Consider the following 55,432-nt stretch of genomic DNA (forward strand, 5'->3'; position numbering starts at 1 on the left):
CCCAGGTCTACAGCGCAGATGGCGAAGGCAAGGTCTGGGTGGTCAGCCCCGGCCGCGACGCCGACCGCCTGGTGGAGGGCGAGCCGCTGCGCTTCCATGCGGTGCCGGTGACGGTGGTCGCCAGCGGCAGCCGCATGCGGCTGGATGATTTCCAGGCCGAGGCCGATTACCAGGCCGTGGCCGACGTCAGCGACGGCGAGATTGAGTTCACGCTTCGGTAGTACCGGCCGCTGGCCGGCAACCCACCTTCCTGATGCGACCGGTGCCGGCCCGCGGCCGGCACTACCGGTGCAATCCTTTCACTACACCTGCTGGAGATGTACCCGATGAAACTGCGCCTGGTGCTGTCCGCGCTGCTGTCCCTGCCGTTGCTTGCCCAGGCCGCCCCGGCCGCCTCGCCGTTGCTGGTCATCCACGGCGGCGCCGGTGTCGAGCGCAAGGACCTGTCGCCGGCTGAAGAGAAGGCTGCGCGCGACGCCTTGCGCGCGGCGCTGCTGAAGGGCCATGCCGAACTGGCGGCCGGTCGCCCGGCGCTTGCAGCCGTCACTGCGGCAATCACCGTGCTGGAGGACGATCCGACCTTCAACGCCGGCAAGGGCGCGGTGTTCACCCATGACGGCCACAACGAACTGGATGCCGCAGTGATGGATGGCGCCACCCTGGCTGCAGGTGCGGTGGCCGGCGTGCAGCGGGTGCGCAACCCGATCCTGCTGGCCCAGGCCGTGATGCAGAAGTCCAGGCACGTGATGATGGTCGGGCACGGTGCCGAGGCATTCGCGGTGGAGCAGGGCATCGGCCTTGTCGATCCATCCTACTTCCGTACCGACAAGCGCTGGCAGCAACTGCAGCGCGCATTGAAGGAAGAGGCCAGTGGCCAGGCGCACGCCGACCTGGAGACCGCAAGGCACTTCGGCACGGTGGGCGCGGTTGCCCTGGATGCGCAGGGGCAGCTTGCCGCCGGCACCTCCACCGGTGGCATGACCAACAAGCGCTATGGCCGTGTGGGTGATTCGCCGATCATCGGCGCCGGTACCTGGGCCGACGCGGGCTGCGCGGTATCGGGCACCGGCTGGGGCGAGTACTACATCCGGACTGCGGCCGCGCACGAGATCTGTGCGCGCATGCGCTACCAGCGGCAGACGCCGGAGCAGGCCGGCAAGGGCGTGATCAACGAGATGATTCCGAAGATGGGCGGCGACGGCGGCGCGATCGTGCTTGCCGCAGACGGAAAAATGGCCATGCCGTTCAACACCCAGGGCATGTATCGGGGTTGGATCGGCGCCGATGGCGTCCCCCATGTCGCAATTTTCGCCAGCGATACCCTGCCGGTCCCTGGGCAATAACCTTGCGTATCAATGGGTTTGCGACAACGTGTGAAAAAGATGGAAAAAAGCGTTGACAGCCCCCCGCCTGATCAGCAGAATAAGCGGCTCACCACCACACACCGCAACGCTTCGGCGGCAACGGGTTGGGGTGGTAAGGAGGGATACCCAAGCGGCCAACGGGGGCAGACTGTAAATCTGCTGGCTTACGCCTTCGGTGGTTCGAATCCACCTCCCTCCACCAGTTTCACGTTGTGACATTCCCGGCGCGGGAGTAGTTCAATGGTAGAACCTCAGCCTTCCAAGCTGATGGTGCGGGTTCGATTCCCGTCTCCCGCTCCATTGAATGAACTTTGAATATTATCGAGTTCATGTCATAATGCAAAACTCGGCTCACGTAGCTCAGTCGGTAGAGCACTTCCTTGGTAAGGAAGAGGTCGAAGGTTCGATTCCTTTCGTGAGCACCATCTTAAGCATCACCTCTCAGACGAATTCGAGATAAGCAGCCATGGCCAAGGGTAAGTTCGAGCGCACCAAGCCGCACGTCAACGTCGGCACCATCGGTCACGTCGACCACGGCAAGACCACGCTGACCGCCGCACTGACCAAGATCGGTGCCGAGCGCTTCGGTGGCGAGTTCAAGGACTACTCCTCGATCGACGCCGCGCCGGAAGAAAAGGCGCGTGGCATCACGATCTCGACCGCGCACGTCGAATACGAATCCCCGACCCGTCACTACGCCCACGTTGACTGCCCGGGCCACGCTGACTACGTCAAGAACATGATCACCGGTGCCGCCCAGATGGACGGCGCGATCCTGGTGTGCTCGGCCGCTGACGGCCCGATGCCGCAGACCCGTGAGCACATCCTGCTGTCGCGCCAGGTCGGCGTGCCGTACATCGTCGTGTTCCTGAACAAGGCCGACATGGTGGACGACGCCGAGCTGCTCGAGCTGGTCGAGATGGAAGTGCGCGAGCTGCTGAGCAAGTACGAGTTCCCGGGCGACGACACCCCGATCATCGCCGGTTCGGCCCGTCTGGCGCTGGAAGGCGACCAGAGCGACATCGGCGTGCCGGCCATCCTGAAGCTGGTCGACGCGCTGGACAGCTGGATTCCGGAGCCGGAGCGTGCGATCGACAAGCCGTTCCTGATGCCGGTGGAAGACGTGTTCTCGATCTCGGGCCGCGGCACCGTGGTGACCGGTCGTATCGAGCGCGGCGTGATCAAGGTTGGCGACGAAATCGAAATCGTCGGCATCCGTCCGGTGCAGAAGACCACCGTGACCGGCGTTGAGATGTTCCGCAAGCTGCTGGACCAGGGTCAGGCAGGCGACAACGCTGGCCTGCTGCTGCGCGGCACCAAGCGTGACGACGTCGAGCGTGGCCAGGTGCTGGCCAAGCCGGGCACGATCAAGCCGCACACCAAGTTCGAAGGCGAAGTGTACGTCCTGTCGAAGGATGAGGGCGGTCGCCACACCCCGTTCTTCAACGGCTACCGTCCGCAGTTCTACTTCCGCACCACCGACATCACTGGCGCCGCCAAGCTGCCGGAAGGCGTCGAAATGGTGATGCCGGGTGACAACGTCAAGATGGAAGTCACCCTGATCAACCCGGTGGCCATGGACGAAGGCCTGCGCTTCGCCATCCGCGAAGGCGGTCGTACCGTCGGCGCCGGCGTGGTCTCGAAGATCATCGAGTAAGCCTGCAGTACCGGTGGTTGCATAGCGCCGCCGGTTACGCGAATGGCGGGCCGGGAACCTCGGTCCGCCTTCGCCGTCTAAGGGAAGGCAAGTTTTCAACGTACGCCAGTAGCTCAATTGGCAGAGCAGCGGTCTCCAAAACCGCAGGTTGGGGGTTCGAGTCCCTCCTGGCGTGCCATCTGCCCACCTTATCCAGCGGCCTGGGCCGCTAAAGCAGACACAGCCGGATGAATAGCAAGATCGAACACTCCAAGGACAACTCCGCCAACGGTGGAGATATCGTCAAGTATGTCGCCGCATCGCTGCTGGTGCTGGCCGGTCTGTTCGTCTGGTTCTGGTTCTCCGCCGACTCCGGTCGCGCCGCCCAGCTGGGTGCGTGGGCGGGTCAGCTGCGTGCATTGGCGGTCGTGGTCGGTCTGGTTGGCGGTATCGGCGTGTTCATGCTGACCGGCAAGGGGCGCGACACCCGCGAATTCCTCTCCGAGTCGCGCTTCGAACTGCGCAAGGTGGTCTGGCCGACGCGCCAGGAAGCCGTCCGCATGACCTGGGTCGTGATCGTCGTGGTGCTCATCCTCAGTCTTCTGCTGGGTGGCTTCGACTTCCTGATCCAGAAACTGACTCAGTGGTTCCTGAGCCGCTAAGGAGAATTGCATGAAGCGTTGGTACGTCGTTCACGCCTATTCGGGCTTCGAGAAGTCGGTGGCGCAGGCTCTGCGCGATCGCATCGTCCGTGACGGCATGGAAGAGCGCTTCGGCGACGTCCTGGTCCCGACCGAGGAAGTGGTCGAGATGCGCGCCGGCCAGAAGCGCCGTTCCGAGCGCAAGTTCTTCCCGGGTTACGTGCTGGTCCAGATCGAGACCCACGAGGAAGCCGGCATTCCGCGCATCGACAACGAAAGCTGGCATCTGGTCAAGGAAACCCCGCGGGTCATGGGCTTCATCGGCGGCACCGCCGATCGTCCGCTGCCGATCGCCGATTCCGAGGCCGAAGCCATCCTGAATCGCGTTCAGGAAGGTGTCGAGAAGCCGCGTCCGAAGGTGCTGTTCGAGCCGGGCCAGATGGTCCGCGTCACTGACGGTCCGTTCAACGATTTCAATGGCGTCGTCGAAGAAGTCAACTACGAGAAGAGCCGTCTGCGCGTCTCGGTGCTGATCTTCGGTCGTGCCACTCCGGTCGAGCTCGAGTTCGGCCAGGTCGAAAAGGCCGTCTGACCTGTCCTGTCGAGTCGAGCCATGCTCGACTCCGGGGTCTGGATGGTGTGGTAGTCGGGCATGGCTCGACTCTCCAAAGGGAACCGGGCCTGGCCCGGTTCCGTTCGTTTACCTGCCGCTTCAGGCATGTGAAGAAAAAACCTGTTATAGTGCGCGGCTCCCCGCTGGGGAAGCCAGCAGGACGAGGCCGCCGCAAGGTGGCCTTCAGCATGATTTCAAAACGCGATGCCGGGACGCGTGATTCCCGGTCCGATGGGGAGCCTGTTGTCGAAAGGCGCTAGCACCCGGAGAGCACTCACATGGCAAAGAAAGTTGTCGGTTACATCAAGCTGCAGGTGAAGGCCGGTCAGGCCAACCCCTCGCCGCCGGTCGGTCCTGCGCTGGGTCAGCGTGGCCTGAACATCATGGAATTCTGCAAGGCGTTCAACGCTGCCACGCAGAAGCTCGAGCCGGGTCTGCCGGTTCCGGTGATCATCACGGCCTACTCGGACCGTACGTTCACCTTCATCACCAAGAGCACCCCGGCTACCACCCTGCTGAAGAAGGCCGCTGGCATCTCGTCGGGCTCCAAGCGCCCGAACACCGAGAAGGTCGGCAAGGTCACCCGTAAGCAGCTGGAAGAGATCGCCAAGGCGAAGGAACCGGATCTGACTGCCGCCGACCTGGACGCCGCCGTGCGTACCATCGCTGGCTCTGCCCGTTCCATGGGCCTCGTGGTGGAGGGTTAATAAGATGGCACAGACCAAGCGTGAGAAGGCCATCAAGGCCGCCGTCGTTCCGGGCAAGGCATACGCCTTCGAGGACGCGATCAACATCCTGAAGACCGCCACCAAGGCCAAGTTCGTCGAGTCGATCGACGTCGCCGTGCGCCTGGGCGTCGATGCGAAGAAGTCCGACCAGCAGGTCCGTGGCTCCACCGTGCTGCCGGCCGGTACCGGCAAGTCGGTCCGCGTCGCCGTGTTCGCTCCGGCCGGTGCCAAGGCTGACGAAGCCCTGGCTGCTGGCGCCGACGCCGTCGGTATGGATGACCTGGCCGAGAAGATGCAGGCCGGCGATCTGAACTACGACGTCGTCATCGCGACCCCGGACGCCATGCGCGTCGTCGGTAAGCTGGGCACCGTGCTGGGCCCGCGCGGCCTGATGCCGAACCCGAAGGTCGGCACCGTTTCCCCGAACCCGGGTGAAGCCGTGAAGAACGCCAAGTCGGGTCAGGTCCGTTACCGCACCGACAAGGCCGGCATCATCCACTGCACCATCGGCAAGGCCGACTTCGCCGAAGACGCGCTGAAGTCGAACCTGACCGCGCTGCTGCTGGACCTGATCAAGGCCAAGCCGGCCACCTCGAAGGGCACCTACCTGCAGAAGGTTTCGGTCAGCTCGACGATGGGCCCGGGCGTCACCGTCGACCAGTCGTCGCTGACCCTGAAGTAATTGTTTCAAGCGGTCACGGTGCCCCGGGTGCCGTGACCGTGACATTTGAAGGCATCGCTGGCAGTGCATCGCCCGCGGTAGCCGTCAAAGACCGCAGGCGCGGTCGTGGCAATACCGGCGACGGGCATGGAAGCTCGATCTGGCAAGGAGTCGCCGCCGGAGCAGTCAGGAGCGCTTAATCGATTCCCCGGAATCACCCTGCGTAGATGGTGCCCTTCTGGAGTTTTTCTGGTTCACGCACGTCTGGGTTTCCCAGGTTGGCCCACTCCAGGTCTAGAACGGCCCACCCCCGGAACATCATCCCGATGTTCCCGGCGTCCAGGATGGATGCCGCACAGGACCGCACACGGCAGGAGCCGTAAGCGGAGTTCAATAGGAGGAGTGCAATGGCTCTCAATCTGTCCCAGAAGCAAGAAGTAGTCGCCGAGCTGGCAGACGTCGCCGCCAAGGCCCACTCCTTGATCGCAGCCGAATACGCTGGCACCACGGTCGCCCAGATGACCGCGATGCGCAAGCAGGCTCGTGAAACCGGTGTTTTCTTGAAGGTTGTCAAGAACACCCTGGCTTCGCGCGCCGTTGAAGGCACCGAGTTCGCAGTCGCCCAGGACCAGATGGTTGGTCCGCTGCTGTACGCGTTCTCGCTCGAGGAGCCCGGCGCTGCCGGTCGCCTGATCAAGGAAGCCGCCAAGGGCAACGACAAGCTGAAGGCTAAGGTCGTCGCCATCGGTGGCGAAGTGTTCCCGGCAAGCCACGTCGAAGTGCTGGCCTCGCTGCCGACCCGCGACCAGGCCCTGGCCATGCTGGCCCGCGTCCTGACCGAGCCGGTCACGATGTTTGCCCGCGCCATCAAGGCCGTTGGCGAGAAGCAGGGGGGCGGCGATGTCGCCGCTGACGCTGCCGAGCCGGCCGCCGAGACCGCCTGAGTTTCGACTTACCGTGGTTCCTGACGGAACCTCAATCCAGAAAATCATCCAAAGGTATTAATCATGTCCCTTACCAACGAACAGATCGTCGACGCCATCGCCGAGAAGTCCCTGATGGAAGTGATGGAGCTGGTCAAGGCCATCGAAGAGAAGTTCGGCGTCTCCGCCGCTGCTCCGGTTGCCGTGGCTGCTGCCGCTGGCCCGGCTGCTGCTGTTGAAGAGCAGACCGAATTCGTCGTCACCCTGAAGACTGCCGGCGAGAAGAAGGTCGAAGTCATCAAGGCCGTCCGCGCCATCACCGGCCTGGGCCTGAAGGAAGCGAAGGACCTGGCCGAAGCCGGCGGCGTCCTGAAGGACAACGCTTCGAAGGAAGAAGCCGAGAAGATGAAGAAGGACCTGGAAGCTGCTGGCGCGACTGTCGAAGTCAAGTAAGCAGTTACCTTGCATCGTCACCGATTCGCGGCGATGCAGCCAAGGCTGGGGGCGTAAGCCCCCGGCCTTTGGTCGTTGTTGCGGTGTTGTAGATCCGCGCCATGCGTGGATGTGAAAAAAGCAGGAAAAAGCCCAACACGGGCTGCAGTCAAACCCCGGCAGGCCAGCGCCGAGCGCGGCAGCGGGGGAGTGGTAGCAGACGAGTTGGCAGTTGGAAGTAGCGGGAGAAGGCGTGCTGGTGCCGGCAATACCAGCGACTTCCAACTGACAATTTCAAGTTCCCTTCGGATCGTGGGCGCACGATCCGCACAACAAGGTGGAAGACCTCATGACGTCCTATTCGTTCACCGAAAAAAAGCGTATCCGCAAGGATTTCGGCAAGCAGCGCTCGATTCTCGAAGTGCCGTTCCTGCTCGCCATCCAGGTGGATTCCTATCGTGAATTCCTGCAGGAAAACGTCGATCCGGCCAAGCGCACGGACCACGGCCTGCACGCTGCGCTGAAGTCGGTCTTCCCGATCGCCAGCTACAGCGGCAACGCTGCCCTGGAATACGTCGGCTACAAGCTGGGCGAACCGGTCTTCGACGAGCGTGAGTGCCGCCAGCGCGGCATGAGCTACGGCGCCCCGCTGCGCGTGACCGTGCGCCTGGTGATCTACGACCGTGAGTCGTCGACCAAGGCCATCAAGTACGTGAAGGAGCAGGAGGTCTATCTGGGCGAAATCCCGCTGATGACCGAGAACGGCACCTTCATCGTCAACGGCACCGAGCGCGTCATCGTCTCCCAGCTGCACCGCTCGCCGGGCGTGTTCTTCGACCACGACCGTGGCAAGACCCACAGCTCGGGCAAGCTGCTGTACAGCGCCCGCATCATTCCCTACCGCGGCTCCTGGCTGGACTTCGAGTTCGACCCGAAGGACGCGCTGTTCACCCGTATCGACCGCCGCCGCAAGCTGCCGGTGTCGATCCTGCTGCGCGCGCTCGGCTACAGCAACGAAGAGATGCTGGCCGAGTTCTTCGAGATCAACACCTTCCACATCAACCCGGATGAAGGCGTCCAGCTGGAGCTGGTGCCGGAGCGCCTGCGTGGCGAGACCCTGGGCTTCGACCTCGCCGACGGCGACAAGGTCATCGTGGAAGCCGGCAAGCGCATCACCGCGCGCCACATCAAGCAGCTGGAAGCCTCGGGCATCGCTGCCCTGGCCGTGCCGGACGACTACATCGTCGGCCGCATCCTGTCGCACGACGTGGTCGATGCCTCGACCGGCGAACTGCTGGCCCAGGCCAACGACGAGATCACGGACGAGCAGCTGCAGGCCTTCCGCAAGGCCGGTGTGGATGCCGTGGGCACCCTGTGGGTGAACGACCTGGATCGTGGCCCGTACCTGTCCAACACCCTGCGTATCGACCCGACCAAGACCCAGCTGGAAGCCCTGGTCGAGATCTACCGCATGATGCGTCCGGGCGAGCCGCCGACCAAGGATGCCGCGCAGAACCTGTTCCACAACCTGTTCTTCACCTTCGAGCGCTACGACCTGTCCGCGGTCGGCCGCATGAAGTTCAACCGTCGCGTGGGCCGCAAGGAAACCACCGGCGAAGCCGTGCTGTACGACAGCAAGTACTTCGGCGAGCGCAACGACGAAGAGTCCAAGCGCCTGGTCGCTGCCCACGGCGAAAGCTCCGACATCCTGGACGTGATCAAGGTCCTGACCGAGATCCGCAACGGTCGCGGCGTGGTCGACGACATCGATCACCTGGGCAACCGTCGCGTGCGTTCGGTCGGCGAAATGGCCGAGAACGTGTTCCGCGTCGGCCTGGTCCGCGTCGAGCGTGCGGTCAAGGAGCGCCTGTCGATGGCCGAATCGGAAGGCCTGACCCCGCAGGAACTGATCAACGCCAAGCCGGTCGCCGCTGCCATCAAGGAGTTCTTCGGCTCCTCGCAGCTGTCGCAGTTCATGGACCAGAACAACCCGCTGTCGGAAGTGACGCACAAGCGTCGCGTCTCGGCCCTGGGCCCGGGTGGCCTGACCCGTGAGCGCGCCGGCTTCGAAGTGCGCGACGTGCACCCGACCCATTACGGCCGCGTCTGCACCATCGAAACCCCGGAAGGCCCGAACATCGGCCTGATCAACTCGCTGGCCGTGTACGCCCGCACCAACAAGTACGGTTTCCTCGAGACCCCGTACCGCAAGGTCGTGGACGGCAAGGTCTATGACGAAGTCGAGTTCCTGTCGGCCATTGAAGAGAACGAGTACGTCATTGCGCAGGCCAACGCGCTGACCGACGCCAAGGGCACCCTGACCGAGCAGTTCGTTCCGTGCCGCTTCCAGGGCGAATCGCTGCTGAAGCCGCCGGCGGAAGTCCACTTCATGGACGTTTCGCCGATGCAGACCGTCTCGATCGCGGCCGCGCTGGTTCCGTTCCTGGAGCACGATGACGCGAACCGCGCACTGATGGGCGCCAACATGCAGCGTCAGGCCGTGCCGACCCTGCGTTCGCAGAAGCCGCTGGTCGGTACCGGCATCGAGCGCGCCGTGGCGCGTGACTCGGGTGTGACCGTGAACGCCCGTCGTGGTGGTGAGATCGTGCAGATCGACGCCGCCCGCATCGTGGTCAAGGTCAATGAGGAAGAGATCGTTGGCGCCACCGACGCCGGCGTGGACATCTACAACCTGGTCAAGTACACCCGGTCGAACCAGAACACCTGCATCAACCAGCGTCCGCTGGTCCAGGTGGGTGACGTCATCGCCCGCGGTGACGTGCTGGCCGACGGTCCGTCCACCGACATCGGCGAGCTGGCCCTGGGCCAGAACATGCTGATCGCGTTCATGCCGTGGAACGGCTACAACTTCGAAGACTCCATCCTGCTCTCCGAGCGCGTGGTGGAAGAGGATCGCTACACCACGATCCACATCGAAGAGCTGACCTGCGTCGCGCGTGACACCAAGCTGGGGCCGGAGGAAATCTCCGCCGACATCCCGAACGTCTCCGAGCAGGCGCTGAACCGCCTGGACGAGAGCGGCGTGGTGTACATCGGTGCCGAAGTGCGCGCCGGCGACATCCTGGTCGGCAAGGTCACCCCGAAGGGCGAAAGCCAGCTGACCCCGGAAGAGAAGCTGCTGCGCGCGATCTTCGGCGAGAAGGCTTCGGACGTTAAGGACAGCTCGCTGCGCGTTCCGCCGGGCATGGACGGCACCGTCATCGACGTGCAGGTCTTCACCCGCGACGGCATCGAGAAGGACAAGCGCGCGCGCCAGATCGAAGAGTCCGAAATCAAGCGCGTCAAGAAGGACTTCGATGACCAGTTCCGCATCCTGGAAGCGGCCATCTACATGCGTCTGCGTTCGCAGATCGTGGGCAAGGTGGTCAATGGTGGTGCTGGCCTGAAGAAGGGTGACGTGATCACCGACGCCTTCCTCGACGGCCTGAAGAAGTCTGACTGGTTCGCCCTGCGCATGAAGGACGAGGACGCCTCGGAAGCCATCGAGCGCGCCCAGAAGCAGATCCAGGCGCACGAGAAGGAATTCGAGCGTCGCTTTGCCGACAAGCGCGGCAAGATCACCGCGGGCGACGACCTCGCCCCGGGCGTGCTGAAGATGGTCAAGGTGTTCCTGGCGGTGAAGCGCCGCATCCAGCCGGGTGACAAGATGGCAGGCCGCCACGGCAACAAGGGTGTGGTGTCCAACGTGGTGCCGGTCGAGGACATGCCGTACATGGCCTCGGGCGAGACCGTGGACATCGTGCTGAACCCGCTGGGCGTGCCGTCGCGTATGAACATCGGCCAGATCCTGGAAGTGCACCTGGGCTGGGCCGCCAAGGGCCTGGGTCGCAAGATCCAGGCGATGCTGGAAGCCCAGGCCGCGGTGGCCGACCTGCGCAAGTTCCTGGACGACATCTACAACCACGACGACACCAACGTGGCCAACCGTGTCGACCTGTCGCAGTTCAGCGACGAGGAACTGCTGCGCCTGGCCCGCAACCTGACCGACGGCGTGCCGATGGCCACCCCGGTCTTCGACGGCGCCACCGAAGCGGAAATCAAGCGCATGCTGGAACTGGCCGACCTGCCGAGCAGTGGCCAGACCCAGCTGTACGACGGCCGCACCGGTGAAGCCTTCGACCGCCATACCACCGTCGGTTACATGCACTACCTGAAGCTGAACCACCTGGTCGACGACAAGATGCACGCCCGTTCGACCGGTCCGTACTCGCTCGTCACCCAGCAGCCGCTGGGCGGCAAGGCGCAGTTCGGCGGCCAGCGCTTCGGTGAAATGGAAGTCTGGGCGCTGGAAGCCTACGGCGCGGCCTACACCCTGCAGGAAATGCTGACGGTGAAGTCCGATGACGTGCAGGGCCGCAACCAGATGTACAAGAACATCGTCGACGGCGAGCACGAGATGGTCGCGGGCATGCCGGAATCCTTCAACGTGCTCGTGAAGGAAATCCGCTCGCTGGCCATCAACATGGAACTGGAAGACAACTGATCCATGCCGGCGCGGCGGGCCGCCGCCGCGCCGCTGGCAGTGAACTGAAAGCCCATCGACACAGCATTCCTCCTTCTGGAGAACACCATGAAAGACCTGCTCAACCTCTTCAACCAGCAGCGCCAGACGCTGGACTTCGACGCGATCAAGATCGCGCTGGCCTCGCCGGACCTGATCCGTTCGTGGTCCTTCGGCGAAGTGAAGAAGCCGGAAACCATCAACTACCGTACCTTCAAGCCGGAACGCGACGGCCTGTTCTGCGCCGCCATCTTCGGCCCGGTGAAGGACTACGAGTGCCTGTGCGGCAAGTACAAGCGCATGAAGCACCGCGGCGTGGTCTGCGAAAAGTGCGGCACCGAAGTGACCCTGGCCAAGGTGCGTCGTGAGCGCATGGGCCACATCGACCTGGCTTCGCCGGTCGCGCACATCTGGTTCCTCAAGTCGCTGCCGTCGCGCATTGGCCTGATGCTGGACATGACCCTGCGCGACATCGAGCGCGTGCTGTACTTCGAAGCGTACGTGGTGACCGAGCCGGGCCTGACCGCCCTGGAGCGCCGCCAGCTGCTGACCGAAGAACAGTACCTGCAGGCCCGCCAGGAGCACGGCGACGACTTCGACGCCGCCATGGGCGCCGAGGCCGTCTACGAACTGCTGCGCACGATCGACCTGCAGTCGGAGATGACCCGCCTGCGCGAGGAGATCGCCGCTACCGGTTCGGAAACCAAGCTCAAGCGCCTCACCAAGCGCATCAAGCTGATCGAAGCCTTCCTGGAATCGGGCAACCGTCCGGAATGGATGGTCATGACCGTGCTGCCGGTGCTGCCGCCGGACCTGCGTCCGCTGGTCCCGCTGGATGGCGGCCGCTTCGCGACCTCCGACCTGAACGACCTGTACCGCCGCGTCATCAACCGCAACAACCGCCTGCGCCGCCTGCTCGAACTGAGCGCGCCGGACATCATCGTGCGCAATGAAAAGCGCATGCTGCAGGAATCGGTCGATGCACTGCTGGACAACGGCCGCCGCGGTCGTGCCATCACCGGCACCAACAAGCGCCCGCTGAAGTCGCTGGCCGACATGATCAAGGGCAAGCAGGGCCGCTTCCGCCAGAACCTGCTCGGCAAGCGCGTCGACTACTCGGGCCGTTCGGTCATCGTGGTCGGCCCGTACCTGCGCCTGCACCAGTGCGGCCTGCCGAAGAAGATGGCGCTTGAGCTGTTCAAGCCGTTCGTCTTCGCCAAGCTGCAGCGTCGTGGCCTGGCCACCACCATCAAGGCCGCCAAGAAGCTGGTCGAGCGCGAAGAAGCCGAAGTCTGGGACATCCTGGAAGAGGTCATCCGCGAGCATCCGGTGATGCTGAACCGTGCGCCGACCCTGCACCGCCTGGGCATCCAGGCGTTCGAGCCGGTACTGATCGAGGGCAAGGCCATCCAGCTGCACCCGCTGGTCTGCACCGCGTTCAACGCCGACTTCGACGGTGACCAGATGGCCGTCCACGTGCCGCTCTCGCTGGAAGCCCAGCTGGAAGCGCGTGCGCTGATGATGTCGACCAACAACATCCTGTCGCCGGCCAACGGCGAGCCGATCATCGTGCCGTCGCAGGACGTCGTGCTGGGTCTGTACTACATGACCCGCTCGCTGGAGAACAAGAAGGGCGAGGGCATGGCCTTCGCCAACATCGCCGAAGTCAAGCGCGCCTACGACAACCGCGTGGTGGAACTGCACGCCAAGGTCAAGGTCCGCATCACCGAGGTGGTGACCGACGAAGACGGCAACAAGCAGAACAAGACCTCGATCGTGGACACCACGATCGGTCGCGCCCTGCTGGCTGAAATCCTGCCGGAAGGCCTGCCGTTCGCGCTGGCCAATGTCGAGCTGACCAAGAAGAACATCAGCCGCCTGATCAACTCCAGCTACCGCCAGCTCGGCCTGAAGGACACGGTCGTGTTCGCCGACAAGCTGATGTACACCGGCTTCGCCTATGCGACCCGCGCCGGCGTCTCGATCGGCATCGACGACATGCTGATCCCGGACGAGAAGAAGGGCATCCTCACCGAGGCCGAAGCCGAAGTGCTGGAAATCCAGGAGCAGTACCAGTCGGGCCTGGTCACCGCCGGCGAGCGCTACAACAAGGTGGTCGACATCTGGTCGCGCACCAACGAGCGCATCGCCAAGGCGATGATGGACACCATCGGTACCGAGAAGGTCGTCAATGCCAAGGGCGAGACCATCGACCAGAAGTCGATGAACTCGCTGTACATCATGGCCGACTCCGGTGCGCGTGGTTCGCAGGCGCAGATCCGTCAGCTGGCCGGCATGCGTGGCCTGATGGCCCGCCCGGACGGCTCGATCATCGAGACGCCCATCAAGGCGAACTTCCGCGAAGGCCTGAACGTGCAGGAGTACTTCAACTCCACCCACGGTGCCCGTAAGGGTCTGGCCGATACCGCGCTGAAGACCGCGAACTCGGGTTACCTGACCCGTCGCCTGGTCGACGTGGCGCAGGACGTGGTGATCACCGAAGTGGATTGCGGTACCACCGAAGGCCTGATCATGACCCCGATCGTGGAAGGCGGCGACGTGGTCGAGCCGCTGAAGGATCGCGTGCTGGGCCGCGTGGTTGCCGAGGACGTGTTCCTGCCGGGCAACGACGAAGATCCGATCGTCACCCGCAACACCCTGCTGGACGAAGCCTGGGTTGCCAAGCTGGAAGATGCCGGCGTGCAGACCATCAAGGTCCGCTCGACCATCTCCTGTGAATCGGCCTTCGGTGTCTGCTCGCGCTGCTACGGCCGCGACCTGGCGCGTGGCCACCTGGTCAACATCGGTGAAGCGGTCGGCGTCATCGCCGCCCAGTCCATCGGTGAGCCGGGTACCCAGCTGACCATGCGTACGTTCCACATCGGTGGTGCGGCGTCGCGAGCTGCTGCGGTCGACAACATCACCGTCAAGACCACCGGCTCGGTCAAGTTCAGCAACCTCAAGTCGGTCGAGCACGCCAACGGCTCGCTGGTGGCGGTGTCGCGCTCGGGCGAAATCTCGGTGCTCGATGCGCACGGCCGTGAGCGTGAGCGTTACAAGCTGCCGTACGGTGCGACCATCACGTCCAAGGACGGTGATGCGATCAAGGCTGGCCAGACCGTGGCCAACTGGGATCCGCATAACCACCCGATCGTGTCGGAAGTGGCCGGCTTCATCCGCTTCATCGACTTCGTCGACGGCGTCACCGTCATCGAGAAGACCGACGAGCTGACCGGCCTGGCCTCGCGCGAAATCACCGATCCGAAGCGTCGTGGTACCCAGGCCAAGGACCTGCGCCCGATCGTGCGCATCGTCGACGCCAAGGGCAACGACCTGTCGATCCCGGGCACCGACCTGCCGGCGCAGTACCTGCTGCCGCCGCGTTCGATCGTCAACCTGCAGGACGGCGCCCCGGTGGGCGTGGGCGACGTCGTCGCCAAGATCCCGCAGGAAGCGTCGAAGACCCGCGACATCACCGGTGGTCTGCCGCGCGTGGCCGACCTGTTCGAAGCGCGCAAGCCGAAGGATCCAGCGGTGCTGGCCGAGCGTTCGGGCATCATCAGCTTCGGCAAGGACACCAAGGGCAAGCAGCGCCTGATCATCAAGGACACTGATGGTTCGGAGCACGAAGAGCTGATCCCGAAGTACCGCCAGGTCATCGTGTTCGAAGGCGAGCATGTCACCAAGGGTGAAACCATCGTGGACGGCGAGCCGAGCCCGCAGGACATCCTGCGCCTGCTGGGTGTCGAGCCGCTGGCTGCCTACCTGGTCAAGGAAATCCAGGACGTGTACCGCCTGCAGGGCGTGAAGATCAACGACAAGCACATCGAGGTGATCACCCGCCAGATGCTGCGCAAGGTCGAGATCACCGACCAGGGCAGCAGCAAGTTCCTGAACGGCGAACAGGTGGAGCGCCAGCGCGTTATCGAGGAGAATGCGCGCCTGTCGACCCGCAACGAACTGCCGGCGCGCTTCGATCCGGTCCTGCTGGGTATCACCAAGGCCTCGCTGGCGACCGAATCGTTCATCTCGGCGGCCTCCTTCCAGGAGACCACCCGAGTGCTGACCGAGGCTGCCGTCCGCGGTACCAAGGACAACCTGCGTGGCCTGAAGGAAAACGTCATCGTCGGCCGCCTGATTCCGGCCGGTACCGGCCTGTCCTACCACAGCAGCCGCCGTCGCGGCGCTTCCGGTCTCACCGACTCGGAAATGCAGACCCTGGCCGGCACCCCGGCTGCGGTCGAGTCCCCGGTGGTTGAAGCCGAAGCTGAACAGGCCTCGGGCGAAGAATGAGGTATCCGGTCCGGCCGCAAGGCCGGACCACCCCGTCGGTCCATCGATGGGATTGGGAAAGGGCAGGGGAGATCGTCCGCGATCGACCCAGCCAACCTGAACGGGGTACATGGAGGCCCCCCAGTAACGTCCCGGGATCAGGGACGGGCTTGACAGGAGGCGTTTGACTGCTTTCCTTGCAGGTTGCTACAATCGTCTGTCTCAGCAGGCCAAAATTTCGGCCTGCTTTAACATTTCCGCATCTCTGGCCGGATTTTCCGGCCACCAATCAGAAGAACCTACTGATGGCGACGATCAACCAGCTGGTCCGCAAGCCGCGGCAAGCGACCACCTACAAGAGTGCCTCGCCGGCGCTCGACAAGTGCCCGCAGCGCCGTGGCGTCTGCACCCGTGTCTACACCACCACTCCGAAGAAGCCGAACTCGGCTCTGCGCAAGGTTGCCAAGGTCCGCCTGACCAACCAGGAAGAAGTGATTTCCTACATCGGTGGTGAAGGCCACAACCTGCAGGAGCACTCCGTGGTCCTGATCCGCGGCGGTCGCGTCAAGGACCTGCCGGGTGTGCGTTACCACACCGTTCGTGGCTCGCTCGACGCCGCCGGCGTTGCCAAGCGTCGCCAGGCCCGTTCCAAGTACGGCGCCAAGCGTCCGAAGGCATAAGGAGAGAGCACTATGTCGCGTAAGGGTAATACTCCGCAGCGTTCCGTCCTGCCCGATCCGAAGCACGGAAGCGAAACCATCGCCCGTTTCATCAACATGGTCATGCAGAGCGGCAAGAAGTCCGTCGCCGAAAAGATCGTGTACGGCGCCATGGACGTGATCACCGAGAAGAACAGCAGCGCCAACGCCATTGAACTGGTGCAGAAGGCTCTGGACAACGTCGCTCCGGCGGTCGAAGTCAAGTCGCGCCGCGTCGGTGGTGCCACCTACCAGGTGCCGGTCGAAGTGCGTTCGTCGCGCAAGATGGCCCTGGCCATGCGCTGGCTGATCGACTCCGCGCGCAAGCGTGGTGAGAACACCATGCCGAAGAAGCTGGCTGCTGAACTGATCGACGCCTCGGAAAACCGCGGCGGCGCCATCAAGAAGCGCGAAGAAACCCACCGCATGGCCGAAGCCAACAAGGCATTCGCGCACTACCGCTGGTGAGTTTGACGGCCTTGTAAAACAGGCAGGGCAGCACCACTTCGGTGCGTGCTGCCTCGCGGTCCCAGAAGGACTGCGCCAATCCGAAGGCCGCCGAAAGGCGGCGTTCGGCCATCCGAAATCCAAGAAATCTGAGAGGCTCCCGTGGCCCGTTCCACTCCCATCGAGCGTTACCGTAACTTCGGCATCATGGCTCACATCGATGCCGGCAAGACCACCACGTCCGAGCGCATCCTGTTCTACACCGGCAAGAGCCACAAGATCGGTGAAGTGCACGACGGCGCCGCCACCATGGACTGGATGGAGCAGGAGCAGGAGCGTGGCATCACGATCCAGTCCGCTGCCACCACCGCGTTCTGGAAGGGCATGGACAAGTCCCTGCCGGAGCACCGCTTCAACATCATCGACACCCCCGGGCACGTCGACTTCACCATCGAAGTGGAGCGTTCGCTGCGCGTGCTCGACGGTGCCGTCTTCGTCCTGTGCGCCGTCGGTGGCGTGCAGCCGCAGTCGGAAACCGTGTGGCGCCAGGCAAACAAGTACCACGTGCCGCGCATCGCGTTCGTCAACAAGATGGACCGCACCGGTGCCAACTTCCAGAAGGTCGTCGGCCAGCTGAAGGCCAAGCTGGGTGCGGTTGCCGTGCCGATGCAGCTGCCGATCGGCGCTGAAGACAACTTCAAGGGCGTCGTCGACCTGCTGAAGATGAAGGCCATCCACTGGGATGAAGCTTCGCAGGGCATGAAGTTCGAATACAGCGACATCCCGGCCGAACTGCAGGGCCCGGCTGAAGAGGCTCGCCAGTTCATGGTCGAGACCGCTGCCGAAGCCAGCGAAGAGCTGATGGAAAAGTACCTGGGCGGCGAAGAGCTGGCCGAGGCTGAAATCATCAACGCCCTGCGTACCCGCACCCTGGCCACCGAGATCGTGCCGATGTACTGCGGCTCGGCCTTCAAGAACAAGGGCGTGCAGGCCATGCTGGACGGCGTGATCCAGCTGCTGCCGTCGCCGGTCGACGTGCCGGACGTGAAGGGCGTGGACGTTGACGACGACACCGTCGAAATGACCCGCAAGTCGGACGACAAGGCTCCGTTCTCGTCGCTGGCCTTCAAGATCATCACCGACCCGTTCGTCGGCGCGCTGACCTTCTTCCGTGTCTACTCGGGCACCCTGAACGGTGGCGACACCGTGCTGAACTCGGTGAAGGGCAAGAAGGAGCGCATCGGCCGCATCCTGCAGATGCACTCGAACAACCGCGAGGAAATCAAGGAAGTTCTGGCTGGTGACATCGCCGCTGCCGTGGGCCTGAAGGACACCACCACCGGTGACACCCTGTGCGCCGTGGACGCCCCGATCATCCTGGAGCGCATGACGTTCCCGGAGCCGGTGATCTCGATGGCCGTCGAGCCGAAGACCAAGTCGGACCAGGAAAAGATGGGCTTGGCCCTGGGCCGCCTGGCGCAGGAAGATCCGTCGTTCCGCGTCAAGACCGACGAAGAATCCGGCCAGACCATCATCTCGGGCATGGGCGAGCTGCACCTGGACATCATCGTTGACCGCCTGAAGCGCGAGTTCAACGTTGAAGCCAACGTCGGCGCGCCGCAGGTGGCCTACCGCGAAACCATCACCCTGGCCGACGTCAAGTCGGACTACAAGCACGCCAAGCAGTCCGGTGGTAAGGGTCAGTACGGTCACGTCGTGATCGAGCTGTCGCCGATCACCGCTGCCGACCGTGCCGATCCGAAGATCGCTCCGATGATCAAGGACGACTTCCTGTTCATCAACGACATCACCGGCGGCGTGATCCCGAAGGAATTCATCCCGTCGGTCGAGAAGGGCCTGCGCGAAACCATCACCAGCGGCCCGCTGGCTGGCTTCCCGGTCGTGGACGTCAAGGTGAAGCTGGTGTTCGGTTCGTACCACGACGTCGACTCCTCGGAAATGGCGTTCAAGCTGGCTTCGTCGATGGCCTTCAAGCAGGGCTTCGCCAAGGCCAAGCCGGTGCTGCTGGAGCCGATCATGAAGGTCGAGATCGTGACCCCGGAGGATTACCAGGGTGACGTGATGGGCGACGTCAGCCGTCGTCGCGGCGTGCTGCAGGGTTCCGACACCACCGGTGACGGTTCGGCCAGCATCATCAACGCGATGATCCCGCTGGGTGAAATGTTCGGCTACGCCACTGCGCTGCGTTCGCAGACCCAGGGCCGCGCCACCTTCACCATGGAATTCGATCACTACGAGCCGGCTCCGAGCAACATCGCCGAAGCCGTCATGAAGAAGGGCTGAGCCTCGCTCAGCCTCTCTTGAAACCACTTACGAACAATCAAGGTATAGAACAATGGCAAAGGGTAAGTTCGAACGCACCAAGCCGCACGTCAACGTCGGCACCATCGGTCACGTCGACCACGGCAAGACCACGCTGACCGCCGCACTGACCAAGATCGGTGCCGAGCGCTTCGGTGGCGAGTTCAAGGACTACTCCTCGATCGACGCCGCGCCGGAAGAAAAGGCGCGTGGCATCACGATCTCGACCGCGCACGTCGAATACGAATCCCCGACCCGTCACTACGCCCACGTTGACTGCCCGGGCCACGCTGACTACGTCAAGAACATGATCACCGGTGCCGCCCAGATGGACGGCGCGATCCTGGTGTGCTCGGCCGCTGACGGCCCGATGCCGCAGACCCGTGAGCACATCCTGCTGTCGCGCCAGGTCGGCGTGCCGTACATCGTCGTGTTCCTGAACAAGGCCGACATGGTGGACGACGCCGAGCTGCTCGAGCTGGTCGAGATGGAAGTGCGCGAGCTGCTGAGCAAGTACGAGTTCCCGGGCGACGACACCCCGATCATCGCCGGTTCGGCCCGTCTGGCGCTGGAAGGCGACCAGAGCGACATCGGCGTGCCGGCCATCCTGAAGCTGGTCGACGCGCTGGACAGCTGGATTCCGGAGCCGGAGCGTGCGATCGACAAGCCGTTCCTGATGCCGGTGGAAGACGTGTTCTCGATCTCGGGCCGCGGCACCGTGGTGACCGGTCGTATCGAGCGCGGCGTGATCAAGGTTGGCGACGAAATCGAAATCGTCGGCATCCGTCCGGTGCAGAAGACCACCGTGACCGGCGTTGAAATGTTCCGCAAGCTGCTGGACCAGGGTCAGGCAGGCGACAACGCTGGCCTGCTGCTGCGCGGCACCAAGCGTGACGACGTCGAGCGTGGCCAGGTGCTGGCCAAGCCGGGCACGATCAAGCCGCACACCAAGTTCGAAGGCGAAGTGTACGTCCTGTCGAAGGACGAGGGCGGCCGCCACACCCCGTTCTTCAACGGCTACCGTCCGCAGTTCTACTTCCGCACCACCGACATCACCGGTGCCGCCAAGCTGCCGGAAGGCGTCGAAATGGTGATGCCGGGTGACAACGTCAAGATGGAAGTCACCCTGATCAACCCGGTGGCCATGGACGAAGGCCTGCGCTTCGCCATCCGCGAAGGCGGTCGTACCGTCGGCGCCGGCGTGGTCTCGAAGATCATCGAGTAATCTGGTAGTATCTGCGCCCCGATGTTGCCTGGGTAGGGCATCGGGGCGTATCAAATGGGAAAGCAGGCACAGGATGTGCCTTGTGTTCCCCGGACCAGGAAGGGTCAATGCCATTCAGGCGGCGTCAACAGGTGACTGTTGACAGCTGCCTTGCGTGCCATTATGCTTCTACGTCTGGGCAGGCCGGGTAACTGGTCTGCCTACGTTTTTGAGGTCCACGGATTGACCTTGGCGGCCTGCAGGACTGCGGGCCGTCCGTATTCAGGAATTTCATGGGGCAAAGCAACCCAGAGGCTTTGTCTGTCGCTCTTTTAACGAAGGAACCTACCGCCATGGCGGACCAAAAGATCCGGATCCGGCTGAAAGCGTTCGATCATCGTCTGATCGACCGTTCGGCCAGCGAGATCGTTGAAACGGCAAAGCGGACCGGCGCGCAAGTGCGTGGCCCGATCCCGCTGCCGACCAAGATCGAGCGTTACACCGTTCTCGTTTCCCCGCACGTCGACAAGGACGCGCGTGACCAGTACGAGACCCGCACGCACAAGCGCGTGCTCGATATCGTTGACCCGAATGACAAGACCGTGGACGCGCTGATGAAGCTCGAACTGGCTGCCGGCGTCGACGTTCAGATCAAGCTGACCTGAGGACTACGACCATGACGAAGAAGTATTCGTTGGGCTTCGTGGGCCGCAAGGCCGGCATGAGCCGCGTGTTCACTGAAGATGGCCGCTCCATCCCGGTGACCCTGATCGAAGCAACCCCGAACCGCATCGCGCAGATCAAGACCGTCGAAACCGACGGCTACAGCGCCGTGCAGGTGACCGTCGGCGCGCGTCGCGCTGCCCTGGTCAACAAGCCGGAAGCCGGCCACTTCGCCAAGGCGAAGGTGGAAGCGGGTCGTGGCCTGTGGGAATTCCGCGTTGAAGACGCGCAGCTCGGCGATTTCGCCGTTGGCGGCGAAGTCAAGGCGGACATCTTCGAAGTCGGCCAGATCGTCGACGTCCAGGGTGTCACCAAGGGTAAGGGCTTCCAGGGCACCATCAAGCGCCACAACTTCCGTATGGGCGATGCAACCCACGGTAACTCGCTGTCGCATCGCGCGCCGGGTTCGCTGGGTCAGCGCCAGACCCCGGGTCGCGTTTTCCCGGGCAAGAAGATGTCGGGCCACATGGGCGCGGTGCAGCAGAGCACCCAGAACCTGGAAGTGGTCAAGGTCGACGTCGAGCGCGGTCTGATCGCGGTTCGCGGCGCCGTTCCGGGCGCGGCGGGTGGCGATGTGATCGTCCGTCCGGCGAGCAAGGCATAAGGAGAGATGACGATGGAACTCGTTATCACGGGTAGCAACAACAAGGTCTCGGTCTCCGAAGCCGTGTTCGGTCGCGATTTCAGCGAAGATCTGGTCCACCAGGTCGTCGTTGCTTACCGCAACGCCGGTCGCGCCGGCACCAAGGCACAGAAGACTCGCTCCGAAGTGGCTGGTACCACCAAGAAGTCGAAGAAGCAGAAGGGCGGCGGCGCGCGTCATGGCGCACTGACGGCTCCGATCTTCGTCGGCGGCGGTGTCACCTTCGCGGCCAAGCCGCGCAGCTTCGAGCAGAAGGTCAATCGCAAGCAGTACCGTGCCGCCATGTGCGCGATCCTGTCCGAGCTGAACCGTCAGGGCCGTCTGACCATCGTGGAGGCCTTCGACGTCGAAGCCACCAGCACGAAGGGTCTGATCGCCAAGCTGGCCGGCCTGGAAGTGGGCAAGCGCCCGCTGATCGTCACCGAGGAAGCGTCCGAGCACCTGTACCTGTCCGCCCGCAATCTGCCGTACGTGCAGGTGCGTGACGTGCAGGGTCTGGACCCGGTCTCGCTGGTGGGTGCCGACACGGTCGTCATCACCGCTGACGCGGTCAAGAAGGTCGAGGAGTGGCTGGCATGAACAGCAACGAAAAAATCTTCAGCGTGCTGCGTGCCCCGCGTGTCTCGGAAAAGACCGCGCGCCTGCAGGAACTCTCCAATCAGTATGTCTTCGAAGTTTCGAACGAAGCCACCAAGGCCGATGTAAAGGCCGCGGTTGAGCAGCTGTTCGACGTCAAGGTCGAAGCCGTCAACGTGGTCAACGTCAAGGGCAAGAACAAGTCCTTCCGTAACCGTGCTGGCCGCCGCGGCGATTGGCGCAAGGCGTACGTTCGCCTGGCCGACGGCCAGTCGATCGATGTAACGGCCAAGGCCTGAGGTACATCCCATGCCATTGATGAAATTCAAGCCCACCTCCCCCGGCCGCCGTTCGGCCGTGCGCGTGGTCACCCCCGACCTGCACAAGGGTGCTCCGCACGCCGCGCTGGTCGAGTCGCAGAGCCGCTCGGGTGGTCGTAACCACCACGGTCGCATCACCGTGCGTCACGTCGGTGGTGGTGCCAAGCAGCACTACCGCATCATCGACTTCAAGCGCAACAAGCTGGGCATCCCGGCGCGCGTGGAACGCATCGAATACGATCCGAACCGCACCGCCCACATCGCTCTGCTGTGCTACGTCGACGGTGAGCGTCGCTACATCATCGCCCCGAAGGGCCTGAAGGCTGGTGATCAGGTGATCGCTGGTTCGGACGCCCCGATCAAGGCCGGCAACACCCTGCCGCTGCGCAACATCCCGGTCGGCACCACCATCCACTGCATCGAACTGAAGCCGGGCAAGGGCGCTCAGATCGCTCGTGCCGCTGGTGCGGCCGTGCAGCTGGTGGCTCGTGAAGGCATCTACGCCACCCTGCGCCTGCGCTCGGGTGAAATGCGCAAGGTTCCGGTCGAGTGCTGCGCCACCATCGGCGAAGTCGGCAACGACGAGCACAGCCTGGAAAAGCTGGGCAAGGCCGGTGCCAAGCGTTGGCGCGGCGTCCGCCCGACCGTTCGTGGTGCTGCCATGAACCCGGTTGACCACCCGCACGGTGGTGGTGAGGCCAAGGCCGGCCAGGGTAACCCGCATCCGGTCACCCCGTGGGGTGTCCCGACCAAGGGTTACAAGACGCGCCATAACAAGCGCACTCAGCAGTTCATCGTCCGCGATCGTAGGGGCTAATCGACCATGGCACGTTCACTCAAGAAGGGCCCGTTCGTCGATCACCACCTCGTCAAGAAGGTGGAGGCCGCTGCGGGCAGCAAGAAGCCGATCAAGACCTGGTCGCGCCGTTCGATGATCCTGCCTGACATGGTAGGCATCACCATTGCCGTGCATAACGGCAAGAACCACATCCCGGTTCTCGTCAACGAGAACATGGTCGGCCACAAGCTCGGCGAATTTGCCATCACCCGGACCTTCAAGGGTCACGGTGGTGACAAGAAGTCGGGCAAGTAAGGAGAGATGACAATGGAAGCGAAAGCCATCCTGCGCACTGCGCGCATCTCCCCGCAGAAGGCTCGTCTGGTCGCTGACCAGGTGCGCGGTCTGCCGGCCGAACGTGCGGTCAACCTGCTGAAGTTCTCGGACAAGAAGGCTGCCCACCTGATCAAGAAGGTGGTGGAGTCGGCAATTGCCAACGCCGAGAACAACCAGGGCGCCGACGTCGACGAGCTGAAGGTTCAGACCATCATGGTTGATGAAGGTCCGACCCTGAAGCGTTTCATGGCGCGGGCGAAAGGCCGCGGTACCCGCATCCTCAAGCGCACCAGCCACATCACTGTGGTTGTGGGCGCCGCCAAGTAAGCGGATAAGGAAAAGACCATGGGTCATAAAGTTCATCCGATTGGTATCCGCCTCGGCATTTCCAAGGACTGGAACTCCAAGTGGTACGCCAACAAGGCCGAGTTCGCCGGTTACCTGGCAGCCGACCTGAAAGTGCGCGACATGCTGCGCAAGAAGCTGGCTCAGGCCGGCATCAGCAAGATCCTGATCGAGCGTCCGGCCAAGACCGCTCGCGTGACGATCCACACCGCCCGTCCGGGCGTGGTGATCGGCAAGCGCGGTGAGGACATCGAGAAGCTGCGCAAGGAAGTGAGCGAGATGATGGGCGTCCCGGCGCACATCAACGTCACCGAAGTGCGCAAGCCGGAACTGGACGCGCAGCTCGTTGCCGAGTCGATCGCCCAGCAGCTGGAGCGTCGCATCATGTTCCGCCGTGCAATGAAGCGCTCGGTCGGCAACGCGATGCGCCTGGGTGCCCTGGGCATCAAGGTCAACGTCGGTGGCCGCCTCAACGGTGCAGAAATCGCCCGTTCGGAGTGGTACCGCGAAGGCCGCGTGCCGCTGCACACCCTGCGTGCCGACATCGACTATGGCTTCGCTGAAGCCAAGACGACCTACGGCATCATCGGCATCAAGGTCTGGATCTACAAGGGCGAGGTCTTCGATTTCTCCCAGGTTGGCCAGGAAAAGCAGGACGACACCCCGTCGCGCAACGATCGTCACGATCGCGGCGACCGTGGTGACCGTCAGCGCCCGGCCCGTGAAGCGAGGTAACGACAATGTTGCAACCCAAGCGAACCAAGTACCGCAAGGTACACAAGGGCCGTAACGATGGCCTGAGCTGGAGCGCCAACGCTGTCAGCTTCGGCGAATACGGCCTGAAGGCAACCGCACACGGTCAGCTGACCGCGCGCCAGATCGAAGCGGCCCGCCGCTCGATCAGCCGCTACGTCAAGCGCGGCGGCAAGATGTGGATCCGCGTGTTCCCCGACAAGCCCATCACCAAGAAGCCCATCGAAGTCCGAATGGGTTCGGGTAAGGGTAACGTGGAATACTGGGTGGCCCAGATCCAGCCCGGCCGCATGATCTATGAAATCGAGGGTGTTTCCGAGGAAGTGGCTCGCGAGGCGTTCCGCCTGGCCGCCGCCAAGCTCTCGGTCACCACCACTTTCGTGACCCGTACGGTGCGCTGATGGATATCAAAACTCTCCGTGAAAAGTCGGCTGACGAACTCAAGGCCCACCTGATCGACCTGCGTAAGGAACAGTTCTCTGTCCGTATGCAGCAGGTCACCGGCCAGCTGCCGAAGACCCACGACATTCGCCGGGTCCGTCGCGAGATTGCTCGCGTCAAGACCCTGCTCGGCAGCACGAAGTAAGGATGGCCGCTATGAGCGACAATACTGAAAAGAAGACGCTGCGCACGGTCGAAGGCCGTGTCGTCAGCAACAAGATGGACAAGACGGTTACCGTCCTGGTTGAGCGTCAGGTCAAGCACGCGCTGTACGGCAAGTACATCAAGCGCTCGACCAAGCTGCACGCCCACGATGCCGACAACGCCTGCAAGGAAGGCGACGTCGTCCGCGTGACCGAGATTGCTCCGATGTCCAAGACCAAGAACTGGCGCGTGGTGGAAGTCATCACGCGTGCGGCTGAATAAGGAGTCTGAATCATGATCCAGATGCAGAGCTACCTTGACGTCGCGGACAATTCGGGTGCCAAGCAGGTGATGTGCTTCAAGGTGCTGGGTGGTTCCAAGCGCCGTTACGCCGGTATCGGCGACATCATCAAGGTCACCGTGAAGGATGCAATTCCGCGCGGCAAGGTCAAGAAGGGTGAAGTGTATGACGCCGTCGTGGTGCGTACCCGCAAGGGTGTGCGTCGCGCCGACGGTTCGCTGATCCGCTTCGACGGCAACGCTGCCGTCCTGCTGAACAACAAGCAGGAGCCGATCGGTACCCGTATCTTCGGGCCGGTGACCCGTGAACTTCGTTCGGAGAAGTTCATGAAGATCGTCTCGCTCGCTCCCGAAGTGCTGTGAGCGACAGGAGATAATCATGGCTAACCGTATCAAGAAGGGCGACCAGGTTGTCGTCAACGCTGGCAAGGACAAGGGCAAGCAGGGCGAAGTCGTCCGCGTCGACGGCGACCGCGTGGTCGTCGCCAACGTGAACATCGTCAAGCGCCACACCAAGCCGAACCCGCAGGCAGGTGTTGCCGGCGGCGTGGTCGAGCGCGAAGCTTCGATCCATATCTCCAACGTGAACGTGCTGAACCCGGCTTCGGGCAAGGGCGAACGCGTTGGCTTCAAGGTGCTGGAGGATGGACGCAAACTGCGTGTGTTCCGCTCCAGCGGTGAGGCGCTCGACGCCTGAGGAATGTGAAGATGACTTCCCGTCTCGAAAAGATCTACAAGGAAGAAGTGGTGCCGGCGCTGATGAAGCAGTTCGGCTACACCAATCCGATGGAAGTACCGAAGCTCGTCAAGGTCACCCTGAACATGGGTGTGGGCGAGGCTGCCACCAACAAGAAGATCCTGGAAAACGCCGTCGCGGACATGACCAAGATTTCCGGCCAGAAGCCGGTTGTCACCAAGTCGCGTATCTCGGTTGCGTCGTTCAAGATCCGTGATGGTTGGCCGATCGGCTGCAAGACCACGCTGCGTCGCCACAAGATGTACGAGTTCCTGGACCGCCTGATCAACATCTCGCTGCCGCGCGTGCGCGACTTCCGTGGTGTTTCCGGTCGTTCCTTCGACGGCCGCGGCAACTTCAACATGGGTGTGAAGGAGCAGATCATCTTCCCGGAAATCGACTTCGACGCCGTCGACGCGATCCGCGGTATGGATATCGCCATCACCACCACTGCGAAGACCGACGCGGAAGCGAAGGCGCTGCTGGCAGCGTTCAAGTTCCCGTTCCGTAACTGATCTGTCGAGGAAACCGAAATGGCAAAGACCTCCATGGTCAACCGCGACATCAAGCGGGAAAAGCTGGCCAAGAAGTACGCTGAGAAGCGTGCGGCTCTGAAGAAGATCGTGTCCTCCGTGGACGCGACCTACGAAGAGAAGATCGACGCCGCAACCAAGCTGGCCAAGCTGCCGCGCGATTCGTCGCCGAGCCGTCAGCGCAACCGTTGCGAGCTGTCGGGTCGTCCGCGTGGCGTGTACAGCAAGTTCGGCCTCGGCCGCAACAAGCTGCGCGAAGCCACCATGCGTGGCGACGTCCCGGGCCTGCGCAAGGCCAGCTGGTAATCCCAGCCGGCCCTGCGATCAGGAGCCCCCTCGGGGGCTTCTGAACCGGGGAGGGAGGCGTTCAGCTTCCTTTCTGCGAAAAAACCCGAAGAGCCCGGCGCAAGTCGGGCTCTTTTGGCGTATACTCCCGCGTCTTGCCCTGCGCAAACGGGGTTGTAGGAGTGGGCCCCGGCCCGCTGCATCAAGGGACCTGGCCCGTTTCCAGGAGACAACAGATTTTCGCGAAAGCGGATATCGGTGCACTCAAAGGTACTCATATGAGCATGACTGATCCCATCGCCGACCTGCTGGTCCGCATCAAGAATGCGGCTGCGGTTGGCAAGCAGACGGTGAAAGCCCCGTCGTCCAAGATCAAGGTTGCGATCGCCCAGGTCCTGAAGGACGAGGGTTACATCACCGACCTGCGCGTGACCCAGCTGGAAAACAACAAGTCCGAGCTGGAAATCGTGCTGAAGTATTTCGAAGGCAAGCCGGTCATCGCGACCCTGAAGCGCTTCTCGCGTTCGGGCCTGCGCCAGTACCGCGGCAAGAGCGAGCTGCCGAAGGTCATGAATGGCCTGGGCATCTCCATCATTTCCACCTCCAAGGGCATCATGACTGATGCGCAGGCGCGCCAGCTGGGCGTCGGCGGCGAAGTCCTGTGCTTCGTGGCCTAAGGCGAAAGGAGTAGAACTATGTCCCGCGTAGCCAAGAAGCCCGTCACCCTGGGTAAGGTCGAACTGAACGTCCAGTCGGAAAGCATCACCGTCAAGGGCCCGAAGGGCACCCTGTCGCTGGTCAAGCCGGCCGGTATTGCCATCAACGTCGACAGCGGCGTTGCCACCCTGAGCACCGAGAGCGCCGACCTGGTCGCGCTGACCGGTACCGTGCGCGCGATCCTGGCCAACATGGTCAAGGGCGTGTCCGAAGGCTTCGAGCGCAAGCTGGAGCTGGTCGGCGTGGGTTACCGTGCTGCCATGCAGGGCAAGGATCTGAGCCTGTCGCTCGGTTTCTCGCATCCGGTCGTGTTCGTGGCACCGGAAGGCATCACCATCTCCACCCCGACCCAGACCGAGATCCTGGTCCAGGGCGCTGACAAGCAGGTCGTCGGTGAAGTCGCCGCCAAGATCCGTGCGTTCCGCAAGCCGGAGCCGTACAAGGGCAAGGGCGTGAAGTACTCCGACGAAGTCATCATCCGTAAGGAAGCCAAGAAGGCCTAATTAGGCGCTTCCGCTTTCAAGGAAAAAACATCATGAACAAGAACATCGCCCGCCTGCGTCGCGCCAAGTCGACCCGCGCCCACATCCGTGAGCTCGGCGTCGCCCGCCTGTCGGTGCTGCGCACCGGCCAGCACCTGTACGCCCAGGTCTTCACCGCTGACGGTTCGAAGGTGCTGGCTGCCGCCAACACCACCCAGACCGACGTCAAGGAAGGCCTGAAGAACGGCAAGAACGCCGATGCCGCTGCCAAGGTCGGCCGCATCGTTGCCGAGCGTGCCAAGGCCGCCGGCATCGAAAAGGTTGCCTTCGATCGTTCGGGCTACCGCTACCACGGCCGCATCAAGGCCCTGGCAGAAGCCGCCCGCGAAGCCGGCCTGCAGTTCTAAGGGACAAGGGCAGGGGGCCGATGGCCTCCTGCCTGCCTGCTCGCCAGCCTGAGCGAGGCTGGACGGCGCCGCTCTTCTGCAGCGGTCCACCGGAACAACGCGTCACTCCACAACCATAAGCGGCCTCGAGCCGTACATACCCAAACAACCAAGGAATCAACATGGCAGAAGAGCGTCAGCAGCGGGGTCGCGATCGCGACCGTAACCGCGAAGAGAAGATCGACGACGGCATGATCGAAAAGCTGGTCGCGGTCAACCGCGTCAGCAAGACCGTCAAGGGTGGCCGCCAGTTCACCTTCACCGCCCTGACCGTGGTCGGCGACGGCGAAGGCAAGGTCGGTTTCGGTTATGGCAAGGCCCGCGAAGTGCCGGTCGCCATCCAGAAGTCGATGGAACAGGCCCGCAAGAACCTGGTCAGCGTTGACCTGAACAACGGCACCCTGTGGCACACCATCAAGGATGGTCACGGCGCAGCCCGCGTGTTCATGCAGCCGGCTTCGGAAGGTACTGGCGTCATCGCCGGCGGTGCCATGCGCGCCGTGCTGGAAGCCGTTGGCGTGAAGAATGTGCTGGCCAAGGCCACCGGTTCGCGCAACCCGATCAATCTGGTGCGCGCCACCGTGAAGGGCCTGACTGCTGCGCAGTCGCCGGCCCGCATCGCGGCCAAGCGCGGCAAGAAGGTGGAGGAACTCAACCATGGCTAATGAGTCCAACAAGACTGTGAAGGTCCGCCTGGTGCGTGGCCTGCGTGGCACCCAGTCGCGTCACCGCCTGTCGGTGCGTGCCCTGGGCCTGAACAAGCTCAACGATGTGCGTGAACTGAAGGACAGCCCGCAGGTGCGCGGCCTGATCAACAAGGTTCAGTACCTCGTCCAGGTTGAGGAGTAATCGACCATGACTCTGCGTCTCAATGAACTGAGCCCGGCACCGGGCGCCCGCACCGAGCGCACCCGCGTCGGCCGCGGTATCGGCTCGGGCCTGGGCAAGACTGCCGGCCGCGGCCACAAGGGTTCGTTCGCCCGCAAGGGTGGCGGCAAGATCAAGGCTGGCTTCGAAGGCGGCCAGACCCCCATGCAGCGTCGTCTGCCGAAGATCGGCTTCCGTTCGCCGATCGCCAAGGACACCGCTGAAGTGCTGCTGTACGCGCTGGACAAGCTGCCGGCCGGTGAGATCGACTTCGCCGCCCTGCGTGCTGCCAAGCTGGTCCCGAGCACTGCCAAGAAGGCCAAGGTCGTCGTCAAGGGCGAAGTGACCAAGGCGTTCACCCTGAAGGGTATTGCTGCCACGGCTGGTGCCAAGGCTGCGATCGAAGCTGCCGGCGGCAGCGTAACGGAGTAAGAAAATCATGGCGCAAGCTGGCATCGGTAACCTCGCGGGCGGAATGGGCAAGTTCACTGAACTTCGCCAACGTTTGCTGTTCGTCGTCGGGGCTTTGATCGTCTATCGCATCGGCTGCTACGTGCCGGTGCCGGGCGTCAATCCCGATGCCATGCTTGCCATGATGCAACAGCAGGGCGGCGGCATCGTGGACATGTTCAACATGTTCTCGGGCGGCGCCCTGCACCGTTTCAGCATCTTTGCGCTGAACGTGATGCCGTACATCTCGGCATCGATCGTGATGCAGCTGGCCGTGCACATCTTCCCCGCCCTGAAGGCGATGCAGAAGGAAGGTGAGTCCGGCCGCCGCAAGATCACCCAGTATTCGCGCATCGGCGCCGTGCTGCTGGCAGTGGTGCAGGGCGGTTCGATCGCGCTGGCCCTGCAGGGGCAGGTTTCGCCGTCGGGCGCTCCGGTCGTGTACGCCCCCGGCATGGGCTTCGTGCTCACCGCGGTGGTCGCACTGACTGCCGGCACCATGTTCCTGATGTGGGTCGGTGAGCAGGTCACCGAACGCGGTATCGGCAACGGCGTGTCGCTGATCATCTTCGCCGGTATCGTCGCCGGCCTGCCGGGTGCGGTCATCCACACCTTCGACGCCTACCGCGACGGCAACATCCAGTTCATCCAACTGCTGCTGATCGCTATCGTCGTGCTCGCTTTCACCTTCTTCGTGGTGTTCGTGGAGCGCGGCCAGCGCCGGATCACGGTCAATTACGCGCGCCGCCAGGGCGGTCGCAACGCGTACATGAACCAGACCTCGTTCCTGCCGCTGAAGCTCAACATGGCCGGCGTCATCCCGGCGATCTTTGCCTCGAGCCTGCTGGCCTTCCCGGCCACCCTGGCCATGTGGTCCGGCCAGGCTGCCAACCAGAGCAGCTTCGGTCAGGTCCTGCAGAAGGTCGCCAATGCCCTGGGCCCGGGCGAGCCGCTGCACATGATCGTGTTCGCTGCGCTGATCACCGGTTTCGCGTTCTTCTATACCGCGCTGGTGTTCAATTCGCAGGAAACCGCCGACAACCTGAAGAAGTCGGGCGCTTTGATTCCGGGCATCCGTCCGGGCAAGGCCACCGCCGACTACATCGACGGCGTGCTGACCCGCCTGACCGCGGCCGGCTCGGCCTACCTGGTGATCGTCTGCCTGCTGCCGGAACTGATGCGCACGCAGCTGAATGCCTCGTTCTACTTCGGTGGCACGTCGCTGCTGATCGTGGTGGTGGTGGTGATGGACTTCATCGCCCAGGTGCAGGCACACCTGATGTCCCACCAGTACGAGAGCCTACTGAAGAAGGCCAACCTGAAGGGCGGCAACCGCGGCGGTTTTGCCCGCGGCTGATAGGCCTGTTATACTTTCGTCTTCCTGACGTGATGGTCCCTCCGCTTCGCGGATTCCGGCCACACAAACGAAGGGCGGCCCCCGCAGCGGTTCCGGGTGGGGGTGTGATGAGGTGGTCCCGCGCTGGAGTAGCGCGGGCGGCCCCGGGGGAAACCCCAGGTCCAACCCCATCCGGCGCCGGAGCCTGGGCACACTCCCCAGGCCGGGTTCATGAAACCAATGGTTTCACGGGCTTCCATGTAAACCGGAACCTTGTTAGTATTGCTAGTTCACTTTTTTGATCCATCCTGCCGGATTGGCGTGCCCGAGGCGCGCTGTCGGCCATCACTCAGCTGGAGAACCGCGTCATGGCGCGTATTGCAGGCGTCAACCTGCCAGCCCAGAAGCACGTCTGGGTCGGGTTGCAAAGCATTTACGGCATCGGCCGTACCCGTTCGAAGAAGGTCTGCGAAGTCGCAGGCGTTGCTTCGACCACCAAGATCCGCGATCTGTCGGAGCCGGAAATCGAGCGCCTGCGCGCCGAAGTCGGCAAGTACATCGTGGAAGGCGATCTGCGCCGTGAGATCGGCATCGCGATCAAGCGCCTGATGGACCTGGGCTGCTACCGCGGCCTGCGTCACCGTCGTGGCCTCCCGCTGCGTGGCCAGCGCACCCGTACCAACGCCCGCACCCGCAAGGGTCCGCGCAAGGCGATCAAGAAGTAAGGGACTGAGAAATGGCTAAGCCCGCTGCTAAGACCAAGAAGAAGATCAAGCGCGTCGTCACCGACGGCGTTGCCCACGTCCACGCTTCGTTCAACAACACCATCGTCACCATCACCGATCGCCAGGGCAATGCTCTGTCGTGGGCGACCTCCGGTGGCGCTGGCTTCCGCGGTTCGCGCAAGTCGACCCCGTTCGCTGCCCAGGTGGCTGCTGAAAAGGCCGGTCGTGCTGCGCTGGACTACGGCGTGAAGTCGCTGGAAGTCCGCATCAAGGGCCCGGGTCCGGGCCGTGAGTCGGCCGTGCGTTCGCTGAACAACGTCGGCTACAAGATCACCAACATCATCGACGTGACGCCCATCCCGCACAACGGGTGCCGTCCGCCGAAGAAGCGTCGCGTCTAAAGGGAGCGATAAGAAATGGCTCGTTATATCGGTCCTACCTGTAAGCTCGCCCGCCGCGAAGGCGCCGACCTGTCCCTGAAGAGCCCGGCGCGTGCGCTGGACTCCAAGTGCAAGCTGGAGCAGAAGCCCGGCCAGCACGGCGCCACTGCCCGCAAGGGCAAGCTGTCCGACTACGCCACCCAGCTGCGTGAAAAGCAGAAGGTCAAGCGTATCTACGGCCTGCTGGAGCGTCAGTTCCGCAACTACTACAAGAAGGCCTCGACCAAGAAGGGCAACACCGGCGAGAACCTGCTGCAGCTGCTGGAAACCCGCCTGGACAACGTCGTCTACCGCATGGGCTTCGCCGTGACCCGTCCGGCTGCCCGTCAGCTGGTGTCGCACCGCGGCGTCACCGTGAATGGCAAGTCGGTCAACCTGGCTTCGTACCAGGTCAAGGCTGGCGACGCCATCGCTCTGTCCGAAAAGGCTGCCAAGCAGCTGCGCGTCCAGGAAGCCCTGACCGTCGCCGCCCAGCATGACCTGAGCCCGTCGTGGGTTGAAGTGGATTCCGGCAAGTTCACCGGCATCTTCAAGGCTGTTCCGGATCGTTCGGATCTGCCTGCGGACATCAACGAAGCGCTGATCGTCGAGCTGTATTCGAAGTAATTCACATTGGAGAGCCCCCGGCGACGGCCGGGGGTTCACTAGGAGAACCCGCAACATGACGGTTACCGCCAACCAGGTTCTGCGTCCTCGCGGTCCGCAGATCGAACGCCTTACCGACACCCGTGCAAAGGTCGTTATCGAACCTTTGGAGCGGGGTTACGGGCATACGCTGGGCAACGCCCTGCGTCGCGTGCTGCTGTCGTCCATCCCGGGCTTCGCCATCACGGAAGTCGAAATCGACGGCGTGTTGCATGAGTACACCACGGTCGAAGGTCTGCAGGAGGACGTGCTCGAAGTCCTGCTCAACCTGAAGGATGTGGCCATCCGTATGCACTCCGGCGACAGCGCCACCCTGTCCCTGTCCAAGCAGGGCCCGGGCGTTGTCACCGCTGCCGACATCAAGGTCGACCACAATGTGGAGATCCTGAACGGCGACCATGTGATCTGCCACCTGACCAAGGACACGGCAATCAACATGCGTCTGAAGATCGAACGTGGTTTCGGCTACCAGCCGGCTGCCGCGCGTCGTCGTCCGGACGAAGAAACCCGTGCCATCGGCCGCCTGGTCCTGGATGCCTCGTTCTCGCCGGTCCGCCGTGTCGCCTATGCCGTGGAAGCGGCGCGTGTCGAACAGCGCACCGACCTGGACAAGCTGGTCATCGATATCGAGACCAACGGCACCATCGATGCCGAGGAAGCCGTGCGCACCGCCGCCGACATCCTCAGCGACCAGCTGTCGGTGTTCGGTGACTTCACCCACCGCGACCGCGGTGCGGCCAAGCCGGCCAACAACGGCGTGGATCCGGTGCTGCTGCGCCCGATCGACGATCTGGAGCTGACCGTGCGTTCGGCCAACTGCCTGAAGGCTGAAAGCATCTACTACATCGGCGATCTGATCCAGAAGACCGAAGTGGAGCTGCTGAAGACCCCGAACCTGGGCAAGAAGTCGCTCACCGAGATCAAGGAAGTGCTGGCTCAGCGCGGCCTGTCGCTCGGCATGAAGCTGGAGAACTGGCCGCCGGCCGGCGTCGCCAGCCACGGCATGCTGGGCTGATATCGGCAATGCCTGAAGGCTCCACCGTTCGCGGTGGGGCCTTCAACGCAACACAACATGCCACGACGAACCCCAGGTTCGCGGGCAGGTCGTCCAGGACGGGCGGCCAGGACCATCCGCAGTCCGCGCAGCAACGCCAGGATGGCGACAACGATCCGCACAGCCTCATCATTAACCAAGGAATATCACCATGCGTCACCAGAAGTCTGGCCGTAAGTTCAGCCGCACCAGCGCCCACCGCGAAGCGATGTTCAAGAACATGGCCGCCTCGCTGTTCAAGCACGAGCTGATCAAGACCACCCTGCCGAAGGCCAAGGAACTGCGCCGCGTTGCCGAGCCGCTGATCACCCTGGCCAAGGTCGACTCCGTCGCCAACCGCCGTCTGGCTTTCGCTCGCCTGCGCGACAACGAAGCCGTGGGCAACCTGTTCACCATCCTGGGCCCGCGCTACGCGAACCGTCCGGGCGGCTACCTGCGCCTGCTGAAGTGTGGCTTCCGCGCTGGCGACAACGCGCCGATGGCCTACGTCGAGCTGGTTGACCGTCCGGTCGTGGCCGAGGAAGTGGCCGAGTAATCGGACCGCTCCAACGCGACACAGCGAAAGCCCGGCCTCTGCCGGGCTTTTGCGTTTCTGCGGGATCTGACCCGCACCGTTCCGACAGGCGTCACCTGTGGCGGTTCGAATGGCATGCACTCTCGGTTACGCTTGGCGCCTTGATCCATTCGAGCGTTGACGATGAATCCACTGCGCTGGCCCTTCCGCGCCCAGTTCTTCCTGGGCTTCCTGATCTGCGCGGGCCTGCTGGGCTACGCGATCTTCCTGCAGCTGAAGATGGGCCTGGAGCCGTGCCCGCTGTGCATCTTCCAGCGGCTGGCGTTCGCCGCGCTGGGCCTGCTGTTCCTGATCGGTGCACTGCACGGGCCCTCCAACCGTCCTGGCCGGGCAACCTACGGCGTGCTCGCCTTCATTGCCGCCGCGGTCGGCGTAGGCATCGCTGCGCGCCACGTCTACGTGCAGATGCTGCCACCGGAGATGGGTGCGACCTGCGGCCCGCCGCTGAGCTTCCTGCGCGAGACCATGGGGCCGCTGGAAGTATTCCGCACGGTGCTGACCGGTACCGGCAACTGCGGCAATATCGACTGGACGTTCCTGGGCCTGACCATGCCGATGTGGTCGGGCGTGTGGTTCGTGCTGCTGGCGCTGTGGGCGTTGGTGGTGTCGCTGCGCAAGGTCAAGCGCTGAACTAAGGCGGGGTCGGAGCCCTCTCCTGCGGAAAGGGGTCCGACCCCAGGCACCCTGGCGTCCTCAGAAATCCTGCTGCAGGCTCAGGTAGGCGCCACGGCGCGGTCCCCACTGCGGGGCGAACACGCCGACGCCACCGCCATCGCGCAGTTGGTAGCTGCGGTCCAATGCATTGATGACCGCCAGCTGCACATGCAGCGGATGGCCGCTGCCGGCATTGAAGTCATGCCCGGCGCTGAGGTTCACCTGCAGGTAGGACGGCAGCTCGCCGCCGTTGGGCACGCCCTCGATGTCCGAACGCAGGCCGCTACCGAACACGTAGTTGGCGCCGACCCGGTTGTGTCCGGCAAAGGCGTAGCTGAAGCCACCCGATGAGGTCAGCTTCTGGTCGTGGTCGAGGTGGATCCAATGGTTGGCCACATAGGCCAGCGCGTCCGGATCGAGGTTGTACTGGCTGGTGATGACCTGGGTGCCGATGGCCTTGTTGTACGCTGCGTTGACGTAGGCGCTGAACGGACCGTCGCTGTAGTCGGCACTGAACTCCAGGCCATGGATATGGCCGCGGCGGTAGTTGAACGTCGAGTAGATGTAGGCGGCACCGAACTGGCCTTCGTCCTGCAGGCGCGCGACGCGTCGGTCATAGGCATCCAGGCCCAGGGTCAGGTGTTCGCCCACCTGCTGCGACACGCCGATGTCGTAGTAGTCGCTGCGCTCGGCCAGTGGCGTGTTGTTGCCGCCGCTGGGTTGCTGGTTGGTGGTGCCGTCGTACAGCGCGATGTCGCTGCTGGCGATCAGCTCACTGGCCGGTGGCGTGAAGTAACGCGAATAGCCGGCATGCACGGTGGTGCTGTCGCTGGCATTCCAGGCCACGCCCACGCGGGGGCTGAGCTGGCCCTCGGTGTGGCCAAAGGCCTTGTAGCGATCTCCGCGCAGGCCGTAGTTGACGGTCCAGTCGTCGCCGATCTTCCATTCATCCTGCACGTACAACGCCTGCGTGCTGGCATGGAAGGCACTGTGGTCAGGTATCAGCAGCGGCGTGGTGCTGGATTGCTGGCCGGCGTCATCGACCGGAAACACCCAGCTGCTGTTGTTCGCACGCGCGTTCTCGTAATTGCCGTACAGGCCATAGCGCAGCGTGTGGTCGCTGCCCAGCGGGGTGGAGAAATCGGCCTGCAGCGTGTTGGCGCGGTTGCTGCGCTGCACCTGCGAGGCGACGCCACTGAATACCAGGTCGCCGATGACATCCGGGTTGAACGCCACATCGCTGTAGCGCTGCCCGGCTGACAGCTGGTAGGCGGTGCTGCCCAGCGCGCCCTGCAGCACCAGCATGCCGAAGCGGGTGGTCTCGCGCTGGGTTTCATCCAGCTGGCTGGAGTCGAAGGTGGTGGTGTCCAGGTAACCGAACTGCGGGGTCTGGCCGGGGTTGACCGGGATCTGCAAGCGATTGTTGGCGAAGCCGGCGAACACGCTCAGGCGCGTGTTCTCGTTGACCAGGTAGGTGAGGTCAGCGAACGCTTTGCCTTGGTGGGTGTCGTCGTGCAGCGGCTTGCGCGAGCGGGTCGGGTTCTCCAGGCCAACCTCGTTCTGGTCGTAGTTGCCAGTAAGGAACCAGCTCCATCGCCCCTGGTTGCCCCACCACGAGGCATTCGGATTGATCTTGCCGAACGAGCCTGCGGTCAGACCGGCGCTGCCGCCATTGCCGAGCTCGGCGCCATTGCGGGTGGTGATGTCGACCACTGCAGCGGTGCGCTCGCCGAACTGCGCCGGCAGCGCGCCATCCATCAGGCGGATGCTCTTGATGGTGCGGGCATCCAGTGTCTGGCCGAAGCCGGAGATCGATTCGGGCAACAGCACGCCATTGATGCGGTACTGCAGATTGGCGTGGTCGCCGCGCACGTGCACGCCGCCATAGGAATCCTGGACCACGCCCGGGGCCTGCAGCAGTACCTGGCTGAGCGGCGCGGAGGCACCCAGCGGCTGCTTCTGGATGTCCTCGGCGGTGATCTGGTACTGGCTGCTGCCGATGTCCGGCGACAGCGCGTTGCGGGCCTGGTCGAGCTGGGCGTGGACGGTGACTGCGTCCAGATCCTTGACGGAGGAAGAGGTGTCGTCGGTCGTTGCGGCGAAGGCGGGCAGGCTGGCCAAGGCCAGGGCGAAGGCAATGCCGGTAGCGAGGGGTGAGGGCTTCATGGTGAGAGAGGGGGCGGCTGGGCGTGGAAGGGGCCGGTCCATGACGTGGAAGTGTTACTCCGTAACAAATCATGCGCCTGTCCCGTGCGGCTGACCATGCTGGATCTGGCTGCCGGCGCTGGCCTTTCCCTGCCGTTCAGGTGGCTGGGGCGGTGGGTGTGGGCCTTTGCGTCAGCGGCTGGCTCTGCGACCATGACCGCCCCCCACCCCGGAAGTCTGCAATGAGCCTGTCCGCCGTTCCACCCGCGTCCGATCCCGCCGCGACCACCGCTGGCGCTGCCTGGTCGCCGGAGAGCTGGCGTGGCAAGACCGCGCTGCAGATGCCGACCTACCCGGACCCGGTGGCATTGGACGCCGCTCTGCACGAGCTGAAGCGGCTGCCGCCGCTGGTCACCTCGTGGGAGATCCTGGCGTTGAAGCAGCAGCTGGCCGAGGCCCAGGAAGGCAAGCGCTTCCTGCTGCAGGGCGGCGACTGCGCCGAGAACTTCAGCGACTGCGAATCGGGCACCATCTCCAACCGCCTGAAGGTACTGCTGCAGATGAGCCTGGTGCTGGTGCACGGCCTGCGCCAGCCGGTGATCCGCGTGGGCCGCTTCGCCGGCCAGTACGCCAAGCCGCGCTCGGCCGACACCGAGACCCGCGACGGCGTGACCCTGCCCAGCTACCGCGGTGATGTGATCAACGCACCGGCGTTCACCGAAGCGGCGCGCCTGCCGGACCCGAAGCGGATGCTGCAGGCCCACGCGCATTCGGCGATGACGATGAACTTCGTGCGTGCGCTGATCGACGGCGGTTTCGCCGACCTGCACCACCCCGAATACTGGAATCTGGAGTGGGTAAGCCACTCGCCGCTGGCGGCCGAGTACCAGAAGATGGTGGCCTCGATCGGCGATGCGGTGCACTTCATGGAGACCCTGGCCGGGGCCCGCGTGCACAATCTCAACCGCATCGACTTCTACACGTCGCACGAAGCCCTGCTGCTGCCCTACGAGCAGGCGTTGACCCGCCAGGTGCCGCGCCAGCAGGGCTGGTTGAACCTGAGCACGCATTACCCGTGGATCGGCATGCGCACGGCCGCGCTCGATGGCGCGCACGTGGAGTACCTGCGTGGCGTGCGCAATCCGATTGCGATCAAGGTGGGCCCGTCGGTGACGCCGGACCAGCTGCTGCGCCTGATCGATGTGCTCAACCCACATGACGAGCCGGGCCGCCTGAGCTTCATCCACCGGATGGGCGCAACGCAGATCGCAGAGAAACTGCCGCCGCTGCTGGACGCGGTCAAGCGTGATGGTCGCCGCGTGCTGTGGGTGTGCGATGCGATGCATGGCAATACCGAAAGCACCGCCAACGGTTTCAAGACACGCCGCTTCGACAACGTGCGTGGCGAGGTGGAGATGTCGTTCGACCTGCATGCCGCCGCCGGTACGCGCCTGGGCGGTGTGCACCTGGAACTGACCGGCGAGGACGTGACCGAGTGCATCGGCGGCGCGCGCGAACTGACCGAGCGCGACCTGGAGCGTGCGTATCGTTCGACGGTGGACCCGCGGTTGAACTACGAGCAGTCGCTGGAGATCGCGATGGCGATCGTGCGCAAGCAGGAGCAAGTGCGGTAAGTGCGTTGCGGCAGGGCTTGCAGCCCTGCACCTGCCGAATCAACGTCAACTTCAACGTCAAACGCGGGCATTCCGTGGGAAGGCGGGGTGGTATCGGAGTGCGGGGACGCCGCAAGTACGTCCTTGTAGGCTTGGCAGCCGCTTGCTCGTGTGCGCTTTTCTGCGCACACGGCAAGACCGGGGTTGGGCGTCCTGCCCAACCCGCCCGAGGCATGCCTCGGGCCCATGCGGCTGACACCCCGCACTCCGACACCGCCCCGCCTCTGACGAATTCCGGCGGCTGCGGGTAAGTGTCGACCTTGGTCGACACGGTAGATCCACGCCATGCGTGGATGCTTTTGGAATCCAATTCGAAATATTCGATTCCGATGGAGATTCATCCACGCATGGCGCGGATCTACTGCAGATCGCGGAGATCTGTCGTAGGCGGGGTGGGTCCGGTTGCGGGGGCGTGAGCCGCATGGATGCGGCGACCGAGCTTACATGGGTGAGGGCGCTTTGCTTGCGAAGCACTGCTTCGCAAGCGCCCGAACGCACAGCCGCCAGCGGCTGGGCCGGGCCCCGGAGGGGTACTTGCAGCGCCCCCCGCAACCGGACCCACCCCGCCATCCCACAGCAAACCCGCTTCTGCTTCGGCTGTTGCTGTTGCCGTTGCTGTTGCTTCGGCTTCTGGGCAGGTGCAGGGCTACAAGCCCTGCCGACCAACACCCTCCTTACAAACGACTGACGTGACGCTCATGCGCCATGCGCGAGGCTGTCCACTTGCTTGTTCGACTGGAGGTGGCAACGGTGCACTGGCAGAGCGCACAGGCCTACGCATGGCCGTTGGGTTTGGCCGCATTGGTGGGCGGTATCGGCGCGTGGCTGATCCTGTGGATCTACCATCGGCTGAAAGGGCGTGATCGGCGGCGCGCGCGCATCGGGCGTGTGCTCGGGCTGCCAATGGCCACCGCATGGCCGCTGCTGCTGTTGATCCCTGCATTGCAGGCCACGCCGCTGCAGGATCCCCTTCTGGGCAACCTGCAACGGGTGCTGCATATCGCACTGACCGCCTGCTTCATCTGGTTGCTGGTACGCGCAGTGGCAGCGGGTGAGCGGGCCATCCTGCGCAGCCATCCCATCGATGTCTCCGATAATCTGGAAGCGCGCCGCATCCAGACCCAGACGCGGGTGCTCAGCCGTGTGCTGATGGGCGGCATCATCGTGCTGGGCACTTCGCTGGTGCTGCTGACCTTCCCCATGGTGCAGAAGATCGGCACCGCGCTGCTGGCCTCGGCGGGCCTCATCGGCCTGGTGGCCGGTATCGCCGCAAAGCCAGTGTTCGGCAACCTGATCGCTGGCCTGCAGATTGCAGTGACCCAGCCGATCCGGCTGGACGATGTGGTGATCGTCGAGGGCGAGTGGGGACGCATCGAGGAGATCGGCAGCAGCTACGTGGTGGTACGCATCTGGGACGAGCGGAGGATGGTGGTGCCGCTGACCTGGTTCATCGAGAACCCCTTCCAGAACTGGACCCGGCGCAGCGCCGATCTGCTCGGTACGGCGTTTCTGTGGCTGGACTATCGTGCCCCGATCGCGGCGATCCGCGCTGAGCTGGAGCGCATCTGCCGGGGTGAGGCATTGTGGGATGGCCGGGTCTGCGTGACCCAGGTGACCGAAACCAGCGAGCGTGCGATCCAGGTGCGCCTGCTGGTGAGTGCGCGCAGCTCTGGCGACGCGTTCGACCTGCGTTGCCTGGTACGCGAGCGCATGCTCGATTTCCTCGCACGTGAGCATCCGCAGTCGCTGCCGCAGCTGCGTGCGCGGCTGCAGCATGCTGACGAGCTGGACATGCCGCGTGGTCCACGCGCACGTACTGCAGATGTGCGTTCGCCGGGGGCTGAAGACGGTGAGGCGGCAATCGTGCCGATGGAGCCGGAACCCGAACGGTAGCGCCGGCCAGCGGCCGGCACTACCGGATCAAGGCTCGCCGGCGTCGATCAGCGTGTCGGTGCCGAAGTGCGGTGGCCGCCGCGCGCGGGTGCGCTGTTCGTAGGCGTACGCCATTTCGATCAGCTTCGGTTCGCTCCAGGCGGTGCCCATGAACAGCAGGCCGACCGGCAGGCCATCGATCTGGCCCATCGGCACGCTGAGGCTGGGATAGCCGGCGACGGCGGCGGCACTGTAGCTCTCGCCGGGGAAGTCGTCGCCTTCGCTGCGGATCGGCCACGCCACGCCGGTGGTAGGCGCGACCAGGGCGTCGAGCTGGTGGGCGGCGAGGGCGGCATCGATGCCTTCCGGGCCCGCCAACCGGCGCGCATCGCTGCGTGCGCGGATATAGGCGGGGTCGGCCAAGCCAGCGGTAGCGTCAGCTTCCACCAGCAGTTCCTGGCCGAACAGGCCCAGTTCCTGCTTGCTGTGCGCCCGGTTGAAGGCGATCAATTCGGCCAGGCTGTGCAGGGGAGCGCGGTGGGCGCTGAAGTAACGCTCCAGCCCGGCCTTGAACTCGTACAGTAGTACCTTGCGTTCGGCGTCGGCCCAGGCGCCCTGGTTGGGCAGCTCCACCGGCACCACGACGGCACCGGCCCGACGCAGCTCGGTGGCGGCGTGTTCGATCAGTGGCGGCATGCCGCGGTATTTCAGCAGCGGCGTCTGCAGCAGGCCGATGCGCTTGCCACGCAGTCCCTGCGGATCCAGCCGCGCGGTGTAGTCGTACACCGCACGGCCGGGCATGGTTGCGGTGGCCGGGTCGGCATCATCGCGGCCGGCAATTGCGGTCAGTACGGCCGCAGCGTCGGCGACGCTGCGTGTCATCGGCCCCGCAGTATCCTGGCTGAAGGAAATCGGGATGATGCCATCGCGGCTGACCAGGCCGACGGTCGGCTTGAGGCCGACGATGCCATTGATCGCCGCAGGGCAGACGATGCTGCCGTCGGTTTCGGTGCCGATCGCCACGCTGGCCAGGTTGGCGGCGACCGCTACCGCGCTGCCGCTGCTGGAGCCGCAAGGCGAGTGGCTGAGGCGATAGGGATTGCGGGTCTGGCCGCCGCGCGCGCTCCAGCCGGACACCGAATCGTTGCCGCGGAAATTGGCCCATTCGCTGAGATTGGTCTTGCCCAGCACCACGGCCCCGGCCTCGCGCAGGCGCCGCACCAGATACGCATCGTCAGGGCGGAACCCCTGCAGGGCCAGAGAGCCGGCACTGGTGGCCATCGGCGCCGCGTTGATGTTGTCCTTCAGCAGTACCGGGATGCCGTGCAGCGGGCCACGCAGGCGTCCATCGCGGCGCTCGCGGTCGCGCGCCGCGGCTTCCTTCAGGGCATCGGGGTTGAGCTCGATCACCGCGCGCAGGCGGGGGCCGGCCCGATCCAGGGCGGCGATGCGCTGCAGGTAGGCCTGGGTCAGGGTGGTGCTGTCCAGTTCACCGGCGGTCATCCGCGCCTGCAGGTCGGCAACATCGGTTTCAGCGTACGGGAACGGCACGTTGCGGCTCGCAGGTTCGGCCGCATGCGCGCTGGGCGTGGCCGGGCTGCAGCCAGCCGAAAGCAGCGCAGGCAGCGCGGCGAGCAGGCAGGTCAGCAGAGGCGGCAAGGACGGGCGCATGGGGCGGCTTGGTCGGCTCCAATCCCCAGTGTAGCCGGTGCTCAGCGGTGGCGCTTGCGCAGGTCGCGGGCGAGAACGTAGACCACGATCAGGTTGATCGCCAGGATCGTCCACGACGGCCAGCCGGGGTGGCGGATGATCGCGAAGATGTCGAAGGGCAGGTACAGCGAGGCAGTCAGGCAGCCCAGCCAGGAGGCCCAGGCCTTGGCCCGCCACAAGCCCCAGGCTTCGACCAGGTGCAGCAGGCCGTAGCCGATCATCCCCGCCGCGGCCAGGTGGACCGCGTCGGGGCTGATCATATGCAGCAGCGAGGGCAGGGTGCCATGGTCCGGATCCAGGCTGAAACGCCGGATCAGGACCATGATGCCGTGCCGAAGCGGCTGCGGTCCGAGCACTTCCAGCCCGGTGGCGGCCAACAGCGCCAGCATCGCCTTGCTCGCTTCGAGCAGGGCGATGACGTGCAGACCCGGATGCCGGTGTGGATCCGGGTTGTAGCCGCTCTGGTTCACGGGGTGCTGGCTCAGCCGCCGCGCGAAGCCTTCTTGCGGTCGCTCTCGGTCAGGAACTTCTTGCGCAGGCGGATCTCCTTCGGGGTGATCTCGACCAGCTCGTCGTCTTCGATGAAGTCCAGGGCCTGTTCCAGCGAGTACTTGATCGCCGGGGTCAGCTGGATCGCATCGTCCTTGCCGGAAGCGCGCATGTTGGTCAGCGGCTTGGTCTTGATCGCGTTGACGGTCAGGTCGTTGTCCTTGGAGTGGATGCCGACCAGCTGACCTTCATACACGTTGTCGCCTTCGGCAGCGAAGAGCTTGCCGCGTTCCTGCAGCGGGCCCAGCGAGTAGGCCGGCGTGACGCCCGGCGCATTGGCGATCATCACGCCGTTGATGCGCTTGGCGATGGCGCCCTGTTCCTTCGGGCCGTAGTGGTCGAACACGTGGAACAGCAGGCCCGAACCCTGGGTCAGGGTCTTGAACTCGTTCTGGAAGCCGATCAGGCCACGGGCCGGGATCTGGTACTCCAGGCGCACGCGGCCCTTGCCGTCCGATTCCATGTTCTTCAACTGGCCCTTGCGGGTGCCCAGCTTTTCCATCACGCCGCCCTGGTGGACTTCTTCGATGTCCACCACCAGCTGCTCGATCGGCTCCATCAGCTGGCCGTCGATTTCCTTGATGATCACTTCCGGGCGCGACACGGCCAGCTCGTAGCCTTCGCGGCGCATGTTCTCGATCAGCACCGACAGGTGCAGTTCGCCACGGCCCGAGACCAGGAACTTGTCGGCGTCTTCCAGCTGCTCGACCTTCAGGGCCACGTTGTGGACCTTTTCACGGTCCAGGCGGTCCTTGATCTGGCGGCTGGTCAGGAACTTGCCACCGGACAGGTCCTTGTTGCCGGCGAACGGCGAATTGTTCACCTGGAAGGTCATCGAGATGGTCGGCTCGTCGACGGTCAGCGCAGGCAGGGCTTCCGGGAAGTCCGGTGCGCAGATGGTGTCGGAGATGGTCAGCTCCTGGATGCCGGAGATGGCCACGATGTCGCCGGCCTCGGCCGAATCCTGCTCGATGCGCTCCAGGCCCATGAAGCCCAGCACCTGCAGCACCTTGCCGTTGCGCTTCTTGCCTTCACGGTCGATGACCGCGACCTGCATGTTCTTCTTCAGGGTGCCGCGCTGGATGCGGCCGATGCCGATCACGCCCACGAAGTTGTTGTAGTCCAGCTGGCTGATGCGCATCTGGAACGGGCCTTCCGGGTCCACTTCCGGCTTCGGCGCGTGCTGCATGATCGCTTCGTACAGCGGGGTCATGTCGCCGTCGCGCACGGTGTCTTCCAGGCCCGCGTAGCCGTTCAGGCCCGAGGCGTAGACGATCGGGAAGTCCAGCTGCTCGTTGGTGGCACCGAGCTTGTCGAACAGGTCGAAGACCTGGTCGATCACCCACTCCGGACGGGCGCCCGGACGGTCGACCTTGTTGACCACGACGATCGGCTTGAAGCCCATCGCGAAGGCCTTCTGGGTCACGAAGCGGGTCTGCGGCATCGGGCCGTCCATCGCATCGACCAGGATCAGCACGGTGTCGACCATCGACAGCACGCGCTCGACCTCACCGCCGAAGTCGGCGTGGCCGGGGGTGTCGACGATGTTGATCCGGTTCTTGATGCCGGTCTTCTTGTCTTCCCAGGTGATGGCGGTGTTCTTGGCCAGGATGGTGATGCCGCGTTCCTTTTCCTGGTCGTTGCTGTCCATCACGCGCTCGGCGAGGACGGTGCGCTCGGACAGGGTGCCGGACTGCTTCAGCAGCTGGTCGACCAGGGTGGTCTTGCCATGGTCGACGTGGGCGACGATGGCGATGTTGCGAAGATTTTCGATGGACATACGAAAGGGGGCCAGTCGGCGCCGGATTTGGAAAAAGAAGTCCAACATTATACGTCGAACTTGACGATTCGCGAAAAGGTGGATTTCACGCCGGCCAAACGGCCCATTCAGCTGGCTGTCCACCGCTTCGGCCGAGGTCGCCAGGACGGCCCCTCGGCTCACCTTCCCCTGGCTGAAGGCGGGGGCTCCACCGATGGTCGAAGGCACCGCCGCCACGAGGCAGGTGTAAACTAGGTGGCTAGACGCATTCCCCTTTGCACCAAGGATCTTCATGTCCCTCATCGCCACTTTCGACACCACCCAGGGCCCGATCAAGGTCGAGCTGTTCGCCGACAAGGCGCCACTGACCGTGGCCAACTTCGTGAACCTGGTCAAGCACGGCTTCTATGACGGCCTGATCTTCCATCGCGTGATCGCCGACTTCATGATCCAGGGCGGCTGCCCGCAGGGCCGTGGCACCGGCGGCCCGGGCTACAAGTTCGAAGACGAGAAGAATGGCGTGAAGCACGAGGTCGGCTCGCTGTCGATGGCCAACGCCGGCCCGAACACCAACGGCAGCCAGTTCTTCATCACCCACATCAAGACCGATTGGCTGGACGGCCGCCACACCGTCTTCGGCAAGGTCCTGGAAGGCCAGGCCATCGTCGATTCGGTCAAGCAGGGCGACGTGATCCATTCGATCACCCTGGAAGGCGACGTCGACGCCGTGCTGGCCGCGCAGGCCGACCGCGTCGCGGAGTGGAACAAGCACCTCGCCGCCTGACCCCCTTTCGAAACGGCCACCCACGGGTGGCCGTTTCCCTGTTCCCCGCCGCCCGCCCGGCCTGCGTGGCCATGCCCGCGGCGCCCCATCAAACGCTTGCAAGCAAGAGGAAACCCCCATGAAAGCACCCGTTCGTGTTGCCGTGACCGGCGCCGCCGGCCAGATCGGTTATGCCCTGCTGTTCCGCATCGCCTCCGGCGAAATGCTGGGCAAGGACCAGCCGGTCATCCTGCAGCTGCTGGAACTGCCGGTCGACAAGGCCCAGGCCGCCCTGAAGGGCGTGATGATGGAGCTGGAAGACTGCGCGTTCCCGCTGCTGGCCGGCATGGTTGGCACCGATGACGCCGAAGTCGCGTTCAAGGACGCCGACATCGCCCTGCTGGTCGGCGCACGTCCGCGTGGCCCGGGCATGGAGCGCAAGGACCTGCTGCTGGAGAACGCCAAGATCTTCACCGCCCAGGGCGCCGCGCTGAACAAGGTCGCCAGCCGTGACGTGAAGGTGCTGGTGGTCGGCAACCCGGCCAACACCAATGCCTACATCGCGATGAAGTCGGCTCCGGACCTGAAGCCGGAGAACTTCACCGCCATGCTGCGCCTGGACCACAACCGCGCGCTGAGCCAGCTGTCGGCCAAGCTGGGCAAGCCGGTCGGTGGCATGGAGAAGCTGGTGGTGTGGGGCAACCACAGCCCGACCATGTACCCGGACTACCGTTTCGCCACCGCCGACGGCGCCTCGATCGCCGATGCGATCAACGACCAGGAGTGGAACGCCAACACGTTCATCCCGACCGTCGGCAAGCGCGGCGCGGCGATCATCGAAGCCCGTGGCTCGTCCTCGGCCGCTTCGGCCGCCAATGCCGCCATCGACCACGTGCGTGACTGGGTGCTGGGCAGCAACGGCAAGTGGGTCACCATGGGCGTGCCGTCCGACGGTTCCTACGGCATTCCGGAAGGCGTGATCTTCGGTTTCGCGGTGACCACCGAGAACGGCAAGTACACCCTGGTCAAGGATCTGCCGATCGACGACTTCAGCCAGAAGTACATCGACAAGACCCTGGCCGAGCTGGAAGAAGAGCGTGCCGGCGTCGCCCACCTGCTGGGCTGATGCAGGCGGTACCGGCTCCGGTCGGTAGGTCTTGCATCAAGGTAGGTACCGACCGCTGGTCGGTACGCAGAAAACGGGGAGGCTTCGGCTTCCCCGTTTTCATTTGGAATTCCTGGAACCGCATGATCCACCTGCACTACATCGACGACGCGCTGCTGGTGGCTGAAAAGCCCGCCGGCCTGCTGTCCGTGCCCGGCCGCAGCGCCGAGAACCAGGACTGCGTCGTCGCGCGCCTGCAGTCGCTGTACCCGGATGCGTTGACCGTGCACCGCCTGGACCAGGTGACTTCCGGGCTGCTGCTGCATGCGCGTGGCAAGGACATGCAGGCGGCGTTGTCGATGCAGTTCGAGCAGCGCCGGGTTGGCAAGCGCTATGAAGCGATCGTGGAGGGACTGCTTGAAGGCGATGCCGGCGACGTGGATCTGCCGCTGATTGTGGACTGGCCGAACCGGCCGAAGCAGACGGTCGATCACGAACGCGGCAAGCCGGCGCTGACGCGCTGGCGCGTAATGGCGCGTGATGTGGAAGCGCAGCGTACCCGCGTGGAGCTGGAACCGATCACCGGCCGCAGCCATCAGCTGCGGTTGCACATGGCCAGTATTGGCCATCCGATTGTTGGCGACGTGCTGTATGACGCGGCACCGGCGCAGCGCGTGCACCTGCATGCGCGCAGCCTGCGGTTCACCCATCCGGTGACGGGCGAAGCGCTCGCGTTCGAGTCCGCGACTCCGTTCTAGGGGGTCGGCAGGGCTTGCAGCCCTGCACCTGCTACGAACCGGAGCAACGTCAAACATCAAAGGCGGGCTATCCGTGGGTTGGCGGGACGGTGTCGGAGTGCGGGGCCGCCGCAAGTACGTCCGTGTAGGCTTGGCAGCCGCATCCATGCGGCTGACACCCCGCACTCCGACACCGCCCCACCTCTGACAGATTCCCGCGATCGGGTAGATCCACGCCATGCTTGGATGAAATCTGTCCGATATCGATACCCAACGAACTGTTCCGACAGATCGCAGAGAACTGTCGAAGGCGGGGCGGGTCCGGTTGAGGGGGCGTGAGCCGCATGGGCCCGAGGCATGCCTCGGGCGGGTTGGGCAGGACGCCCAACCCCGGTCTTGCCGTGTGCGCAGGACAGCGCACACGAGCAAGCGGCGACCGAGCTTACATGGGTGAGGGCGCTTTGGTTGCGAAGCACTGCTTCGCAAGCGCCCGAACGCACAGCCGCCAGCGGCTGGGCCGGGCCCCGGAGGGGGACTTGCAGCGTCCCCCTCAACCGGACCCACCCCGCCCACCCCCAGGAACCCAGCTTTTGACGTTGCTCTGGCCCTGGCCGTTGCTCAGGCCTCTGCGGGTGCAGGGTGCAACCCTGCAAAAGAAACACCACCCTACGCCAGCGTCGGTTGTGCAATCTTCCCCCGCGCACTACGATCCTGCGGTTCGCGCGCGTGCGCGCCCGTACTCCTGCTGAGCGCCCCGTGCGCCGCATCTGCCAACCCGAGGTATCCATGGTCATCAAACCGCGCGTCCGCGGCTTCATCTGCGTCACCACCCACCCGACCGGCTGCGAGGCCGCGGTCAAGCAGCAGATCGACTACATCCGTGCGCGCCCGCCGATCCAGAACGGTCCCAAGCGTGTGCTGGTGATCGGCGCCTCCACCGGCTACGGCCTGGCCGCACGCATCACCGCTGCCTTCGGCAGTGGCGCTGCCACCCTCGGTATCTTCTTCGAACGACCGGGCAGTGAAACCAAGCCGGGTACCGCGGGCTGGTACAACTCGGCCGCGTTCCACAAGTACGCCGACGAAGCCGGCCTGTATGCCAAGAGCATCAATGGCGATGCCTTCTCCGATGAAGTGAAGGCGAAGACCATCGAAATGATCAAGGCCGATCTGGGCCAGGTCGACCAGGTTGTCTACAGCCTGGCCGCGCCGCGCCGCAAGCACCCGAAGACCGGCGAGATCATCAGCTCCACGCTGAAGCCGATCGGCGAGCCGATCACCCTGCGCGGGCTGGATACCGACAAGGAAGTGATCACCGAAACCACCCTGCAGCCGGCCACCCCGGAAGAAATCGCCGGCACCGTCGCGGTGATGGGCGGCGAGGACTGGCAGATGTGGATCGATGCACTGGCCGATGCCGGCGTGCTGGCCAATGGTTGTACCACCACGGCCTTCACCTACGTGGGCGAAGAGATCACCCAGGCGATCTACTGGAATGGCTCGATCGGCGCGGCCAAGAAGGACCTGGACACCAAGGTGCTGGGCCTGCGCGAAAAGCTGGCGAAAATCGGCGGCGACGCGCGCGTGTCGGTGCTGAAGGCCGTGGTGACCCAGGCCAGCTCGGCCATTCCGACCATGCCGCTGTACCTGTCGCTGCTGTTCAAGGTGATGAAGGAAAAGGGCACTCACGAAGGCTGCATCGAGCAGCTCGACGTGCTGTACGACATCCTTTACGGCGGCAAGGCTGATGGCACGGCGGTTGATCGCCTGCGCCATGACCTGGTCGATGGCGGCGGCCACACCGTCGCGCTGGTCGATGAGGAAGGCCGCCTGCGTGCGGACTACAAGGAAATGGCCGCAGACGTGCAGGGCAAGGTGGTCGCGCTGTGGCCGCAGGTGACCAACGAGAACCTGTACGAAATCAGCGACCTGGCCGGCTACAAGGCCGACTTCCTGCGCCTGTTCGGTTTTGGCGTGGAGGGCGTCGACTACGAGGCCGACGTCAATCCGGACGTGAAGATCGAAAATCTCGTCGACATGACCTGATCAAGCAGAAGGCCGGCGAAAGCCGGCCTTCTGGTTTGTGTATAGCCCGCGGCACGGGGGGGGGAGGGGTGGATGGGGTCCCCCGCCGTTCCGGCGCTGGTTCGTCGGTGGTGAAACCAATCTCTGCTACAACGCCGTCGACCGCCACCTGGCAACGCGCGCCGACCAGCTCGCGCTGGTTGCGATTTCCACCGAAACCAACAGCACCCGCGAGATCACCTATCGCCAGCTGTATCGCGAAGTGAACGACTTCGCCGCCGTGCTCAAGCATCTCGGCGTCGGCCACGGTGACCGCGTGGTGATCTACATGCCGAACATGGCCGAAGCCGTGTTCGCGATGCTGGCCTGCGCGCGCATCGGTGCGGTGCACTCGGTGGTGTTCGGTGGCTTCGCCGCGCACAACCTGGCGCTGCGCATCGACGATGCGAAGCCGAAGTTGCTGATCGCAGCGGATGCCGGCATGCGCGGTGGCAAGCTGATTCCGTACAAGCCGATGGTCGACGCGGCCTGCGCCGAAGCGGCGTCGCCTCCGCCACACGTGCTGATCGTCTCGCGTGGGCTGGATGCCGCCGAACCCCGCGTGTCGGGTCGCGACGTGGACTACGCCGCGCTGCGTGCACAGGTTGGTGAAGTCGATGTGCCGGTGCAGTGGCTTGAAGCGAGCGAGCCGAGCTACCTGCTGTACACCTCCGGCACCACCGGCAAGCCGAAGGGCGTGCAGCGCGATGTCGGTGGTTACGCGGTGGCGATGGCGCAGTCGATGGAGACCGTGTTCGACTGCAAGCCGGGCCAGGTGATGTTCTCCACTTCCGACGTCGGCTGGGCGGTGGGCCACTCGTACAACGTGTACGGCCCGCTGATCGGTGGCTGCACCTCGTTGCTGTACGAGGGGCTGCCGACGAATCCGGACCCGGGCATCTGGTGGGCGCTGTGCGAACAGTACAACGTGCGCACCATGTTCTCCTCACCCACCGCCATCCGCGTGCTGAAGAAGCACGACGCGGACTTCATCCATCGCCACGATCTGCGCGCCCTGAAGTACCTGTTCCTGGCCGGCGAGCCGCTGGACGAACCCACCGCGCACTGGATCAGCGAAGCGCTGGGCAAGCCGATCATCGACAACTACTGGCAGACCGAAACCGGCTGGCCGGCACTGACCCTGCTGCCGGGCCTGGAGATGAAGCCGGTGCGCTTCGGTTCACCGGGCTTCCCCAATCTCGGCTATCGGATGAAGGTGATCGACGAGAACACCGGCGAGGAAGTGGCGCCGGGGCAGAAGGGCGTGCTGGTGGTGTCGCCGCCCTTGCCGCCGGGTTGCATGAGCACGGTGTGGAACGACGACAACCGATTCCTGCAGAGCTACTTCAGCCACTTCAAGGAACTGCTGTACAGCTCGCTGGACTGGGCGATCCGCGATGACGATGGCTATACCTTCATCCTCGGCCGTACCGACGATGTGATCAACGTGGCCGGGCATCGTCTGGGTACGCGCGAGATCGAGGAGGCCATCTCCAGCCACCCGCGCGTGGCCGAGGCTGCCGTGATCGGGGTCAAGGACGAGCTGAAGGGGCAGGTGCCGCTGGTGTTCGTCACCCTCAAGCAGGGGCTTGAGGGCGAGGATCCGGCGCCGGTGGTGGCCGAGATGATGGCGACGGTGACGACTTCGCTTGGTGCGGTCGCGCGCCCGGCGCATGTGCACGTGGTCAATGCGCTGCCCAAGACCCGTTCGGGCAAGCTGCTGCGGCGCTCGTTGCAGGCGTTGGCCGAGCAGCGCGACCCGGGCGACCTGTCGACGCTGGACGACCCCAGCGCGCTGGAGGAGATCCGCCGCGCGCTGGGCCGTTGATCCGGTAGCGCCGGCCGCTGGCCGGCCCCCGTCAATCCCGAGGTTGCCGGCCAGCGGACGGCACTACCCGCGGCACTTGCGCTAAGCTCGGCCTGTCATCGACCTGCAACACGCGGTGCGCGCCGGGGAACGCGCGCGCCGCCCGGGGATGGCAATAAGGGGGGCGTGCCCGCACACGGCACGCTGGCATGGCGCATCAAGGGAGGGGGAGGCAATGGCATTGCTGCACGCCAAGACGGCTGCTGGCCGTCAGGAAATCGAAGACCGTGGCCGGCGCCTGCCGGCGGCACTGCGTTCAATCCTGCTGATGGTCGATGGCCATCGCGATGACACCGAACTGCGCGGCCTGTTCGATGGCCTGCGCGCACCTCCGGATGCACTGGAGCAGCTGGCCGCACAGGGACTGATCGAGGTGATCGGCGGGAGCGTAGAGGCCGCTCCGGCGCGTGGCATCAGCACCGGCCGCGAACAGGACCCGGCGCTGTACCAGCAGTTGTACGACGCGATGAGCGAGGCGGTGCGGCGCCATCTGGGGCTGAAGGGCTACTTCATGCAGTTGAAGATCGAACGCTGCACCGATGCGCTGGCGCTGGAACGCCTGTGCCCGGAACTGCTGGCGGCGGTGGGCAAGGCGCGCAGCCCGGCGCTGGCCCAGCGCTGGTGGCAGGAAACCCAGTCCGCCGTAGTAAACGCTGGCAAAGAGGTCGTGCAGGCCTGAGCCACCGCGTAAAGTGATCGGTTCACTTTCCCACAAGGAGTCCCGCGTGCAGGACGACCACGATGACACCGACACCCCCGGCTGGGACGCGATCAATGCGGCGCTGGCGCCGCTGTATGCCGGGCAGGAGCCGCGACACTACGGCACCGCGCTTCCCTACACGCTCGGCGGCCAGGATCCGCTGGATGGCATCAGCGTGTACTGGGCGGATGCGCCGGTTCCGCATTGGCACTACATCACCTACGGTTTCTCCGAGCTGTATGCCAAGGAGAGCAGTGATGCTGCCGCCAGCGGCTATGGTTTCGAGCTGACGTTCCGTCTTGCTGCCGAAGCCGCTGAGAACGCCGACAGCACGCCGCCGGTGTGGCCGATGAACCTGCTGCAGAACCTGGCGCGCTATGTGTTCGGCAGCGGCAACGTGTTCGAGGATGGCCACCATCTGAATGCGAACGGCCCGATCGCACTGGAGACCGACACGCGGTTGTGCCACTTGGCCTTCATTGCCGACCCGCAGTTGCCGGCACGCGACACCGCCAATGGCCACCTGCAGTTCCTGCAGCTGGTCGGGCTGACCGATGAGGAGATGGAGGCGGTCAAGCGCTGGTCGACACGTGGCGTGCTGCAGGCACTGCAGCCGGCAATGCCGCTGTGGGTCAGCGACCTGCATCGCGGCAACCTGCTGGAAGATCCGGCATTGGCCGAACGGGTGAGGGCCGGCAGCGAGCGCGAGGGCTCCAGCACCGGCATGCTGTTCGTCGAGACGTTGGACTGGCGGCAGGAGGCGGGCGTCACCACGCTGGTGCTCGGCGCGGGCCAGGTCGCCAGCGTGTGCGAACTGCTACCGCTGCGCCTGCGCCACGGAAAGTCGCTGGAACTGGTCGGTCGCGAGCGGCAATGGGCGTTCATTCCAGCCGGGCATGGCGACGTGGGCGAACTGTCGGCGGACAGCGCGCGCTGGGCGCTGAGCGAGGCGGGGCTGCGGGCCCTGGCCGGCGTGCGTGCCGAACGTGGCATCTACCCGTTGACGGAGGCGCTGCGCATCGACGTGGTGCCGACCTATCTGCGCGATGCCAAGGGCGAAGTGATCCGCCAGATCGGCTGATCACCCCGTTGGAGCCGAGGGGTCAGAGCCGCCTGCTGCGCAGACGGATCCGACCCCGCTTGGTAGCCGGTGGCGTCAGGCCAGGCCTTCGGCCTTCAGCGCGGCCTGCACGCCGGCATCGGCGTCCATGCGTGCCTTGTAGGCGGCCAGGTTGTCCAGGCCGGACAGATCAACCTTGGTACCGGCGGCCCAGCGCAGGGTGATGTAGAAGTACGGGTCGGCGAAGCTGCGGAAGCCGGCCAGCCAGGGCTTGTCGGCCAGCTGCCTGTCAGCGGTCTCGAACAGGCTACGCAGGCGCTTGTGCGCGGCGGCGCGGATCGCGTCGTACTGGCTCTCGTCGGCGATGAACTTGCCCGGCGCGAACAGCGGCGAGAAGGCCGGGTGCACGTCGGAATTGACGAAGGCCAGCCAGCGGGTGGCTTCGGCGCGCTGGCGCGGACTGCCGTCACCGCCAAGGCCGGCCTGCGGGAAGCGGTCGGCGATGTAGCCCATGATCGCGGCGTTCTGCAGCAGCACGAAGTCGCCGTCGACCAGTGCGGGAACGGCACCGGCCGGATTGATCTTGAGGAATTCCGGACCCTTCAGGGTGTCCTTGTTCAGCAGTTCAACCTCGAACGGCTGGCCGGTCCACTGCAGGGCGATGTGGTCGGCGGTGGAACAGGCACCGGGCTTGCTGTACAGCTTCATGGGAACTCCAGGTGATGCGGGCGGGAAACGCCCACTATCCCAGAGCCCGGCGGCGGCCGGCAACGCTGCCGCCAGCACGGATCGTTACGACTGCCGCGGCTTGAGGTTCTGCACCTTGTAGAAGGTGTGATCGCCGATGGTCGCCACCTGGTAGGCGTTGCGCCAGTTCGGGCTGGCGATGGACAGCGCGGCGAAGTGGCTGGCACCAGGGACGATCTCGCGGCGTTCGCCGGCCGGCAGCGCCCAGTTGCGCTCGGCGTCGAAGGCCACGTTCATCGCTTCGCTCCACGCCGCGTCATTGCCCAGCTGGGTGCCGGGGGAGACGATGGTCGGTGCGAACTGCTTGCGTGCGGTGACCACCTGGCACATCGAGTCGCCCCACAGGCCACTGTCGAGACGGCGCAGGGCGACCTCGGCAACAGCCTGCTGGCCGCGCAGGGTCTGGTCGCGGGCTTCCAGGTAGACGGTGGTGCTCAAACACAGTGAATCAGCGGCCGGCTGAGGCAACAACTGCGACAGCCAGAGAATCCAGGCCAGTTTCATATAACCAACTCCTTGCTCCGTATGGGCCGCACCCTCCGGTTCCGGCCGCGGGGCGGCAGGAGGCGGGGGACGGCTTGGCGTCATGGGGAGGCGGCCATCGGGGCCGCCCCGTGGGCAGCCCCAAAAGAAACGATCAGTACCGATCGTGGGGACTGCGCCGGCTCACCGGAAACTGGCTGGTGAGCGGAAAGATGGCGCAAGGTAGGGGGGCATAGCCGAACGCATCATGAACCGCTCGGCTTGACATTCAGGTTCAACCGGGGTGACGGAAATCACATTCCGTCCCCCATTCAGGCGCTCATCAGAGCGCGGCGGCGACCCGGCTGCCCTGGTCGATGGCGCGTTTCGCATCGAGTTCGGCGGCCACGTCGGCACCACCGATCAGCTGCGCGTTGATGCCGGCCGCCTGCA

58 protein-coding genes, 4 tRNA genes and 1 pseudogene (2 of these 63 only partly in view) are annotated in these 55,432 nt (G+C 64.4%); 56 read left to right on the top strand and 7 right to left on the bottom strand.

The features are described from left to right. The 47 genes from ROV93_RS11885 to ROV93_RS12115 form a co-directional block, all read left to right on the top strand. Positions 1–221 carry the 3' end of a cyanophycinase gene (locus tag ROV93_RS11885; RefSeq protein WP_005415405.1) on the top strand. Its footprint begins 799 nt before the window's first position, so 221 of the gene's 1,020 nt are visible here — the last part of the coding sequence; the start codon falls outside the window, past its left edge; the stop codon is at positions 219–221. Between the two features lie 105 nt (positions 222–326). Then, on the top strand, positions 327–1,343 hold the full coding sequence (locus ROV93_RS11890) for an isoaspartyl peptidase/L-asparaginase (RefSeq protein ID WP_072167919.1): 1,017 nt from the start codon (positions 327–329) through the stop codon (positions 1,341–1,343). Positions 1,344–1,480: 137 nt separating this feature from the next. Further along, a tRNA-Tyr gene (locus ROV93_RS11895) sits at positions 1,481–1,566 on the top strand. 24 nt (positions 1,567–1,590) lie between these two features. Next, positions 1,591–1,664 (top strand) — tRNA-Gly (locus ROV93_RS11900). Between the two features lie 49 nt (positions 1,665–1,713). Continuing rightward, positions 1,714–1,789: transfer RNA gene (locus ROV93_RS11905), tRNA-Thr, on the top strand. A 41-nt stretch (positions 1,790–1,830) separates the two neighbouring features. Next, on the top strand, positions 1,831–3,021 hold the full coding sequence (gene tuf, locus ROV93_RS11910; RefSeq protein WP_065178958.1) for an elongation factor Tu: 1,191 nt from the start codon (positions 1,831–1,833) through the stop codon (positions 3,019–3,021). Positions 3,022–3,123: 102 nt separating this feature from the next. Beyond that, a tRNA-Trp gene (locus tag ROV93_RS11915) sits at positions 3,124–3,199 on the top strand. Between the two features lie 49 nt (positions 3,200–3,248). Continuing rightward, entirely contained in the window at positions 3,249–3,662 is a 414-nt protein-coding gene (gene secE, locus ROV93_RS11920) for a preprotein translocase subunit SecE (protein ID WP_004145202.1), read from the top strand. 10 nt (positions 3,663–3,672) lie between these two features. Beyond that, positions 3,673–4,233 carry a transcription termination/antitermination protein NusG gene (gene nusG, locus ROV93_RS11925; RefSeq protein WP_004154362.1) on the top strand — a complete coding sequence of 187 codons (561 nt, stop codon included), beginning with the start codon at positions 3,673–3,675 and terminating at the stop codon, positions 4,231–4,233. A gap of 299 nt (positions 4,234–4,532) precedes the next feature. Beyond that, positions 4,533–4,961, top strand: a complete 429-nt coding sequence (gene rplK / locus ROV93_RS11930; protein ID WP_004145248.1) for a 50S ribosomal protein L11 — start codon at positions 4,533–4,535, stop codon at positions 4,959–4,961. 4 nt (positions 4,962–4,965) lie between these two features. Beyond that, complete coding sequence (gene rplA, locus ROV93_RS11935) at positions 4,966–5,664, top strand: 50S ribosomal protein L1 (protein ID WP_005415407.1); 699 nt, start codon at positions 4,966–4,968, stop codon at positions 5,662–5,664. A 386-nt stretch (positions 5,665–6,050) separates the two neighbouring features. Beyond that, positions 6,051–6,587 carry a 50S ribosomal protein L10 gene (gene rplJ / locus ROV93_RS11940; RefSeq protein WP_010480377.1) on the top strand — a complete coding sequence of 179 codons (537 nt, stop codon included), beginning with the start codon at positions 6,051–6,053 and terminating at the stop codon, positions 6,585–6,587. Positions 6,588–6,650: 63 nt separating this feature from the next. Next, positions 6,651–7,019, top strand: a complete 369-nt coding sequence (rplL, locus tag ROV93_RS11945) for a 50S ribosomal protein L7/L12 (RefSeq protein ID WP_005415408.1) — start codon at positions 6,651–6,653, stop codon at positions 7,017–7,019. A gap of 328 nt (positions 7,020–7,347) precedes the next feature. Beyond that, the gene (gene rpoB, locus ROV93_RS11950; RefSeq protein WP_005415409.1) at positions 7,348–11,502 is read left to right on the top strand and encodes a DNA-directed RNA polymerase subunit beta; all 4,155 of its coding nucleotides are present in this window, start codon (positions 7,348–7,350) and stop codon (positions 11,500–11,502) included. A gap of 87 nt (positions 11,503–11,589) precedes the next feature. After that, positions 11,590–15,813, top strand: coding sequence for a DNA-directed RNA polymerase subunit beta' (gene rpoC, locus ROV93_RS11955; RefSeq protein WP_061480645.1), 4,224 nt, complete (start codon positions 11,590–11,592; stop codon positions 15,811–15,813). Positions 15,814–16,097: 284 nt separating this feature from the next. Further along, entirely contained in the window at positions 16,098–16,472 is a 375-nt protein-coding gene (rpsL, locus tag ROV93_RS11960) for a 30S ribosomal protein S12 (protein WP_004145320.1), read from the top strand. 12 nt (positions 16,473–16,484) lie between these two features. Next, positions 16,485–16,958, top strand: coding sequence for a 30S ribosomal protein S7 (rpsG, locus tag ROV93_RS11965; protein ID WP_004145321.1), 474 nt, complete (start codon positions 16,485–16,487; stop codon positions 16,956–16,958). 141 nt (positions 16,959–17,099) lie between these two features. Further along, complete coding sequence (gene fusA, locus ROV93_RS11970; RefSeq protein WP_072167920.1) at positions 17,100–19,241, top strand: elongation factor G; 2,142 nt, start codon at positions 17,100–17,102, stop codon at positions 19,239–19,241. Between the two features lie 52 nt (positions 19,242–19,293). After that, the gene (tuf, locus tag ROV93_RS11975; RefSeq protein ID WP_065178958.1) at positions 19,294–20,484 is read left to right on the top strand and encodes an elongation factor Tu; all 1,191 of its coding nucleotides are present in this window, start codon (positions 19,294–19,296) and stop codon (positions 20,482–20,484) included. A 332-nt stretch (positions 20,485–20,816) separates the two neighbouring features. Next, positions 20,817–21,128 carry a 30S ribosomal protein S10 gene (gene rpsJ / locus ROV93_RS11980; RefSeq protein ID WP_005408208.1) on the top strand — a complete coding sequence of 104 codons (312 nt, stop codon included), beginning with the start codon at positions 20,817–20,819 and terminating at the stop codon, positions 21,126–21,128. Between the two features lie 11 nt (positions 21,129–21,139). Then, positions 21,140–21,790, top strand: a complete 651-nt coding sequence (rplC, locus tag ROV93_RS11985) for a 50S ribosomal protein L3 (protein WP_004145336.1) — start codon at positions 21,140–21,142, stop codon at positions 21,788–21,790. A gap of 12 nt (positions 21,791–21,802) precedes the next feature. Next, positions 21,803–22,408 (top strand): 50S ribosomal protein L4, encoded by a 606-nt coding sequence (gene rplD, locus ROV93_RS11990; protein WP_005415412.1) that lies wholly within the window; start codon positions 21,803–21,805, stop codon positions 22,406–22,408. Beyond that, positions 22,405–22,704, top strand: a complete 300-nt coding sequence (rplW, locus tag ROV93_RS11995) for a 50S ribosomal protein L23 (RefSeq protein WP_004145338.1) — start codon at positions 22,405–22,407, stop codon at positions 22,702–22,704. The genes rplD and rplW overlap by 4 nt, the downstream gene beginning before the upstream one ends. Before the next feature lie 10 nt (positions 22,705–22,714). Continuing rightward, positions 22,715–23,542, top strand: coding sequence for a 50S ribosomal protein L2 (rplB, locus tag ROV93_RS12000; protein WP_004145339.1), 828 nt, complete (start codon positions 22,715–22,717; stop codon positions 23,540–23,542). A gap of 6 nt (positions 23,543–23,548) precedes the next feature. Then, on the top strand, positions 23,549–23,818 hold the full coding sequence (gene rpsS, locus ROV93_RS12005) for a 30S ribosomal protein S19 (RefSeq protein WP_005415413.1): 270 nt from the start codon (positions 23,549–23,551) through the stop codon (positions 23,816–23,818). A gap of 12 nt (positions 23,819–23,830) precedes the next feature. Beyond that, a complete protein-coding gene (rplV, locus tag ROV93_RS12010) occupies positions 23,831–24,166 on the top strand; it encodes a 50S ribosomal protein L22 (RefSeq protein ID WP_004145348.1) in 336 nt (111 codons plus the stop codon). 18 nt (positions 24,167–24,184) lie between these two features. Beyond that, positions 24,185–24,919, top strand: a complete 735-nt coding sequence (rpsC, locus tag ROV93_RS12015; RefSeq protein WP_005415414.1) for a 30S ribosomal protein S3 — start codon at positions 24,185–24,187, stop codon at positions 24,917–24,919. A gap of 5 nt (positions 24,920–24,924) precedes the next feature. Beyond that, positions 24,925–25,338: a 50S ribosomal protein L16 gene (gene rplP, locus ROV93_RS12020; protein WP_004154486.1), complete on the top strand. Its 414-nt coding sequence runs from the start codon at positions 24,925–24,927 to the stop codon at positions 25,336–25,338. After that, positions 25,338–25,523 carry a 50S ribosomal protein L29 gene (gene rpmC / locus ROV93_RS12025; protein WP_004154487.1) on the top strand — a complete coding sequence of 62 codons (186 nt, stop codon included), beginning with the start codon at positions 25,338–25,340 and terminating at the stop codon, positions 25,521–25,523. The genes rplP and rpmC overlap by 1 nt, the downstream gene beginning before the upstream one ends. 11 nt (positions 25,524–25,534) lie before the next feature. Continuing rightward, positions 25,535–25,804 carry a 30S ribosomal protein S17 gene (rpsQ, locus tag ROV93_RS12030; protein WP_004154489.1) on the top strand — a complete coding sequence of 90 codons (270 nt, stop codon included), beginning with the start codon at positions 25,535–25,537 and terminating at the stop codon, positions 25,802–25,804. A gap of 12 nt (positions 25,805–25,816) precedes the next feature. After that, positions 25,817–26,185 (top strand): 50S ribosomal protein L14, encoded by a 369-nt coding sequence (gene rplN, locus ROV93_RS12035; RefSeq protein WP_010483978.1) that lies wholly within the window; start codon positions 25,817–25,819, stop codon positions 26,183–26,185. Between the two features lie 16 nt (positions 26,186–26,201). After that, positions 26,202–26,519: a 50S ribosomal protein L24 gene (gene rplX, locus ROV93_RS12040; RefSeq protein ID WP_004154490.1), complete on the top strand. Its 318-nt coding sequence runs from the start codon at positions 26,202–26,204 to the stop codon at positions 26,517–26,519. Positions 26,520–26,530: 11 nt separating this feature from the next. Next, the gene (gene rplE / locus ROV93_RS12045; RefSeq protein ID WP_005415416.1) at positions 26,531–27,073 is read left to right on the top strand and encodes a 50S ribosomal protein L5; all 543 of its coding nucleotides are present in this window, start codon (positions 26,531–26,533) and stop codon (positions 27,071–27,073) included. Positions 27,074–27,091: 18 nt separating this feature from the next. Further along, on the top strand, positions 27,092–27,397 hold the full coding sequence (gene rpsN, locus ROV93_RS12050; RefSeq protein ID WP_005408209.1) for a 30S ribosomal protein S14: 306 nt from the start codon (positions 27,092–27,094) through the stop codon (positions 27,395–27,397). A 257-nt stretch (positions 27,398–27,654) separates the two neighbouring features. Beyond that, entirely contained in the window at positions 27,655–28,053 is a 399-nt protein-coding gene (rpsH, locus tag ROV93_RS12055) for a 30S ribosomal protein S8 (RefSeq protein ID WP_005408210.1), read from the top strand. A gap of 18 nt (positions 28,054–28,071) precedes the next feature. Further along, positions 28,072–28,596, top strand: a complete 525-nt coding sequence (gene rplF / locus ROV93_RS12060) for a 50S ribosomal protein L6 (RefSeq protein WP_049416175.1) — start codon at positions 28,072–28,074, stop codon at positions 28,594–28,596. A 32-nt stretch (positions 28,597–28,628) separates the two neighbouring features. Then, positions 28,629–28,982 (top strand): 50S ribosomal protein L18, encoded by a 354-nt coding sequence (gene rplR / locus ROV93_RS12065; RefSeq protein WP_004154495.1) that lies wholly within the window; start codon positions 28,629–28,631, stop codon positions 28,980–28,982. A gap of 161 nt (positions 28,983–29,143) precedes the next feature. After that, positions 29,144–29,686 (top strand): 30S ribosomal protein S5, encoded by a 543-nt coding sequence (rpsE, locus tag ROV93_RS12070; RefSeq protein ID WP_005415419.1) that lies wholly within the window; start codon positions 29,144–29,146, stop codon positions 29,684–29,686. Further along, positions 29,679–29,870, top strand: a complete 192-nt coding sequence (gene rpmD / locus ROV93_RS12075) for a 50S ribosomal protein L30 (protein WP_005408214.1) — start codon at positions 29,679–29,681, stop codon at positions 29,868–29,870. Before rpsE ends, rpmD begins: the two co-directional genes overlap by 8 nt. Before the next feature lie 6 nt (positions 29,871–29,876). Next, entirely contained in the window at positions 29,877–30,320 is a 444-nt protein-coding gene (gene rplO, locus ROV93_RS12080) for a 50S ribosomal protein L15 (protein ID WP_004154498.1), read from the top strand. A gap of 7 nt (positions 30,321–30,327) precedes the next feature. Continuing rightward, positions 30,328–31,695 carry a preprotein translocase subunit SecY gene (gene secY, locus ROV93_RS12085; RefSeq protein WP_005415420.1) on the top strand — a complete coding sequence of 456 codons (1,368 nt, stop codon included), beginning with the start codon at positions 30,328–30,330 and terminating at the stop codon, positions 31,693–31,695. Positions 31,696–32,042: 347 nt separating this feature from the next. Next, on the top strand, positions 32,043–32,399 hold the full coding sequence (gene rpsM / locus ROV93_RS12090; protein WP_004154500.1) for a 30S ribosomal protein S13: 357 nt from the start codon (positions 32,043–32,045) through the stop codon (positions 32,397–32,399). Positions 32,400–32,410: 11 nt separating this feature from the next. Further along, complete coding sequence (gene rpsK / locus ROV93_RS12095) at positions 32,411–32,800, top strand: 30S ribosomal protein S11 (RefSeq protein ID WP_004145443.1); 390 nt, start codon at positions 32,411–32,413, stop codon at positions 32,798–32,800. A gap of 15 nt (positions 32,801–32,815) precedes the next feature. Next, entirely contained in the window at positions 32,816–33,445 is a 630-nt protein-coding gene (gene rpsD / locus ROV93_RS12100; protein ID WP_004145446.1) for a 30S ribosomal protein S4, read from the top strand. Positions 33,446–33,500: 55 nt separating this feature from the next. Beyond that, positions 33,501–34,499, top strand: a complete 999-nt coding sequence (gene rpoA, locus ROV93_RS12105; RefSeq protein WP_005408216.1) for a DNA-directed RNA polymerase subunit alpha — start codon at positions 33,501–33,503, stop codon at positions 34,497–34,499. Positions 34,500–34,689: 190 nt separating this feature from the next. Continuing rightward, positions 34,690–35,073: a 50S ribosomal protein L17 gene (gene rplQ, locus ROV93_RS12110; protein WP_005408217.1), complete on the top strand. Its 384-nt coding sequence runs from the start codon at positions 34,690–34,692 to the stop codon at positions 35,071–35,073. A gap of 162 nt (positions 35,074–35,235) precedes the next feature. Continuing rightward, a complete protein-coding gene (locus ROV93_RS12115) occupies positions 35,236–35,742 on the top strand; it encodes a disulfide bond formation protein B (RefSeq protein WP_005415421.1) in 507 nt (168 codons plus the stop codon). A 63-nt stretch (positions 35,743–35,805) separates the two neighbouring features. Here ROV93_RS12115 and ROV93_RS12120 read toward each other — a convergent pair whose 3' ends face one another. After that, positions 35,806–37,932 (bottom strand): TonB-dependent receptor, encoded by a 2,127-nt coding sequence (locus tag ROV93_RS12120; RefSeq protein ID WP_072169159.1) that lies wholly within the window; start codon positions 37,930–37,932, stop codon positions 35,806–35,808. A gap of 221 nt (positions 37,933–38,153) precedes the next feature. On the opposite strand from ROV93_RS12120, the gene ROV93_RS12125 reads away from it, so the two are divergent. After that, positions 38,154–39,545, top strand: coding sequence for a 3-deoxy-7-phosphoheptulonate synthase class II (locus ROV93_RS12125; RefSeq protein ID WP_072169160.1), 1,392 nt, complete (start codon positions 38,154–38,156; stop codon positions 39,543–39,545). Between the two features lie 744 nt (positions 39,546–40,289). Further along, positions 40,290–41,477, top strand: a complete 1,188-nt coding sequence (locus tag ROV93_RS12130) for a mechanosensitive ion channel family protein (RefSeq protein WP_194433967.1) — start codon at positions 40,290–40,292, stop codon at positions 41,475–41,477. A gap of 27 nt (positions 41,478–41,504) precedes the next feature. Here the strand turns inward: ROV93_RS12130 and ROV93_RS12135 are convergent, their stop codons facing one another. From ROV93_RS12135 to typA, 3 genes are read right to left on the bottom strand one after another with little or no spacing between them, the layout of a single operon-like run. Further along, positions 41,505–43,127 (bottom strand): amidase, encoded by a 1,623-nt coding sequence (locus ROV93_RS12135; RefSeq protein WP_072169161.1) that lies wholly within the window; start codon positions 43,125–43,127, stop codon positions 41,505–41,507. A gap of 41 nt (positions 43,128–43,168) precedes the next feature. Continuing rightward, complete coding sequence (locus ROV93_RS12140; protein WP_005415426.1) at positions 43,169–43,636, bottom strand: DUF2127 domain-containing protein; 468 nt, start codon at positions 43,634–43,636, stop codon at positions 43,169–43,171. Between the two features lie 11 nt (positions 43,637–43,647). Then, positions 43,648–45,495 carry a translational GTPase TypA gene (gene typA, locus ROV93_RS12145; RefSeq protein WP_061480552.1) on the bottom strand — a complete coding sequence of 616 codons (1,848 nt, stop codon included), beginning with the start codon at positions 45,493–45,495 and terminating at the stop codon, positions 43,648–43,650. 271 nt (positions 45,496–45,766) lie between these two features. Here typA and ROV93_RS12150 point away from each other — a divergent pair, with 271 nt between their 5' ends. The 7 genes and pseudogenes from ROV93_RS12150 (at position 45,767) to ROV93_RS12180 (ending at position 53,791) form a co-directional block, all read left to right on the top strand. After that, positions 45,767–46,258, top strand: coding sequence for a peptidylprolyl isomerase (locus tag ROV93_RS12150; protein ID WP_005408225.1), 492 nt, complete (start codon positions 45,767–45,769; stop codon positions 46,256–46,258). A gap of 118 nt (positions 46,259–46,376) precedes the next feature. Next, positions 46,377–47,363 carry a malate dehydrogenase gene (locus tag ROV93_RS12155; RefSeq protein WP_005415428.1) on the top strand — a complete coding sequence of 329 codons (987 nt, stop codon included), beginning with the start codon at positions 46,377–46,379 and terminating at the stop codon, positions 47,361–47,363. A gap of 122 nt (positions 47,364–47,485) precedes the next feature. Next, the gene (locus ROV93_RS12160) at positions 47,486–48,100 is read left to right on the top strand and encodes an RluA family pseudouridine synthase (protein ID WP_072169162.1); all 615 of its coding nucleotides are present in this window, start codon (positions 47,486–47,488) and stop codon (positions 48,098–48,100) included. Positions 48,101–48,865: 765 nt separating this feature from the next. After that, positions 48,866–50,125, top strand: a complete 1,260-nt coding sequence (fabV, locus tag ROV93_RS12165; RefSeq protein WP_072168292.1) for an enoyl-ACP reductase FabV — start codon at positions 48,866–48,868, stop codon at positions 50,123–50,125. A gap of 82 nt (positions 50,126–50,207) precedes the next feature. Beyond that, positions 50,208–51,971: pseudogene (gene prpE / locus ROV93_RS12170) on the top strand (propionate--CoA ligase); the annotation flags it as partial. A gap of 214 nt (positions 51,972–52,185) precedes the next feature. Next, a complete protein-coding gene (locus tag ROV93_RS12175) occupies positions 52,186–52,689 on the top strand; it encodes a hypothetical protein (RefSeq protein ID WP_005415431.1) in 504 nt (167 codons plus the stop codon). 46 nt (positions 52,690–52,735) lie between these two features. Beyond that, positions 52,736–53,791 carry a suppressor of fused domain protein gene (locus tag ROV93_RS12180; protein ID WP_072169147.1) on the top strand — a complete coding sequence of 352 codons (1,056 nt, stop codon included), beginning with the start codon at positions 52,736–52,738 and terminating at the stop codon, positions 53,789–53,791. A gap of 75 nt (positions 53,792–53,866) precedes the next feature. Here the strand turns inward: ROV93_RS12180 and ROV93_RS12185 are convergent, their stop codons facing one another. The 3 genes from ROV93_RS12185 to ROV93_RS12195 all read right to left on the bottom strand — a co-directional run. Then, complete coding sequence (locus ROV93_RS12185; RefSeq protein ID WP_072169148.1) at positions 53,867–54,478, bottom strand: glutathione S-transferase N-terminal domain-containing protein; 612 nt, start codon at positions 54,476–54,478, stop codon at positions 53,867–53,869. Positions 54,479–54,562: 84 nt separating this feature from the next. Continuing rightward, positions 54,563–55,021: a cell wall hydrolase gene (locus ROV93_RS12190; RefSeq protein WP_004154513.1), complete on the bottom strand. Its 459-nt coding sequence runs from the start codon at positions 55,019–55,021 to the stop codon at positions 54,563–54,565. A gap of 301 nt (positions 55,022–55,322) precedes the next feature. Then, positions 55,323–55,432 carry the 3' end of an NADPH-dependent 2,4-dienoyl-CoA reductase gene (locus ROV93_RS12195; protein ID WP_072169149.1) on the bottom strand. It continues 1,921 nt past the right edge of the window, so the window shows 110 of its 2,031 coding nt (coding positions 1,922–2,031); its start codon lies off the right edge, out of view; the stop codon is at positions 55,323–55,325.

It is taken from the genome of Stenotrophomonas maltophilia group sp. msm4 (assembly GCF_032025605.1).
In the GTDB taxonomy this organism is placed as follows: domain Bacteria; phylum Pseudomonadota; class Gammaproteobacteria; order Xanthomonadales; family Xanthomonadaceae; genus Stenotrophomonas; species Stenotrophomonas sepilia.

What these genes read in the sequence shown, in the direction of transcription:
- ROV93_RS11890 (WP_072167919.1), top strand. Translation starts at nt 327, where the DNA reads ATGAAACTGCGCCTGGTGCTGTCCGCGCTGCTGTCCCTGCCGTTGCTT.
- tuf (WP_065178958.1), top strand. Translation starts at nt 1,831, where the DNA reads ATGGCCAAGGGTAAGTTCGAGCGCACCAAGCCGCACGTCAACGTCGGC.
- secE (WP_004145202.1), top strand. Translation starts at nt 3,249, where the DNA reads ATGAATAGCAAGATCGAACACTCCAAGGACAACTCCGCCAACGGTGGA.
- nusG (WP_004154362.1), top strand. Translation starts at nt 3,673, where the DNA reads ATGAAGCGTTGGTACGTCGTTCACGCCTATTCGGGCTTCGAGAAGTCG.
- rplK (WP_004145248.1), top strand. Translation starts at nt 4,533, where the DNA reads ATGGCAAAGAAAGTTGTCGGTTACATCAAGCTGCAGGTGAAGGCCGGT.
- rplA (WP_005415407.1), top strand. Translation starts at nt 4,966, where the DNA reads ATGGCACAGACCAAGCGTGAGAAGGCCATCAAGGCCGCCGTCGTTCCG.
- rplJ (WP_010480377.1), top strand. Translation starts at nt 6,051, where the DNA reads ATGGCTCTCAATCTGTCCCAGAAGCAAGAAGTAGTCGCCGAGCTGGCA.
- rplL (WP_005415408.1), top strand. Translation starts at nt 6,651, where the DNA reads ATGTCCCTTACCAACGAACAGATCGTCGACGCCATCGCCGAGAAGTCC.
- rpoB (WP_005415409.1), top strand. Translation starts at nt 7,348, where the DNA reads ATGACGTCCTATTCGTTCACCGAAAAAAAGCGTATCCGCAAGGATTTC.
- rpoC (WP_061480645.1), top strand. Translation starts at nt 11,590, where the DNA reads ATGAAAGACCTGCTCAACCTCTTCAACCAGCAGCGCCAGACGCTGGAC.
- rpsL (WP_004145320.1), top strand. Translation starts at nt 16,098, where the DNA reads ATGGCGACGATCAACCAGCTGGTCCGCAAGCCGCGGCAAGCGACCACC.
- rpsG (WP_004145321.1), top strand. Translation starts at nt 16,485, where the DNA reads ATGTCGCGTAAGGGTAATACTCCGCAGCGTTCCGTCCTGCCCGATCCG.
- tuf (WP_065178958.1), top strand. Translation starts at nt 19,294, where the DNA reads ATGGCAAAGGGTAAGTTCGAACGCACCAAGCCGCACGTCAACGTCGGC.
- rpsJ (WP_005408208.1), top strand. Translation starts at nt 20,817, where the DNA reads ATGGCGGACCAAAAGATCCGGATCCGGCTGAAAGCGTTCGATCATCGT.
- rplC (WP_004145336.1), top strand. Translation starts at nt 21,140, where the DNA reads ATGACGAAGAAGTATTCGTTGGGCTTCGTGGGCCGCAAGGCCGGCATG.
- rplD (WP_005415412.1), top strand. Translation starts at nt 21,803, where the DNA reads ATGGAACTCGTTATCACGGGTAGCAACAACAAGGTCTCGGTCTCCGAA.
- rplW (WP_004145338.1), top strand. Translation starts at nt 22,405, where the DNA reads ATGAACAGCAACGAAAAAATCTTCAGCGTGCTGCGTGCCCCGCGTGTC.
- rplB (WP_004145339.1), top strand. Translation starts at nt 22,715, where the DNA reads ATGCCATTGATGAAATTCAAGCCCACCTCCCCCGGCCGCCGTTCGGCC.
- rpsS (WP_005415413.1), top strand. Translation starts at nt 23,549, where the DNA reads ATGGCACGTTCACTCAAGAAGGGCCCGTTCGTCGATCACCACCTCGTC.
- rplV (WP_004145348.1), top strand. Translation starts at nt 23,831, where the DNA reads ATGGAAGCGAAAGCCATCCTGCGCACTGCGCGCATCTCCCCGCAGAAG.
- rpsC (WP_005415414.1), top strand. Translation starts at nt 24,185, where the DNA reads ATGGGTCATAAAGTTCATCCGATTGGTATCCGCCTCGGCATTTCCAAG.
- rplP (WP_004154486.1), top strand. Translation starts at nt 24,925, where the DNA reads ATGTTGCAACCCAAGCGAACCAAGTACCGCAAGGTACACAAGGGCCGT.
- rpmC (WP_004154487.1), top strand. Translation starts at nt 25,338, where the DNA reads ATGGATATCAAAACTCTCCGTGAAAAGTCGGCTGACGAACTCAAGGCC.
- rpsQ (WP_004154489.1), top strand. Translation starts at nt 25,535, where the DNA reads ATGAGCGACAATACTGAAAAGAAGACGCTGCGCACGGTCGAAGGCCGT.
- rplN (WP_010483978.1), top strand. Translation starts at nt 25,817, where the DNA reads ATGATCCAGATGCAGAGCTACCTTGACGTCGCGGACAATTCGGGTGCC.
- rplX (WP_004154490.1), top strand. Translation starts at nt 26,202, where the DNA reads ATGGCTAACCGTATCAAGAAGGGCGACCAGGTTGTCGTCAACGCTGGC.
- rplE (WP_005415416.1), top strand. Translation starts at nt 26,531, where the DNA reads ATGACTTCCCGTCTCGAAAAGATCTACAAGGAAGAAGTGGTGCCGGCG.
- rpsN (WP_005408209.1), top strand. Translation starts at nt 27,092, where the DNA reads ATGGCAAAGACCTCCATGGTCAACCGCGACATCAAGCGGGAAAAGCTG.
- rpsH (WP_005408210.1), top strand. Translation starts at nt 27,655, where the DNA reads ATGAGCATGACTGATCCCATCGCCGACCTGCTGGTCCGCATCAAGAAT.
- rplF (WP_049416175.1), top strand. Translation starts at nt 28,072, where the DNA reads ATGTCCCGCGTAGCCAAGAAGCCCGTCACCCTGGGTAAGGTCGAACTG.
- rplR (WP_004154495.1), top strand. Translation starts at nt 28,629, where the DNA reads ATGAACAAGAACATCGCCCGCCTGCGTCGCGCCAAGTCGACCCGCGCC.
- rpsE (WP_005415419.1), top strand. Translation starts at nt 29,144, where the DNA reads ATGGCAGAAGAGCGTCAGCAGCGGGGTCGCGATCGCGACCGTAACCGC.
- rpmD (WP_005408214.1), top strand. Translation starts at nt 29,679, where the DNA reads ATGGCTAATGAGTCCAACAAGACTGTGAAGGTCCGCCTGGTGCGTGGC.
- rplO (WP_004154498.1), top strand. Translation starts at nt 29,877, where the DNA reads ATGACTCTGCGTCTCAATGAACTGAGCCCGGCACCGGGCGCCCGCACC.
- secY (WP_005415420.1), top strand. Translation starts at nt 30,328, where the DNA reads ATGGCGCAAGCTGGCATCGGTAACCTCGCGGGCGGAATGGGCAAGTTC.
- rpsM (WP_004154500.1), top strand. Translation starts at nt 32,043, where the DNA reads ATGGCGCGTATTGCAGGCGTCAACCTGCCAGCCCAGAAGCACGTCTGG.
- rpsK (WP_004145443.1), top strand. Translation starts at nt 32,411, where the DNA reads ATGGCTAAGCCCGCTGCTAAGACCAAGAAGAAGATCAAGCGCGTCGTC.
- rpsD (WP_004145446.1), top strand. Translation starts at nt 32,816, where the DNA reads ATGGCTCGTTATATCGGTCCTACCTGTAAGCTCGCCCGCCGCGAAGGC.
- rpoA (WP_005408216.1), top strand. Translation starts at nt 33,501, where the DNA reads ATGACGGTTACCGCCAACCAGGTTCTGCGTCCTCGCGGTCCGCAGATC.
- rplQ (WP_005408217.1), top strand. Translation starts at nt 34,690, where the DNA reads ATGCGTCACCAGAAGTCTGGCCGTAAGTTCAGCCGCACCAGCGCCCAC.
- ROV93_RS12115 (WP_005415421.1), top strand. Translation starts at nt 35,236, where the DNA reads ATGAATCCACTGCGCTGGCCCTTCCGCGCCCAGTTCTTCCTGGGCTTC.
- ROV93_RS12120 (WP_072169159.1), bottom strand. Translation starts at nt 37,932, where the DNA reads ATGAAGCCCTCACCCCTCGCTACCGGCATTGCCTTCGCCCTGGCCTTG.
- ROV93_RS12125 (WP_072169160.1), top strand. Translation starts at nt 38,154, where the DNA reads ATGAGCCTGTCCGCCGTTCCACCCGCGTCCGATCCCGCCGCGACCACC.
- ROV93_RS12130 (WP_194433967.1), top strand. Translation starts at nt 40,290, where the DNA reads ATGCGCGAGGCTGTCCACTTGCTTGTTCGACTGGAGGTGGCAACGGTG.
- ROV93_RS12135 (WP_072169161.1), bottom strand. Translation starts at nt 43,127, where the DNA reads ATGCGCCCGTCCTTGCCGCCTCTGCTGACCTGCCTGCTCGCCGCGCTG.
- typA (WP_061480552.1), bottom strand. Translation starts at nt 45,495, where the DNA reads ATGTCCATCGAAAATCTTCGCAACATCGCCATCGTCGCCCACGTCGAC.
- ROV93_RS12150 (WP_005408225.1), top strand. Translation starts at nt 45,767, where the DNA reads ATGTCCCTCATCGCCACTTTCGACACCACCCAGGGCCCGATCAAGGTC.
- ROV93_RS12155 (WP_005415428.1), top strand. Translation starts at nt 46,377, where the DNA reads ATGAAAGCACCCGTTCGTGTTGCCGTGACCGGCGCCGCCGGCCAGATC.
- ROV93_RS12160 (WP_072169162.1), top strand. Translation starts at nt 47,486, where the DNA reads ATGATCCACCTGCACTACATCGACGACGCGCTGCTGGTGGCTGAAAAG.
- fabV (WP_072168292.1), top strand. Translation starts at nt 48,866, where the DNA reads ATGGTCATCAAACCGCGCGTCCGCGGCTTCATCTGCGTCACCACCCAC.
- ROV93_RS12175 (WP_005415431.1), top strand. Translation starts at nt 52,186, where the DNA reads ATGGCATTGCTGCACGCCAAGACGGCTGCTGGCCGTCAGGAAATCGAA.
- ROV93_RS12185 (WP_072169148.1), bottom strand. Translation starts at nt 54,478, where the DNA reads ATGAAGCTGTACAGCAAGCCCGGTGCCTGTTCCACCGCCGACCACATC.
- ROV93_RS12190 (WP_004154513.1), bottom strand. Translation starts at nt 55,021, where the DNA reads ATGAAACTGGCCTGGATTCTCTGGCTGTCGCAGTTGTTGCCTCAGCCG.